Here is a 57,671-nt window from a genome sequence, read left to right on the forward strand (position 1 = left end):
GTTTACACATTTTCTTTTTGTGATTGTGTAAACTTTTTTCAGTACAAGTCATAAAAAAGTTCATTTCCACCCGTCGGGAATGGAATAATAACTTTTCAGTAATCCATTGTCTTTATTTGTGCATGAAATCAAAGGCTGAATAAAATACAAAATAGAAGTGTTTCTCTCATTGGATTCGAATTATATGTTCAATAGGATTGATAGGCTGTTTTAATATTAATAATTAAATCCGAACTGCCACAATGGGATTACATTCATGTAGCCTTGTTCTATATTGTCTTTTACTATAAAACCATTTTCTATGCCTTGCAGCTGCTTTTGTTTTTTATTCTTTCCTCCTATTTCAAAAGTGTAACTTGCTATTTGAAAGTCAGAAACAGCCGAGGTAATAACATCTTGTTCTACACGCATTTGATTCAGGAAGAATGTCTCTCTGATGTTCCCTGTTTCTGATGTTTCTTGTCCTAAACAATACATTAAGGTAGGGTTGTCTAAATAGACTTTATCCACTTTGCCAAGTCCTCTGATACCACCAGTGTCATCACGTAATTGTGAGATTAGTCCGGCTTCTTCGAGATAAAGAAAATAATCGGATAAATTGTTGCGACTTACTCCTAACATGGCTGCAATACTACTCATATTGGGTTTGAATGGTACGCTTCGGGCTATGATTGTGAGTAGTTGCTTTAATTTTCGTGCTGTAGACACGCTCATTTCTGAATATTGCGGAATATCGACTTCCAATGTTTTATTTATTATTTGTTGCAAACGTATATAGAACTGATCTTCCTGGGAGAATGGATAATAACCTTCTTCCAGATAGGATTGGAAATAGGCATAAGGACGGAATTTATCAGGAAGCTCTATGCGGTGTTGCATGATATCAACCAATGGATAGACTGGTATCTCTATATGATGAAACATATTCAGGTATTCACGAAACGAAAGTCCTTGCATGGAATAGACAATAGCCCGTCGGCTCAGGTCTGCTGAGCCCTTGTTAATGTCGAGAATGGAAGAACCTGTAAAAAATATTTTCAGATCAGCATGATAGTCATACATCAGTTTTAACTCACGGGCCCAATCTTTGTATTTATGAATCTCGTCAATAATAAGGTGAGTTCCTCCTCGCTTTACAAATTCATCTGCTAACTCTACCAAGTGGTGGGCTGAAAAATATAAGTCATCGGCATTGACGAATAATGTTGTATTCCTATTCAGCTTCTCCTTGGCATATTGCAACATCAATGTTGTTTTTCCTACGCCACGTGGCCCAACCAATCCTAACAAACGATTGTTCCAATTAATACGGTCGAACATATATCGATGGAATGTGGTAGGTATGGAACGTAACATTGCATCGAAACTCATTTGTAACTTATCCATGAATCTTTAGTTTATTTCTGCAAATATAATGAATTGCACTATGAAAAGTGCAATTGTGTGGAGAATTCGCACTTTTTGTAGTGCGAATACATTGGATTGAACGGATGTTGAGCTTTTGCAGCTCATATGCACTATAAAAAACTCTGTATATTATAATTCTTACGTCAATGTCAAAATGTCACTACCCTACCGGCTAAATAGGATTAATATACCGGGTAAATGAAAATACCCGTGCGGGTAATATTTTTTAACGTATCAGAATGGTTTTCATATAGTAACTACTCAGCGCTCCCTTTGTTGATTTTATCTTGCTGGTTTGAAATGCTTTATTAAATTATCAAGACCGTGTATGCCTTATTTTTCGTATTGACAAAATGATAATTTGTGTAAAGAAAGGATTCATCTCCAATCAAAAAGTATTTTGCGTCTACGAAATGCGTTAGAGTATTATTTCAAATGTAATATTTGTATGATAGGATTATTGTCTTTATTTTTAAATTTTTTTGATTACATGCGATAAATGCTATCAGCACTCCGCACGAAAGTAATGTCCTTTTATTCATAATCCGATAATTTTAAAAGAATTCTACAATGCAAGGATTGTCATCTATTTGACAAATAATTTCGTTACCATCTCTATCAGTATATTGTTTTTCATTCTCTAAAAGTTGATCCGGTGTTAAATAGAGGAGTAGACTGTTTTCGCTGTCTCCTACGGTGATTGTGGAAACGAATGTACCATAAGAAAATTCTGTGGAGGTTGTCTTTCCGTCTTTTTCTATTTTGGTAATATATTTTTTACCCGCATAACACGTTTGTACCCAGAGTGTTCCGTTGAGTGGTATTATGTTGTTGATATAAGAACCCTTATTTGCTTCTCTGATAAACTCCATTTCGTATGTATTATATAATTCTAGTAATTGTATATCGGAGAGATAAACTTCGTCATTTGAAAAGATACCTTTATTAAAGGTTTCTGTTTTGGAGTCGAAAGCAATATAGGTATTTGATATGCCTAATTGAAAAAGATATTCGGAACCGTATTTCACAAATTGTACGGGTCTGAACATTAAATAGGGTATTTCTTTTTCGAGGTATTTGGATAGGATGTTTCCGTTTTTATCTGTCAATGTTAAAGAATGATCGTTTTGTCCGGTTACCAATAAGATATGGGAGTTGTCTAAGCGTTTGAATTTATGTATGATGAAAGGATAACTGATTTTGTTCAAAAAAGTGCAATCATTTGCGTCATAAATTTTTAGACTCTTATTGTCTGAAATCCAGATTTCAGTTTTTCCGTTTATTTCATACACATCGAAGTCTTCAATATGAAGATATTCTTCCGGACCTTGTCCCATTTTATTCAGTGAAGTAACAAATTTACCTTTCTCATTGAAGCACAAAATAGACTTTCCCGCTGAAGAAATATAATAATGACCGTTGAACTTTTTGATTTTGTTGATTTCACCAACCAAACTTTCTGGGGTTGTTTCTAGCGGTGTAATGGTATATTTATCGGTGAATAGATCTGCCCATTCGGGATGATCCTCTTTGGGAACAGTGAACTTTCCCAGTAAGGTGACTTGATGTTTCTGTTGGTTACAGGAACTTACGGAGAATAAGCAGAGTAGGATGTAGAATAATATACTAGTGTTTTTCATATCTATTTTTTTATATCTATGGTTATTAGAATCCAGTTGTTATTATCTGTGGATAGAGACGGTAGTATTTTTCGTATAGCCGGATAGTTGCATTTTATATTTTGATAGTGTTCTACCAGATCTTTTTCCCAAACAAGTAAATATAGTTTATCTTTATAAGATCCTACGAAAGGATTGATAAACCTTGATTGGAATTGATCGAATAGCCGGTCAAAAGAATATAGTAAATGATCTTTGAGATTGATGAAACAAAAATCTTCCCGTTTACCTTTTAATTTAAAAAATAATTTACCGGATGCCTGGTAAAAACTGTAACGATTATGAATGTATGTACGTTTAGTGATAATTTCATGCATTTCATGATCTTCGAAACCTTTGTCTGATTTCAAAAAATATCCGTGAAAATCAAGTGAATAGAGTGGGTATAATTTTTTTTGTTGGAAGTTATAGGAGTAGATGGTGTCTATGCGGGGTGGAAAAATGAATATATTATTATTGGTATCTGTTGTATGTAAATTATATGGAGTATAAGGCCATTCGTTTTTCCCCTGCATTGGCATAAAAAGTTTATTGATGGATTTGAAATCAGTCAAAGCCATAAAGTGCCCTTCAATGTTACCGCGTTCGTTGCATGTTCCTCCTGAGTAAACTAAAAAATTTTGTTTGTCGGTCGGAATAATATTTGCACAGGGGAAAGGCAGGGAAACTCTTTTAATAGGAGTTCCATCCAGTTTGAACTTATTGATTATTTTGAAACGGCTAACTACCCATAATTCTTCCAATTCAGGAATAACGCACATTGAATTGACCTGAAGTGCATCAGAAAAAGTGAGTTCCTTGATAAATTCGCCTGTGTTTTTGTAGATAGTCACACTTTTTCCTGCGATGGTACTTCCCATAAAGTATAGAAAATCTTTATGTTGTATCATATCTATACACTGTTCAAATAATTTGTTTTCTAATTTGGTGCAAGAAATATTCGTTACCAGACTATCAAAACAGATTGTTTGATAATGTGACATATCAATTCGGGTAACACCATTTTTTCCATTACAAAAGAATGAACAGGCAATGAAAAGAGTTAACAATATATTTGTCTTCATATTCTATTATTACATATTGCAAATATATAAAATATTACGATATGTTCGTAATGTTGTGATTGTTTATTTATTACGATTTTGTCGTTTTTGTTGTGTGGGTGTTTATATATTCCTGTTTGAAGTTAGTTTTATCAATCATAATGGATACTTTGTGTAAATATGCCCATTTCGTCAATTATAATTGATGAATTTGGAGAGCTCAGGTAACTGGCATAGGAATTTTGACTATCCAGTAATATCATCCTGATATTAATTGTTTTGGAGTTCTATTAGTTCCATTCTTCTGAAACTTAATACATTTTCATTAAACTCCGGATTTTGGAAATTGTTGTCTGAAATATATAATCCGTCTTCAAGCACGAAGAACATGACCGGGATGTAGGTGTTTTCCGGGAATAATGTTTCTCCGATTACTTGAAAATCTTTATCCAGGATCATAATGGAGAATTTTTTTCCGGTTTTCATCAGATCTGCAATATTATCCTGTTTGTTGAGTTCGCATGCCGGTTGAAAGAAGCGGTAGTAGACTTTCCGGTATTTATCGTAAATGATGTTTCCGTATGAAGCGTTTTCTATAGATTCTTTTTGGGTGGCCTGGATATCTAACGGATAGTTGTTTTTAGGCAGACCGTTTATATATTGGCTTTTGCAAGGATATTTTTTGAATGTTTGGTTGTCGTGGGTGACATAAATGGAGTTGCTGATGAAAAAGGAATAGACGAAATTTGTCCCGTCGTAATCTCTGCTACAGGTAAAAATACCGTTTTCGTTTTCAGTTTCCCATAATCTGGGATAAGTCAAAGGTGATTTTTCCGTCTGTTTTGTCTGCATATTGACTTTTATACAAAGAGGGTATCTTTCCAGAGCATCTCCATCGTATGGTTTATCAGAATACATAAGAGCCTGGTATAGATAAATGCAGGAATCCTGCACAATCATTGGAGCATAGACCTTTGATGTTGGTGGGTGGCAAAGGGCTATTTGAGTATCAGTGATCAGGTTGTATTTATCCAGGATTTTCCCATTTCTGTTTATTCTGGATATTTTGAATTGATCGAATATCAGAATATTATCGAGATCTATTACCGTATGCCCGATGAAACGTCCGATTGCTTCAGGACCTTCCTGGGCAATTTTAATTTTATGGGATAATTTACAGGAGTCGAGCCTGTAGAAGTTCAGTTCGTTTGTTTGTTCATTTTCGTAACTTAAATAAGGGATACCTTCCGGGCTCATGTAAGAAAACATCGACATACTATAGCAATTCGTATTATCATCTATCGGGATCACGATACACTCTTTGCCTGGTTGCAGGGAGTATATCTTCTTGTCCTTACTGTTTTTACTTCCCAAACAAGAGGAAAGTAAGATGCAAATTGCATAAGAAGACAATAGATATATCCATATATTTTTCATCATATTATTCTTTTAGTTTGTATAATACTAAAATAGGATTATTAAATTCATTTATATTTTTGTAATGTTCTATATTCAATTTACTTATATATCCTGGTGATATACGGTTGAGTTCTATTTGTAGCCAGCTAGCTTCAATAGGCATAATAAGTAGGTTTTCGTAGGAGGCGTAAGCTCCCCAAAAGCGTAATTCATTTTCTTTTAGAAGAGGGTTTGCTGCACTTAGCAAATGACATTTTTGTGTTTTTTTGTTGAAAAGCACACTATAAGTCTTGTTATTATAGGCAAATGATAGATGTAACCATTTTTCTGTTTCATGAAAATTTTCACAACTGATTACATACCTGCTAAAGTCCTCATAGGTTTCATGTTTATCTTTGTGCCTTCCTACAGGTAATTGGGAGGTATATGCATTTTTGCCAAAATTGAAAAAATATCGGGATGTAATTATCCCTTTGTTGTCTATTTGATAGATGTTATATTCTTTTAAATAAGGGTCAATGATAATGGTGTCTTTGTAATTTATAAATCTATTATGGGCTGTCCCTGTTCCGTGTTCAATAGGAAAATACCCTTTAATTATATTGAATTTGTCATCAACATGATACATCATATATCTTGTCTGTGCGTTATCATAATTCTTTATACCGGATACTCCACCCCAAAAATAATAACCTCCTACTGGAGAATGATAAAAGTGTTCTGCATTACAATAGGCGGTATCATTTAGTAGATCAAAATGTTTTGTATTCAAATGTTCGCCAGTGAGAGAATAGGTCAGTATTTTTTTGAAATCCAGAAGTTCTATGTTATTCTTATCTATTATGAAATCATTTATTTCCAGGAATTCTCCAGGTCCCTTTCCTTGGTCTCCGATTTGATATTTGAATTTACCATCCATCCCAAATACTAATAATTGTTGTCTGTTATTATTTATATATATGAGTGAGTCTGCTATCTTGATCATAAAGATAGAGGAGATCAAGCATTCATCTTTGGTTTCTAAGGGAATAAATGCAATATCGGAAAAGACTGAGTCGAGGTGGGATATATGTGTGAAATCTTCCGGGACGTTAATAATGCGCACACTATTATTAGTCTGTCCGTAGTCTTTTTCCGTTTTTTTTCCACAGGAAAGGACGATACATAGAATTCCTAATAAAATGATGCTATTGAGATTTCGCTTTTTCATATAAACACCGATTTAGAAAGTTTGATGTTGTAAATATAGAGATATTTACGAATGATTCGTAGTTCGGACTCGGGATTTCTGTTTTTTTAATATAAAGAGTATTTTATGAAACTGATTATCCAGTGGTTTCTGCTCTGGTAATCCTTCCGAGTTTTTCTTTGTTTTGGAGATTACTCTGATCAGTGAATATTTCAGGCTTGAACCATCGGCAGGTGGATTTTCTATATGCTCGATTTTGACTTCAATGACATATTCATAACCTTGCTCATATTCGAAACCCTCGATTGGGTCATACATGATTTTGTTCATAATCCGGATAACGAAATGTTGCATGGGTATAAAAAGAATTTCTTCTTCTTCTTATACCCGTCAATTTGTTGCAACAGACTTTATTATTGAATGATATTCCCGTCTATCGTAACGTCTTTACATTCCCGTGTTTTTATCAGATCCTCTAAGGTTAAGGCTTTGGGAGTCAGGAAAAGATTATCTGTGATTTTCAGACCGTTGACCGATTTGGCTGAAACGGCATCCGTTCCTGTCAACTGGAACCGGTTGTTCGTAATGGCGATATTACGATGTACATATCCCTCATTACGATCGTTTTCGGGAGCGATCAGGATGACCGGACCACCGCATTCGATAAAGTTATTGTTGCGGATGGTGACGTCGCGAGCCATACCCGATTCGAACCAGCTCCGGGCATCATCAGCGATCAGGATACCGCTCATTTGCATACGAAAGAAGGTGTTGTTTTCTATCAGTACTTTACGGCGGGTTGAAACGAGGATTCCACGGGTCGGGATACGGGCAAAGTAATTACCGCGAATAAGAACTTCCGGCGTGTAAGTGACATTTTCAACAACCAGTTCTTTTATCTCCCGGATATTTTGCGGAATATTCCTGTCGAGTGTAAGGAGGATTTCTCGCTCGTTCTTCATTTCTGCCTTTTTTACTTTGGCCGGGGCAAGGCTCATTAATGAATGAGGATCGATGAATTCGATCTCATTTCCCGGTAGAAATGACTGGAAGCCGTATGTCTGGTGATGCATGTATTTTACGGCTATCTGGTTGGAAGCCGGATAACCGGTCACGGCCAAATGTGTTCCGTGTATATTGATAGGATCATCGTGTGCGCCGAGGAAACGGGAATTTTCGATAGTTATTTTTCCTTTACATCCCGACATCTGTACGAAATCGGCAAAACCGGCGCAGGTACGTCCGCTCCCGGCTTCCGGCTCGAAAGTCAGGTTACGATAGGTGATATTTTCAGCCATTTGTCCGACGATTCCGAAGTTTCCCAGGAATGCCAGATGTACACCGTCCAGTGTGATATTTTTACTGTATTGGATCAGTCCGCAAGCCTGGTCGCGGATACCGTCGCGCATTTGGAATACCGTGCCCGGCTTGGCTTGCGGAGAATTGTCATATACGAAACGGAGCAGGTTAGGCTCTAGTTCGATGGCCTTACGAAGGTCGGGTAGCGGTGACCAGCTACGCCAAGTGATGTCTTTTTCTTTGTCGTAACTTTGGGCTATACCGTCGGATAGAGTCCAATTGTCGCCGACAAAGGCAAAATGACCGTCTTTGACTGTGTAACGCGATTGCGGATGGATGCGTACTGTCATAAAGTTGCTGCCTACTTCCGTTACGGTCAGTTCCGGGACTGTCGGGTCGGAGGCTGTTACCGTGAAATTGCGGAGAGTAATATTTTCGCATTGGTCGATAACGAAACTGGTCATCTCCCCATGTGTGACAAAGCGGGCACCCTGACCGTCTATCGTGACATTTTTCAACCCTTTCAGCCATAAACCGATATGTTTGGTCTGATCGGGGTTCTCCTTTTCTGAAGCTGTGTTGGAGATATGATATACTATCTGTGAAGAACTTTCACGGTGGAGGTTGTAATCTGCATTTTGCAGCTTGATGATGACGGCTTTCCCGTTGTAGTTCCGGGTTTGTTCGATAGCGGTCTGGAGCTTTTTCGTCATGTCTCCGTTTTCCGGTGCGACCCGGATCACCTGCTGGGCATTTACCGTAATGCCGATAAGGAGGCAAAGTGTAATAAAAATAGTTTTTTTCATGGTATGATTGATGAATTAAGAATGATAAACAGGTACAAATGTAAAGCGACTGTACCGGATTACCAAATAAAAGATATTGGATGATCGATTTTATCCTTATTTGAAATAGTATTTTACCAGACAGAAATTCGCATCTTCCGGTAAATCTTTTACTTTGTTGAACTCTTCGGCCGGAAGACTGTTGTGAAACGTTCCGATCTCTTCCGGAGATACGATGCTGATCATATATTCATCAGTGAATATACTTGTTTTCTTGATCTTTGCTCCCCCCTCCAGGGTGTCGAATACAAACGATTTCCCATCTTTTTTGCGATAGAAAACATTACACCATTTATCTATATTCCAGGTATTCAGGACTGTGTAATAATAGTCTTTATTTTGAAACTGCCGGAAAAAGCTGTAGGGTATTTCATGTGATTCTGTCAGTTGTGGAAATACATTAGGATCTTCTTTTACCCTTTCCTTGAAAGGTTTAAGGTTGATATTGGCAGGGCCGAAATCCCATTTATAGGCTAATTCCACGGTATCTTTTGTGAATCGGTATACTTCGTTGGCAAATTGTGTGGAAAAGTAATTTTCATTATTGTATTTGTAGAAGACATCGATACACATATTGGTCATAAAGTTATCGTCTGTTGTTTTCCAGAAGCCGCCGGTGACTTCCTCTTTATCCATATCATAGAATGTGACCGTGTTTTCTTCCGGATTCCCCAGCAGGGTCCAATAAGCGAACAGACCTTTGTCGATTTCTATCATATCCGTCTCTCCTCCGGCTGGGAGTAAATTTCTTTTTATAAACTGTCCGTCCGTAGTATAGGTGTGTATGGCGCCCATCGGACTTAATAGATGGATGAGGTTTTCTTCCGGTTTGACGATAGCTTCATAGATCAGGTTATATTCTCCGGGACCGTTGCCTTTCTTATCTATCTTGGAGAGATATTTACCTTGTTTGTCAAAACAGAAAAGTACACCTGCATCCATGTCATCGTCAAGAATATAATATTTATCGTCAGTCTCGATAATTCGTCCGATCGCTTTGATCAGGCATCGATCGTTTGTTTCCAAAGGGATCACTTCTATCTTTTTGAACAGGGTAGAGGCTGCTAATTTTTGAGGAGAGAGTTCCACCTGTAAAATTTTTTGTTCCGTTTTGCTGTTTTGTTTGTTACAAGAGAGTAGTAACATACAGAGTAGTGATATGAAAAAGTATTTGTTCATGACAGTAATTGATTTCATTGAGTAGGCTGCAATGTAGCCAAATATTTCTATTTTTGTGTTTAAACACCGTAATAAATTATGGAACAGCAGAAAACAGGCCTTTTACAGGCGATAAAAAATAAGATCAACGCATTTCTTCACGATAAAGAGTTGAAAGAAAAGCTGTATGTTATCATTTTTGAATCGGATACACCCAAAGGAAAACTATTCGATGTCTTTCTGATCGGTTTTATCATAATGAGTGTTCTTGTCGTGATCCTGGAGAGTGTAGTGACCTTTTCCGATCATTTCAGGTTGGCGCTTCAGATCCTGGAGTATGTGTTTACCGTTTTTTTTACTTTCGAGTATCTGGTACGTATTTATTGTTCGCCAAAGCCTAAGAAGTATATTTTCAGCTTCTTCGGTATTGTCGATTTGCTGGCTACATTGCCGTTATACCTGGGGTTTCTTTTTACCGGTGCACGTTATTTACTTATTATCCGGACATTCCGTTTGATCCGTGTATTTCGTGTATTCAAATTGTTTAATTTTCTGGAAGAGGGAAATCTTTTATTGGTTTCCCTGCGGTTGAGCAGTCGTAAAATATTTGTTTTTTTCTTTTTCGTCCTGATACTGGTGACTTCGATCGGAACGATCATGTATATGGTGGAAGGGACGCAGCCGGATACCCAGTTCAGCAATATACCTAATTGTATCTATTGGGCGATCGTGACCATGACGACGGTCGGTTATGGAGATATAACTCCGGTTACGCCTGTCGGTCGTTTTATCTCTGCCTGTGTGATGCTGATCGGTTACACGATCATTGCTGTTCCTACAGGAATTGTTTCTGCCACAATGATAAAAGAACATAAAAGACGGAGTGAATTGAGATGTCCTCATTGTTTTCGTGCAGGCCATGAAGAAGATGCCGGGTACTGCAGATTTTGTGGAGGGAAGCTGGACGATACGAAGTAAAATTATCGAACCTCTCTTTATTTTAACTATAAATTTTCACGAAACTTTCTATATTTGCCTGGAGAAAAGGGGAGGTATTATGAAAATTTCTATGAAAACACTACTGATCACGGTCGTGGCGGCTTTGATCATTTCTTTTGTATTTGTTATTTGCGGGTATTATTTGTTGGGTTCAGGAAGTTATCCTGTACTCTCTGCCGTTGTTTTGGGCATAGCATGGCTTCTAGCCCTTTGGTTATTGTTTTCTACTGTGTTCAGTAAAAAAAGGAAACGCGGACTGTTCTTGTTGATTTAATCTTTTGAATTACTGTTTATGTCTTTTAATGTGTCCTTTATAACGTACCATATAACACAGATGATCATGACCAGCATTATGGCACTTCCACCTACACTGATTATTGTTTTTATGTATTGATCCATCTTTTAATTTGATTAGGGTTTGTCAATTTTGTGATCAGTTGCTAAAGATAAGAATAAGATTTTCAATAATTCGGCTTTTATCAGAAAAAAACTATTGATATTTGTCTAATAATTAAATGCTATGTCAAGGATGAGGTTCAGAACCCGAATTACAAATAACATAAAGATATGGATAAGTTAATCAGAAATCGTGGATTACTTCTGTCATTGGGAAGTATGGCTGTTTTGAGCGGTTGTGCCCAACAGCCGCAGGAACAGAAAAAGCCGAATATTGTATTCATCTTTGCGGATGATATGGGGTATGGAGATGTTTCTGCGCTGAATGAAAATTCAAAGATACAAACAACGAATATTGACCGCATAGCAAGTGAAGGGGTTACTTTCACAGATGCCCATTCCAGTTCGTCAGTCAGTACGCCCTCACGGTATAGTTTGCTGACCGGACGGTACAACTGGCGTTCAGACCTTAAATCGGGTGTTTTAATGGGATATAATAAGGCATTGATTTCCCCCGACCGCAGGACAATCGCTTCCGTATTAAGGGATCAGGGATATCAGACGGCATGTATCGGTAAATGGCATTTGGGTTGGGACTGGAATAACATCGAGGCAGGAAAGGATAGCGTGGATTTCAGTAAACCGATAACTAATGGTCCGACAACCAGAGGTTTCGATTACTTTTATGGTATCATTGCCTCTTTGGATATGGCTCCCTATGTGTACGTGGAAAATGATATGCCGACAGCTTTGCCGGACAGGGAAACTGTAAATGATGGTATGAAATATTGGCGTAAAGGTCCGACCGCGTCGGATTTCGACCATGAACAGACATTGCCTAATTTTATTAACCGGGCAGTGGATTACATTCATGACAAATCGAAAGAAGACAAACCTTTCTATCTGTATCTTCCGTTACCGGCACCTCATACACCGATCCTTCCTATTAAGGAGTATCAGGGTAAATCCGGTCTGAATCCTTATGGCGATTTTGTCCTGATGGTGGACGATATGGTTGGAAAAGTGATGAAGGCCTTAAAAGAAGCAGGTGTAGAAGAGAATACGATAATCGTTTTCAGTACCGATAACGGGTGTAGTCCGCAGGCTAAATTCGATGAACTTCAGGCCAAAGGGCACTATCCCAGTTATATTTACCGCGGGCATAAAGCGGACTTGTTTGACGGTGGTCACCGTATCCCGTGTGTGGTTCGCTGGCCGGCCCGGGTGAAACCGCATGTAGTGGACCAGACGGTGTGTCTGACTGACTTTTTCGCTACATTTGCTGCGGTTGCCGATTATCAGCTGAGAGATTCGGAAGGAGAGGACAGTTACAATATTCTTCCTTTGCTGTTGAATGAAAAAGAAGGTGAGGTAATTCGTGAAGCCACTGTCCATCATTCTATAAACGGTGATTTCACGATTCGCAAAGGTGAATGGAAACTGTTATTATCTCCAGGTTCCGGCGGTTGGAGTTTCCCGAAGCCTGGTACGGATGATGAAGTGATCAAGACGTTACCGTCGGTGCAACTTTATAATATGCAGTCCGATCCGGCAGAAAAGAACAATGTATATGCCGAACATCCTGAAGTCGTTAAAGAGTTGAAAGACCTGATGATCAAATATGTCAAAGAGGGCCGTAGTACTCCGGGCACTCCGCAGAAGAACGACGGACCGGAGGTCTGGAAGCAGTTGAGTTGGATGGAATAATTCATAAATAACCAGCGATTGGTTTATATCCCGGGTAGCATTTTTGTTACCCGGGATTTTTTGTATCCTTTTCTCCTTTCCGCAAACGTTTGCGTAGATTTTCCCTTAAATCTTTTTCTTACAACTGTTAATACTGTATTTTTGAACCATTAAACGAAATGAATAGAGAACACTTATTAATTTCAAATCAGTAATAAGCCATGAAAAAGTCTATTTTTATTTTATTGGGAGCAGCGCTCCTTTCCGTCCCGATATACGGGCAGGATAGTGGGATACCTTTCCAGAACACCATCAGGATCGAACAGGGCGACAGCCATGAAGTGATTATCGAGAAAGCAGCACATGTCGTGCCGACTCCGAACCAGTTGGATGCTTTACGGAATGAGTTCATCGCTTTTATCCATTTCGGACCGAATACGTTTACCCGGATGGAGTGGGGGAACGGAATGGAAGACCCGAAAGTGTTCGACCTGAAAGAGTTGGATACGGATCAGTGGTGCGAAGCAATGAAAGCGGCCGGGATGAAGATGGTAATCATAACCGTGAAACACCATGACGGGTTTGTCTTGTGGCAAAGCCGCTATACGAAACACGGCATTATGTCGTCCGGCTTTGAAGGCGGTAAGGGGGATATCCTGAAAGAATTGTCCGCATCCTGTCAGAAATATGGGTTGAAACTGGGTATCTATCTTTCTCCTGCCGACCTGTACCAGATCGAAAGTCCGGACGGATTATACGGCAATCTGAGTAAATATACTAAACGGACGATCCCTCGGGAAGTTCCCGGCAGACCGTTTGCCAACAAGAAAAAGTTTGAATTTGTGGTGGACGATTATAACGAGTATTTCCTGAACCAGTTGTTCGAGGTGCTGACTGAATATGGACCGATACACGAAGTTTGGTTCGACGGTGCCCATCCGAAACGGAAAGGCGGTCAGACATACAACTATCATGCCTGGAAAGAACTGATCCAGGCGCTGGCTCCGAACGCCGTCATTTTCGGCCGTGAAGGAGTGCGCTGGTGTGGAAACGAAGCCGGAGGAACGCGCCCGACGGAATGGAATGTCATTCCTTATCAGGCAAATCCGGATACGATGAGTAATTTTGCTGATATGACAGACCCTGTATTGGGGGATCGGGAGAAGTTATATCAGGGGAAATTCCTGCATTACCAACAGGCTGAAACCAATACGTCCATTCGTGAAGGCTGGTTCTACCGCGATGATACACACCAGAAAGTCAGAAGTGCCGATGACGTATTCGATATTTATGAACGGGCTGTCGGAGGAAACTCCACTTTCCTGTTGAATATTCCTCCTAACCGTGACGGTAAATTCTCTCCAGCGGATGTCAATGCTTTGGTAGAGACAGGAAAACGTATCCGGGAAACTTATGGTACCGATCTGTTCGACGGTGCACAGGGACCGAAACAGTTGCTTGATGGTAAAGAGGATACTTATCTGTTGCTGGACGGTGCCAACAAAGAATTTGTGATCACGACTCCTTCAGCTGTTACGATCAACCGCATCATGCTTCAGGAAGCAGTAGCAACTCATAGCGAACGGGTTGAGAAATTTGCGATAGATGCCTGGATCGGCGGAGCCTGGAAGGAAATTGCCGTATCTACCAATATCGGTTATAAACGTATCCTCCGTTTCCCGGAAGTGACGACCGACAAGCTTCGTTTCCGTCTGCTGGAATCACGTCTGACACCGGCTGTCAGTCATATTTCCGCCCATTACTATACATCCCGTCCTCCCCAGTTGAGTTTTAAACAGGATGTGAACGGACTGGTAACGATAGAACCTAAATTGCAGGACTTCGGTTGGAATCCTCACGGACAGAATGCGGCTGGTAACCTGAATGTCGGATATACCATTTATTATACGACGGATGGAACAGAACCGGGTGAAACTTCTGCAGAGTATAAAGAGCCGATCAAAACGGATCGCGGCGAACTGAAAGCAGTAGCTGTCCTGAAAGGAGAAAGGGGCGCAGTACACAGCGAACGCCTGGGGCTTGCCAAGAAAGACTGGAAGCTGATCGGAGCAAGCAGTGAAACCAAGCGCCGTCCGGCTACAGCGGCTTTCGATGCTAAACCGGGAACTTACTGGCAATCGGAAGAGGGAACGTTGCCTCTTTATATCGCTATCGACCTCGGTTCCGTGCAAACATTGAACGGTTTTGCCTATACTCCGCAAACCCGTAATTCCGAAGGCATGATGGCTAAAGGTGTCATCAAGGTCAGTGAGGACGGAAAAAACTGGAAAGAGGTGGAACGTTTTGAGTTCGGTAACCTGATCAACGATCCGAGCAAACGCTACCATTATTTCAAGAAGCCGATATCCACCCGTTATGTCCGCGTGGAAGCAACGGAAATAGCGGCAGGCGGTAAGGTTGTAGCCATTGCTGAATTTGACTTGCTCTGATTGAAAAAGATAAAAAAACTTTTGATGTCTCCGGAAAACAACTACTTTTGTCTTTCGGAGACATTCTTTTTTTATAATCTAATTCTAAATCCATGATTATGCGTGTATTATCTTATTTTATGTGTTTCTTTCTACTTCTTGCGTGTGCGAAAACACCGGAGGAGAAACCGTTAACTTTATGGTATGATAAACCTGCCGGAAACTGGAACGAAGCCTTGCCTATCGGTAACGGTCATGCTGGTGCGATGGTATTCGGAGGCGTCGATTCGGAACAATTGCAATTGAATGAAAATACCCTTTATAGCGGTGAACCTTCAGTGATTTTCAAAGACATAAAAGTGACTCCTGAAATGTTCGATAAAGTGGTCGGACTGATGCGGAAAGAAAAGTATAAAGAAGCAACCGATCTGGTATGCAAGAATTGGCTGGGACGTTTGCATCAATATTATCAGCCATTTGCCGATCTTCATATTCAGAATAATAAAACAGGGGAAGTCAGTGAATATAAACGTAATTTGAATATATCGGATGCCATAGCAAGTACAAAATATGTACAGAACGGTGTTCGTTATGAACGTGAGGTTTTTGCTTCGAACCCAGAAAATGTGATTGTCGTTTACCTGAAAAGTGACAGTCCGGAAGGAATCGATATTACGCTTGATTTTACATCGGAGCATCCTACTGCCATACAGAAAAGTAAAAATGACAGGCTGATTGTGCAGGGAAAAGCTCCCGGATATGTGGAACGTCGTACTTTTGAACAGATGGAAACGTGGGGCGACCAGCATAAGCATCCTGAATTGTATGATGAAAAAGGTAACCGGAAATTCGATAAACGTGTATTATATGGGGATGAGATAGATAATAAAGGAATGTTGTTTGAAGCACAACTCAAACCTGTATTACCTTCGGGAGGTACCTGCGAAATTACCGATTCGGGTATTCATATCAGTCAAACAGACGAAGTGTATTTTGTCATGAGTCTGGCTACGAGTTATAATGGATATGATAAAAGTCCCAGTCTGGAAGGTGTAGATCCGGCAGGAAAAGCAGCTACTATCCTCGATAAAGCGACCGCATATAATTATAAAGAACTAAAAAAGAGACATCTTGCTGATTATCGCAATCTGTTCGATCGTGTAAAACTTGATCTGAAATCAGATCCGGAGCAACAGGCTTTGCCTACCGATGAGCGGATTATCCGTTTTGATGAGAAAGCGGATCCGGCTTTAGCTGCCCTGTTGTTCCAGTATGGACGTTATCTGATGATCAGCGGCTCGCGTCCGGGTGGCCAGCCATTAAATTTACAGGGAATCTGGAATAAAGAGATCGTTCCACCCTGGAACTGTGGTTATACGCAGAATATCAATCTAGAGATGAACTACTGGATGGCTGAGACCGCAAACTTATCGGAATGTCAGGAACCCCTCTTTAAAATGATAAAAGAATTATCTGAAACCGGTGCTGAAACTGCGCGTAATATGTACGGTAGACGGGGCTGGGTGGCTCATCATAATACTTCTCTCTGGCGTGAATCACTACCGAACGATAATGTTCCTACCGCTTCTTTCTGGCCGATGGTACAGGGATGGCTTTGCAGTCATTTATGGGAGCATTATCTTTATTCGGGTGACAAAGAGTTTCTGAAGAATACGGCTTACCCTCTTACTAAAGGGGCTGCCGAATTTTATGCCGACTGGCTGATCGATGATGGCGAAGGACATCTGGTTACTCCTGTCGGTGTTTCTCCCGAGAATTGGTTTGTAACACCCAGCGGAGAAACAACCGCTTTGAGTATGGGACCGACAATGGATATGGCGATCATACGTGAAACATTTGAACGTACGATCAAAATGTCTGAAATGTTTGGGCTGGATCCGGAATTGCGGGCTGAGCTTGAAGGTAAATTAGCCAGATTACTTCCTTATCAGATCGGTAGCAGGGGGCAATTACAGGAATGGATGTATGATTTTAAGGAGCAAGATCCGCAACACCGCCACCTGTCTCATTTGTATGGATTCTATCCCGGCGATCAAATCACTCCCGACGGAACTCCTGATTTATTCAATGCAGTTGAGCAGACGTTGAATTTACGTGGTGATGCCGCCACTGGCTGGTCGATGGGATGGAAGATCAATTGTTGGGCTCGTTTGCTGGATGGTAATCATGCCTATAAGATCATTCAGAATCTGTTCAATCCGGTTCAGTTCGGACCGAAGAAAAGAAATGGAGGCGGTTTGTATAGCAATTTGCTCGATGCTTGCCCGCCTTTCCAGATCGACGGGAATTTCGGTTATACGGCTGGTGTTGTCGAAATGCTGCTGCAGAGTCATGCCGGGTTCGTGCAATTGTTGCCTGCTCTTCCGGACGTATGGAATGAAGGAAGCGTATCGGGCCTGAAGGCTCGTGGTAATTTTGAAGTAGCCATGAATTGGAAACAAGGTAATTTGTCGGAAGCGACGATCCTTTCCGGAAGCGGTAACGAGTGCAGGTTGAGGACATCCCTTCCTGTTACGGTTAAACAGGGTAGTAAAGAGGTGGCGACTTCTTCCCCGATCACTTCCAACGGGAAAGAATACCATGAAGTAGTCTTTGCGACTGTTGCCGGGAACAGCTACCGGGTGAATCCGGTAACTCCCTGAGGTAGTCAGTATGACCTGGAAGATAGTTCAAGTTACCTACCGATGAAATTTGTTGCCGACACTGTCGACAATATTGTTGACGCTGTCGAAAGCTTTGCCGACACTGTCGTTTATTTTGCCGACAGTGTCGGCAACAGTTTACATCAGCAGGTAATCATGGAAATATCCTATCGGATAAGAACTTACACTTAGATGATCACAAATATAAAGGACGTAATATAAATATAGAACTCTTATGAACAAAAAATTAACCTTATTAAGTACTGCCATGCTGTCGGTAACGAGTTTGCTGGCCGCAGACAAGAATCCGAACGTTATCCTGATATTGGCTGACGATATGCGTGGCTCTGCCATGAATTTCCTGGGTGTAGAAGATGTACATACCCCGAATCTGGATAAACTGGCTGCCGAAAGTACGGTCTTTTCCAATGCCCATATCATGGGGGGAACTTCCGGTGCCGTCAGTATGCCGAGCCGTGCTATGCTGATGACAGGGAAATATCTGTATACCCTGGAAAAACAGGGAGCGACTGTTCCCGACGATCATATACTGATCGGGGAAGCCCTGCAACAGGCAGGATATAATTCTTTCCATACCGGTAAATGGCATAACGGATACCAGGCTATGAACCGTTGCTTCAACGATGCAAAAGGTATCTATTTCGGAGGAATGTATGATCACTGGAATGTCCCCCTTTACGATTACAATGCAGACGGTAATTATGGCAAGAAACGTCCGGTCGTTAAAAACTGGGGAAAGAGTAACGAAGTGACGTATGAAGTCGGAGAATATATGTATTCCGGTAAACATTCCGTAGATATTTTTACGGAAGATGCCGTCGAATATATCGAAAAGCAAAAAGGAGCCGGCAAACCGTTCTTCCTTTCCGTCGCCTATATGTCTCCCCACGATCCGCGTACGATGCCGGATGAATATATGCGTCAGTACGACCGGGATAATATCCAGTTGCCGCCGAACTATATGGATAAGCACCCGTTCGACAACGGCGAACTGGTGATCCGCGATGAAGTGCTGGCCGCCATTCCCCGTGTACCGGATGAAATTAAAAAACACATTACGGAATATTATGCAATGATAACGCATGTGGACCGTCGTGTGGGCGATATCGTCAAAGCATTGAAAGAGACCGGAGAATATGAAAATACGATCATTGTCTTTGCAGGCGATAACGGATTGGCCGTCGGGCAGCATGGTCTGATGGGGAAACAGAACGTTTACGAGCATAGTGTGCGTGTCCCTCTGATGATCAAGAGCACGGGAAATAATACCCAGGGAAAGATCAGCGATAAACTTTGCTATTTGATCGATGTCTTCCCGACCGTGTGCGATATGGTCGGTGCGGATATACCTTCCTCCGTAGACGGGGTTAGCCTTGTCCCTGCTATCAAAGAAGACAAGCCGGTACGGGATTACTTGTATTACAGTTACATGGATAACCAGCGTGCCGTATCCGACGGTGAATGGAAGTTATGCGAGTATAATGTAAAAGGCGTGCGTACCACCCAGTTGTTCGATCTGAAGAACGACCCCTGGGAGATGACTAATCTGGCGGGAGAGAAGAAATACGGTAAGATCATCAAGAAGCTGCGTAAGCAAATGTCTTTGGAGCAGGTAGAAACGAAAGACAATTCGGCTTTCTGGAACGGATTTGTATTCTAAAATTACTATCTTTGCGGCTGTTTGAATAAAATAAAGAATTTAGAAATGGAAACAGTAGTAAGTGGCATCAGGCCAACAGGTAATTTGCATCTGGGGAATTACTTCGGAGCAGTAAAGAGTTTTCTGCAAATGCAGAATGAGTATAATTGCTTTTTCTTTATTGCAGACTGGCACTCCTTGACTACGCATCCGCGTCCGGCAAACATCCGCGAAAGTGCAAAGACGATCCTGGCTGAGTATCTGGCTTGCGGTATCGATCCGGAGAAGGCTACCATCTATATACAGAGTGACGTTCGCGAAGTGGCGGAACTGTATCTCTACCTCAATATGAATGCCGGTATCGGTGAATTGATGCGTACGACTTCGTTCAAGGATAAAGCGCGTCAACAACTGCATATCGACCGTGTGAATACCGAAGAAGGCGATGTCGAAAGAGAGATCTTTAACGAAGGGAACAAACATAGTGTAAATGCGGGTTTGTTGACTTATCCGACTTTGATGGCTGCCGATATCATTATCCACAAAGCCTTGAAGGTGCCGGTAGGAAAAGACCAGGAACAGAATATGGAGATGGCGCGCCGTTTCGCCCGCCGTTTTAATTCAACCTATGAAGTTGAGTTCTTCCCTGAACCTGCTTCTTTCCACCTGACAGAGAAGGCTGTGAAAGTGCCGGGTCTGGACGGTTCCGGTAAGATGGGTAAGAGCGAAGGCAATGCGATCTACCTGATCGACGACGAGAAAGCGATCAAGAAAAAGGTAATGAAAGCGGTAACCGATGCAGGTCCTACGGAACCGAACAGCGTGAAACCCGAGCCGATCGCTAATTTGTTTGCCATGATGGATATCGTATCAACAAAAGATACATACGACTTCTTCAACGAAAAGTACAATAACTGTGAAATCCGCTACGGCGATATGAAGAAACAGTTAGCCGAAGATATCAATAATTTCTGTGCCCCGATCCGTGAACGTATTCTTGACATCCGTGCCAACGAAGAGTATATGGAAAAGGTTGCCCGCATGGGAGCAGAGAAAGCGAGTGCGAGCGCCGCCAGGACATTAGCGGAAGTTCGTGAGATCATCGGTTTCCGTCCGTATTGATAATAATTGCAGAAAGATAGTAAAAGGGGTCGTTCCGGAAGGAATGACCTCTTTCTTTTTATTAAATATGTGATAAAGAAGTTGAAATTTTACCTGATTATCAGGAAAACTGTTTTACTTTGCAGGGAATAGTTACAGATAACAAACGTATGGCAGCCATTTCCAGCGGAGAGTTTGAACGATATTTCAGGGAGTTATATAAACCCCTGTGTTTGTTTGCGCTCCGTTTTACCGAACGCTTAGATGATGCGGAGGATATTGTACAGCAAGCCTTTGCCGATGTATGGGATAAGAATATCAATGATGTGTTGATTGAGAATCTTAAATCTTATATGTATCAGGCTGTGCGTAATCGTTCCCTGTCGTTGGTCACGCAGCCGGTCGATGTGCAAACCACCGATCAGTTCCCGGATATGGAAGACTCTTCCGAGGAAGAGCAGATCTACAATGCCGAACGTGATTCCCGCCTGTGGACGGCTATCGACGGTTTACCACCCGAACGCAAAAAAATCTTTTTACTTTCCAAACGCGACGGACTGAAATATCAGGAGATCGCCGAAGAGCTGAACATCTCGATAAAAACTGTTGAGAATCAGATGGGTAAAGCATTGAAATCTTTGCGGGAGACAGCTGTGCGTATCTATAACTTTCTGTTTGGTCTGGCGTGACCAAATAAAAAAATGAAACCGGAATAGGGGTTTTTTCCACTATCTCTGTCTTAGAGACAAAAGGTATTACAAATTTTGTTTCACTAAGAAAGAGAGTAATGATGATGAAGAAGATTATTTCTTGCGTGATGTTGATGATGATGTTGATGTGTGTGACAGAGGTTAGTGCACAGTGGTCTGTAACTCCTGAGGCCGGAATGAATGTGACGAAGTATAAGAATTCGCCTGCCGCGGTTGGCTTTAAAGCTGGTGCGGCTGTGAGTTATACTTTTGGTTCAGGATTGTTTTCACTTCAATCCGGCCTGTATTACGTACAGCGAGGAACAGGGAAATCGTTTTTCGGAACGGCTTATGGTAAAGGTGTCGATAAAGACGGAAAGGAGCAGGACCGCTATCTTTATTTCGCTCCGGAGTATTTGGGTTACGGAGGCTCCGGCGATTGGGGATCTTACGGAGGCTATTTCGGCTACGGCACTTATCAGAATGGTATCAGTGGATTTTTTCCGCAGGATATGCGGATAGAAGGTATCCGTTTGTCGGAAAGCAGTTGCCGTAGGGATTATCTGCAATTACCGGTTCTGGCCCGTTTTAACTGGAAGATTGGTAAGGATGTAAAGTTGCATGTGGCTGCCGGCCCTTATTTGGCGTATGGAATTTCAGGAAAGAAGAAATATACGTGGAGAGAAATCTCAGAAAAGGGATATTTATCGAATGCTGACTCTTGGAGTCCGTTTGGGAAAAACAGTAGTTATGAACGTTTCGACTGGGGCTTTATGCTTAATGCCGGTATTGAAGTAAAGCGCTTTACGCTCAACGTTTCTTATGATATGGGCTTGGGTAAAGAGTATAAATATGATGATATAGGTTTGAAATATCATACCGTAAGCTTTACAGTAGGATATAGATTTTAGATAATAAATAAATATGAACAACGAGCAGGAAAATAAATTGGAACAACGCATCCGTTTCGTAGCGAAACACTACGAGGAAGGACGTTTGGATACTGATAAGGCCTGGCAGCAGTTTGCCGCCAAGCATCAGGTACGCCGTACGGTCTCTTTCCGTCGCTACTGGATGGCAGCAGCTTCGGTATTGTTACTGCTCATTGGTTTCGGAACTTATTATATAACAGATCGTAATTCCCCCGAATGGGTAGCAATAACGACTATCCCGGGACAGATCAAGGATGTTTACCTACCAGACAGTACGCTGATATCGATGGCTGGAAGTTCTTCCATCCGATATGATGCGAAATCTTACGGAAAGGAACGGCGTGTGGTGGAGATGAAAGGAAAAGCCTTTTTCAAGGTGACGCGGAATGAAACACGCCCCTTTTCTGTTTATACTGAGCGGACGGAAGTCACCGTTCTGGGTACCAGTTTTCAGATAAACGAGCAACCGGACGGGACGGATGTGAATGTGATGACCGGTAAGGTTAGCTTCGGCACTACCGGAAATGAAACGGACAAAGTGATATTAACTGCCGGCATGTCGGCTTCATACTCTATGGAAAGTAAAGGAATCACTCTACTTGAAGAAGAAGATCTTAACACCCTGTCGTGGAAAACCCGGCAGTTACGCTTCAATGATACCCCGCTTGAAAAGGTGATCGGCGATCTGAACGAATATTATCAGGTAAAAGTAATCAATAAAGCAGAAAATCCGAATCTGAAGCTGACGGCCACTTTCAATGATCTTCCGCTGGAAGATGTTTTATTGGTTATCAATCAGACGCTCGATACCCGCCTGGCTCCTGAATCCAATAAATAAGTAACCTATGGAACGTATATGGATATTGTTGACAGGGATTCTTATGCTTTTCTCTCAGGCAAAAGCCGGGGAAAGGGCCTTTGTCGTCAATCTCCCGGTTGAACCGACACCAACGGTTACGATGGATAAGCGGCAGGTCCCTTTACTGGAGATCCTGCAGGAACTGGAAAAGCAGACAGGTATCTTTTTCTCTTATGAATCTTCGCTGTTGGATGAATTCCCCAAGATATCATTTAAGGCACAGGACGAATCTCTTTCCTATTGTCTGAAAAGGTTATTTTTCGCTTTGCCGGTAACATTCCGGCAGACAGGGCAGATCGTGATCCTGAAACGGAAGCCGCGGTTGTACACGATCAGTGGTTTTGTCCGTGATTCGGTGTCGTATGAGAGTTTGATCAATGCTACGGTCTTCGAACGTATGTCCAAAAGCGGGACAGCAACAAATAATTACGGTTTCTACAGTATCACGCTCCCTCCCGGAAAGGTAACCCTACGGGCCTCTTTTGTCGGATTCGAGGTCAAGGAGATAACATTCGAACTGACAGGTGATACGTTGATCGATATACCTTTACACTCGGCGAAGGCATTGGGCGAGGTGGTCGTGGAGGGACTGAATCCCCGATCGGAAGTATTGAGTGCGCGAACCGGGGTGGTGGATGTCCCGGCACAACGCATCAAGTCGATGCCGGCATTGCTGGGGGAGACAGATGTGGTGAAAACCCTGCAACGACTACCCGGCGTTGCAGTAGGGACTGAAGGGATGACCGGACTGTATGTCCGGGGAGGTGATGCAGACGGAAACCTTTTTTTGCTGGATGGCAATCCGGTGTACCATACGAATCACCTGCTCGGTTTCTTCTCCGCCTTCAATCCCGATGCAGTTAAAAATGCCACATTTTATAAAGGAAGCTTTCCTGCCGAATACGGGGGAAGGCTTTCGTCGGTAGTAGACGTAAGGACCAATGATGGAGACCGCTATGAATATCACGGTAATTTGTCGATCGGCCTGTTGGCCTTGCGCGGAAATCTGGAAGGCCCTATCGTAAAAGGAAAATCCTCATTCAATGTATCTGTGAGGCGTACCTGGATGGAACTGATCACATGGCCTTTATTGAAGGCAATTAATGACGGGGAGGAGAATAAGATCAAAGGCGGTTACCATTTCTTCGATATGAATGCGAAAGTGAACCATTCCTTCAGCGACCGGACGCGTGGCTATATGAGTTTTTATATGGGAAGTGACAGTTATCTGAACGGCGAGGAAAAAGATGAGGAAGAGCGTGTTGGGAAGGACTTTCAGTGGCGTTGGGGAAATCTGATCGGTTCGGTCGGTATCAACCATATATTCAGTAATAAACTGTTTGCCACGTTTACGGCGGGTTATACACGTTACCGTTCGCATATACGGCAGGATAAGGAAGGATATACTTTGTCTGCCAACAGGACAGACCGGCAGTTGTTCAATCAGGAAAGCCATTACCGGTCGGCTATGGAAGATCTTAGCCTGCGTGCGTCTTTCGATTATCGGTTACATGAGAAACATCGTCTGAAATTCGGAGGAGATTATCTTTTTCATAACTTTCGTCCTGAGCAAAATACAATGAAAAGCTGGTATAAAGACTCAGTCAAATCGCAGGAGACCAATACCGTTTATGCCAATTCGCTGATCCATGGGCATGAAGTATCTTTGTTTGCTGAAGAGGAGATGCATGTGATCGAGCGTCTGACCGCCAATGTCGGTTTGCGGGCAACTGTTTTTCATGTGCAGGGGGAAACTTATTTTTCCGTGCAACCCCGTTTGTCGGTCCGTTATCTGCTAGCCCGTCGTTTGTCTGCAAAGTTGTCTTATTCGAAAATGAACCAGTATATTCATTTGCTCTCCAATTCGTATATCAGCCAGCCGACGGATATCTGGGTTCCCGTTACCCGCAATATCAATCCGATGAATGCCCATCAATATACAGCCGGCCTCTATTATACGTTGCACAGGCAATACAATTTTTCCGTAGAAGGATATTATAAACGGATGAATAACCTGATCGATTATAAAGATCGTATTCAGGTCGGTACGGATTATTCCAATTGGGAAGAACGGGTAGGTGTCGGATATGGCCGTGCATATGGCGTGGAGTTTATGGCGCAGAAAAAGGCGGGCCGTCTTTCCGGTTGGATCGGTTATACGCTGTCGTGGTCCGACCGCCGTTTCCCGGACGAGAGTGTGAATAAGGGGCGTCGCTTCCCCTCCAAATATGACAATCGTCATAAAATCGATCTTGTGGCAACTTATAAGTTATCCCGTAAGGTAGAGTTGACAGCTGCGTGGATGTTTGCTTCCGGTAATCACATCACTATTCTGGATCAGCTTTATCATGGAGGAACCGGGCAGACGGATAATGGATATATGCAGGACGGATATCCGGTTATAGGAGATGATAACATAGGCTATGCAGCCAGTTCACGCAACAATTATCAGTTATCTCCCTATCATCGTCTTGATCTGGGGGTAAATTTCTATCGCTATAAAAAGAAAGGACGGTTGGGTGTTTGGAATTTAAGTCTTTGTAATGCTTACGGGCATCCGAATCCGTTTTCAGTCCGGACAAAATATTATACGAATTATGATACGGGGAAAAAGGAAGTCTTTTTGGAACAATCCATTCTTTTCCTATTTTTACCGTCTGTTTCCTACACGTATAAATTTTAAACGTTATGAAAAAGGAATTGTTTACCCTGTTACCGCTGTTATCGCTTCTATTCTGCATTGCCTGCACGCGTGATGTGGAACTGAAGATCGAGACGGTTTCTTCGGTATTGGTGTTGAACGCTTCCATAACACCGGACCGGGAAGTGGCAGCTTTTTTGTCGAAAAGTTGGTTTCTGATGGACAGTGTTCCGGAATATAATTTACCGGAAACGGGAGTGAAGATAGATGTGTATGTGAATGATACTTTCCGGGGAACGATGTCACGTTCGGATAATCCGGCGGATAGCAGTGAATATAAAGGGCAGTTCAAACTACCGGGGTGTTATGTACAGACTGGTGATAAGGTGCGGCTTGAAGCCGATGCTCCGGGATTCGACCCGGTAAGAGGCGAAACACTCATCCCTTCACAAACTGAAATAGCATTACTTGATACAGCCCGTATGATAACGTCGGGTTCGCTTCTTTTCCGGATCTATCTGACATTTGAGGATAAGCCTTTCGACCGGAATTATTATCGTCTGGTGGTAGAACGCCTGATTGAATACCGTAAGGGTGACCAGGTGAAATGGGTAAGCTCATTCTGCGATAGTAGGGAAGAATCACATCAACTCTCCGGTGATCAGTTTGAAGTGCCGTCTCCCTGGGGGATATTTTCATTGTCTTATGATGATCCGGTTTTCCAACCGGGGATTCCTTCTTCGGGAATTAATGACGGAACGTATTGCCGTGGTGTATTTTCTGATGATATGTTTAATGGGAAAGAATATACGGTGACGAGTTCATTTTATCCGGTAAACTCCTTGGAGACAGATTCGGTAACAGCCATCGTACATTATGATGTCCATCTGTTATCTATTTCGGAGTCTTACTACAATTATCTGAAGGTGATCCGGAATTTTTCAATATCATTAGGCGACGCCTATGTGGATGGTTTGTTAGAACCATCTGAAACCTATTCGAACGTGATTGATGGATTCGGGATTGTGACAGGATACCGTATTTCCACCCGCCGTATAACAATGCCTTTTGGCAGTTTTTCGTACGAGTGGAGTAACAGTTATTATCCATTTGAATAGATTATATTTTTGAGCTATGCAACTTTTTATAGATCTCGATACGGGCTTCTCTCTCTGCCTGTGTCAGACTGGCCGGCAATTCAATAGTTGTTCGCGGACCTACTGAAACGAGTATTACTTCGCCAACACTTTTTTTATACTCTTTCAGTGAATTCTCAATTAATTGATTGGCCTGATTCCTGTCCGACCGCATGTTGATTTCCCTTTTCATACTTTTATATATTTAATTTTAAGTGATACTGCTCTCAGATTCATTATTTTGGGGGGCGTTATTCTCGGATTCGCTTTCCAGACGGATATTTATAGCATTCATACCCTTCAGGCCACGTTCCAGGTCGAATGTTACAATATCATTTTCTTCGATCTTCGAAAGCAAATTGTTTACATGGAAAAAGTATCTTTCGCCTCTCACCTGTTCTTTAATAAAACCGAACCCTTTTGATGTGTTGAAGAAATCGACTTTGCCTTTTAATACAACCGGTTCCTCTTTTTCCTTTTTAGGTACCGAGATCAGTATTTCTTCCTGGTTAACCTCTTCTTTTTTGATATTCTCTGCCGGTGGAGTTGAAGTAATTACTCCATTCTCATCAACATAGGCGATCATATCCTCAAAACTGCTTGTCTTGCCGGATAGTTTCTTTTCTTCTTTCTTTTTTTGCTTTTCTGCTCGTTTAGCGAGTCTTTTTTTTTCATTTTCACGTTTATCAACTGTCATTGATCTTGCCATATAACTTTTGTTTTATAGGATAAATACTAAATGGAGTGAGGTGTATAATTAAAGGAGAGACCTGCTTAAAATAAATAAGAAGAACTGTGCAATAATGATTTATATCTCTAACTCTTTTACAAAGATAGGAAGAACTCGCAAAAAAACGGCAAAATTTGGATAAATAAAGTAAGTGTTTGGTATTGAGGAGAGTTAAGCCAAATTCTTCTATACCTTTCCAAATCGCTAAAATGCAGGATAATGAAAGGTTAAGAGAAAGATTTGCTACTTATCCGTTGCCTTTTTTAGCCCCGGATAATCCAGCAAAATAACGCTTGACCACCTGCGGTTTTACCGTTCACCATGCAAAGAACCCTATATTTTGCCCGTAAAGATAACCGTTTTTTTCCGTTTTTCATGGAAATACAGGTTATGTTACCGGCATCCGGGGTTTTATTCTTTGTTCCGCTATAATTTTCATAACTGTAAATAACTCTATATCAAGTAATTTTGCAACATAAAAAAAATAGAGTTATGAAACAGACGGATGTAACGGTTACGTTCTACCTCAAAAAGAGCGAAATGAATGACGAGGGACATTGCCCGGTCATGGCGAAACTTGTTGTCGGCAAATTTTCAGAAGCGGCTTTTAGTGCGAAAATGTCCGTACCCGCTGCACTGTGGGCATCCGGACGTGCCACGGGTAAAAGTAACGCCGCGCGGGAAATCAACCGGCAACTGGACGATTTGCGAGCTTCAGCCATTTCCATTTATGACGAACTGTCAGCCACCCGTGAGAATGTAACGGCTGAAGAAATAAGGAATCTGTTGTTGGGGACGGCTTTCGGGCAGGAAACCCTGTTGGGCTATTTCCGGACGTTCATCGAACATTTCGAAAAACGTGTCGGCGTGAACCGGGAAAAGGGAACAGCGCAATCTTACCGCTATGCTTGTAACTGTGTGGCTGCTTTCATCCAGGAGAAATACAAGTTGTCGGATGTTCCTTTCACGGCCCTGAACCGTTCATTCATCGACAACTATGACCTCTACCTACGCACGGAGCGCCGCTTTGCCCTGGGAACTATCGTGTTGCTTGTCACACGGTTGAACACGATTGTCGGGGAAGCCATCGCGGAAGGGATTATCACTGCCGACCCGTTCGCGGGTTATGAAGCCGAACATCCCGAGCGGGAACAGAAATACCTTACCGCAGCGGAGTTACAACGGCTGATGACCACACCCCTGCACGACCCGAAACTCTACCATATCCGCGACCTGTTCCTCTTCTCCTGCTACACGGGTATCCCTTACGGGGACATGTGCCGCCTGACGACGGAGGATCTGGAAGTGGCCGAGGACGGTGAGGTATGGATCAAGACCGCCCGCAAGAAGACGAAAATCGACTATGAAGTGCCGTTGCTCGACATACCGTTGCTCATCCTCGACAAGTACCGGGATATGGCCCCGGAAGGAAAACTGCTGCCGATGTACAGCAACAACGAACTCAACCGGACACTGAAACGTATTGCCGCCATTTGCGGAATTGAACGGAAGCTCGTCTTTCACTGCGGACGCCATACCTACGCCACCGAGATCACGCTTTCGCATGGTGTCCCGCTTGAAACCGTCAGTAAAATGCTGGGGCATAGCCGCATTTCCACGACGCAGATTTACGCCAAAGTGACCGATGACAAGATCGACATGGATACCCGGTCTTTAGAGGAAAAGATTGCCGGCCGCTTCTCCGTAGCTATTTAATCTATCATTGACAATCAAATTCACAACGATTATGGAAACGAATAATAAAGAGATAAAACGCCGCAGCACGTTCTCCCTGCTGTTCTACATCAACCGCACGAAAGTCCGCAAGGACGGAACATGTAAATTGTTATGCAAGGTAAGCATCGACGCCAAGTCGGCCCCGATCAATATCAACGCGTTTGTCGATCCATCGCTTTGGAATCCGGAAACCAAAAGGGCGAACGGACGAAGCGAGAACGCCCGAACGGTAAACCTGGCAATAGAGAAACTGACCGAAAAAATCACCGGACATTACCGTCATATTCGTAAAAGCCTCGGTTTCGTGACGGCCGAGCTGGTCAAAAACGCCGTGGAAGGAATCGGGCAGAAACCGTTCACCCTCCTTGCCTTGTTCCGCGAGCATAACGAGGAGTTCCGCAAGCGTGTCGGCGTGGATCGCAAGGAAGAAACTTATGAAAGTTACGAGAACTCCTATAATATTTTAGCCTCCTTCGTGAAAAAAAGGAAGGAAAAGGAGGATGTAGCGTTGCGGAGCCTTGACCGGGAGTTCTACGATGATTTTGAAATATTCCTGCGTACAGATCGTGAAATGAAACCCAAGACAGTACACGAGCATCTTTACCGGTTGAAAAAAATGACCAAGCGGGCTGTCAGTCAGGGTACACTCCGGCGCGACCCTTACGGGAAGCTGCACCCGGAACTGCCCCGGCGCAAGAGCCGCCATTTGAAACTCGAAGACCTCAAAAAGCTGATGGAAACTCCCGTCGATAAACCCAACCTCCAGCGGGTGCGGGACTGGTTTCTCTTCGCTACCTTCACGGGGTTGTCCTACGCCGACCTGAAACGCTTGTCCGAAAAAGACATCACGCAGTCGGACGACGGAACGTACTGGATACACATCCGGCGCCAGAAGACCGAAACGCCCTCGGCCATCCGCCTGCTGAACGTGCCGTTGCAGATCATCGAGAAATACCGCCACGAGCGTAAAAGCGACAGGATTTTCAACCTCTATTGCCGGGGGTATCTCATCAAGCTCACCAGAGAACTGGGACGGACATACGGCTTCGACATGACCTTTCACAAGGCGAGGCACAATTTCGGGACACATATCACGCTCTCGTTGGGTGTGCCTATCGAAACTGTCAGCCGCATGATGGGACACAAGAGCATTTCCACCACGCAGATTTACGCCAAAGTGACCGACCGCAAGGTGGACGAGGACATGAAACGTCTGAAAGAACAGACCAAAGGCCGGAAAATAAATCTCTACGAGGAGGACGAACCGGAAACGGCAGATATTATAACGGTAAACGGTTGAACAGTATAACAAAAATTGATAAATTTGTATGACTATGACGACAAGAGAACCTATCAGCATTGAAAACGGGCGGGTGGAAATCCACACGCCGGAGAACCGTGTATGGCTCACGCGCCACCAGATTGCCGACCTGTTCGGAGTCTTCGTTCCTGCCGTGGGGAGCAACATCCGCTCCATACTCAAAAGCGGCATACTCCGTGAGGAGCGGGTTTACCGCCGGGAGCGCAACCGTGACGGCGGTATTGTCGAGCTGTATTCGCTCGAAATGATCGCCGCGCTGGCTTTCCGCTTAAAATCCGGGAATGCCGAAGCCTTCCGACGGTGGCTTGTCCGAAGGGCCACGACGACCGCCGTCGTCTGGCAGCTCCCCGGCATGAACACGATATTGAACTGAAAAAGAAGAACGGCCGTGATGGCCGTTCTTCTTTTATACCCATTCCTGTCCCCCGATACATTTCTTCCGGGAATCTTCCAGAAATTTCTGTATCTCGGATTCCATGTATAGTACCTTGCCCTGAATCAAATAATAGGGAATGATCCGCGCCGTGCGGTATTCCTGCAATGTACGCCTGCTGATTTTCAGCAGCCGGGACAATTCCTCGTCGGTGACGAACCGCTCTCCCTTGAGTGTCCGGCCTCCGGAGGATTCCAGTTTATCCAGTGCCTTGCCGGCCTTTTCCAAACGCCGGAAGAGATCCGCCACACGCGGATCGTGCTTGTCGATGAAATAATGGCTCATAACGCGGCGGTATTAGGATAGTGCGACGATTGCAGCAGTTTCCCGACATCTTCCGGTTTGTAGAAGATTTTGTGACGGATGCGGCTGAAAGGCAGCAACCCTTTCTCCCGGTAGGTTTGCAGGGTACGTTTCGATATCCCCAGCACGTCACAGACATCCTGGTTGTCCAGCCATTTTTTCAAACTCACGTCCTCCTGCCTGCGGCATAACGCCTCGGCTTTTCTTTCAATGGCTTCCACGTGCCCTGCCAGCGCGTCGAAAGCCTTCACGTCCATACTTATTATTTCCATGTTCTGTTTCATTTTTTGTTTCCCGGATGCCCAAAAGTACACAAATGAACAGTATCTTGTTATCAGCCAGTGGTATATGGACGTATCCGTCTTAAAAGTGGCAGCGAGTGGCGCCACGTCCGGCGGAAACGATCCTCCGCCGATACGGGATCGGCACGCTCCGATACGCCAATCGCCCGTGAAAGGAAATGTTCGCGGGCGATTTATCATTCCATGCAGGGTGAGCCGTGAACCGACTTTCGCGAGCGTTCACGGCATATCGTTTTCTCCCCGTTTCTCTCCCATAACCTTTTCCTCTCTTTTTTTCATGCCGCGGAGCGCGGTATGGAAATCTGTTGTCAGTAGCAAAGGTAGTTACGGGGCTCACGCTGCTGCAAGATCGGGCCGCGGGGCGGTTTGCCGCAAAATCTTCCTCTTTCCCTGCGGGCGAGCGTATTTTCCGACAAAATCTTGCAGCAGCTATCCCCGACACCTTTTGATGCTACCGAAACAGATTCCATCCATACCGGCTCCGCTACGGCATAAAAAAAAAGTCAAAGGTTATGAGAAACGAAGAGAAAAATAAATGGAAACAGAAATCCTCCAACCTTCCACTTGGCATAAAGGCAAAGGTCGGGTTGGCGGTAAAGGTCGGGGCGGTGGCTTTGGGCTTCCACGTGTGGGGTATCGACTTTATTTGGGTCGTTTTGGGCTTCACGTTCTGTTATGACATCCTGCGGGGCATTTTCTCCTGCCTTGTTTCTCTCGTGGCTCTAACCGGCTTTTTCTATTTCCTATTCACTCACATCTTCTAAATTATTACAGGTATGACAAAGTACATTTCATTATTCGGAGCGACTACCACGGACACACGGGTGCAGGTAGTCAAGGAAAACCAGGTAATCATCGGTATCGGTGCGGGTGCGAGCAGAAAGCGTTACGTCGTTTACAAGGTGGAACACACCGCCCGTGGCTACGTGTACCACATGGTCGATACCGAAACAAAGGAAATCAGCCAAACGGACATTCTGCGACCCCTCTCGCAAACATTCGGTATCGGCAGGTACTACGACGACGTGAACCCCGAGTTCATGGACGCTTTCGAGGTGGCTTTGCTCGTGGGGCAGGCGGAAGAGCAAGCCACGGCGCAGGCCATCGCCGCCGCCAAAGAGAAAGCCGAGCATGACCGCATAGCGGAAATAGGGGCGCAGAGGTTACGCCGCATCATGCCCGAAGGGGTGCAGGGCGTAATCATCGCCGAACTCAACGAAACGGAATACACTGACCCCTCTTACGAGTGTTCGACCACCCGAAGCGTGCGTACCGTCATTCTCGGCTTTTCGGCCACCTCCCGCAACGGCTTCGGGGAGTTGAGAAAGGCGGCGGCCAATTTCCCGCAAACGGCGCACCTCTCCGAATACGACCCCAAGAACGAACACCGCTATCCCGTTTTCACGCTCGGCAAAAGTCCGAAATACGGGTGGAGTGTCTGCAAACTGACCCACTACACACGTGAAGGGTACATCGACAGGCTGGCATATATCGCAGGAAACGAGGAGAATATATGTCTGCCCGAGCCGAAAGACGAAAAACGGGCGGAACGCACTGAAACGAGCGTGCAAGGCGGGTTTATCATCGTGGACTATTCCGAGAAGGCGATAGCCGTATTCGGGGACACCAAGCCCGTCAAGGACGCCCTTCACGCACTCGGGGGACGCTTCAACGCACGGCTGACGCATGACGGGCAGAAGAGAGCGGGATGGATTTTCCAAAAGACCAAAGAGGACGAGGTGCGGCGGCTTCTCGGAAAGGACGAATAAATATTGAACACGGGGCGGCTCGCCGCCCCACAATACCAAAAAATCATGGCACAAGGAACAGATTATTTCAAACTGACGATACAGAACTATCTCGACGCACGGGCACGGGAGGACGAACTTTTCGCACCCCGATACGCCAACCCGAAAAAGAACATTGACGATTGCTGCACTTTCATCATCAACCAAGTACGGCAGAGCGGTTGCAACGGGTTTGCCGACGAGGAAATATACTCTATGGCACTCCACTATTACGACGAGGAGGACATCGACATCGGCAAACCCGTCAGTTGCAAGGTAGTGGTCAATCACACCGTTGAACTGACCGAGGAGGAAAAAGCCGAGGCACGGCGGAACGCCATACGGAAGGCCGAGAGCGAAGCCTACGCCAAGTTGGCGAAAGCCAAGTCCAAACCCAAGAAAATCGAAGATAACAAACTAATGCCCAGTCTATTTTAGTTATGAAACCGAGAACAAAATTCCAACAGAGCGTTGTGGCGGCAAGTAAACACCTGCCGCCGCTTACCCCCGCACAAATCGAATGGGGGTACAAGAACTGCATCGAGCATATCGGACGCCGCACGCCGAAAGGACTTATCACCTGCACCGAGTGCGGCCACACGTGGCAGAGCGAAAACGGAGAACTCACGGACAATCTGTTAGGGTGCGAGTGTCCGCACTGCCACACCCCGCTGAAAGTGGAAACCACCCTGCGCCGCAAGTTCAACGATTACGAGTATTTGTGCATCGTAACCCGCTGCAAGGGTTTTCAAGTCCTGCGCTTCGTCTATATCGAGTGTTGGGCGAAAGTGGGACAGACGCCCGTTTACACCCATATCGAAGCCGTACAGCGGTGGATTGCCCCCGACGGACGCTCCGCAACCTTCGCACGGCTGCGCCCGATGGGCTTCTTCGTTCACGGGTGGAGTTGGTCGAGCGCATTGGAACTGCGGGCGGAGAACGACGGGAAATACAACATCACGCCCACACGCATCTATCCCCGGCAACGGCTTATCCCCGAACTGCGCCGAAGCGGCTACGGCAAACAACTCCCCGATGTAACCCCTTTCGACCTTATCCACCTGCTGCTCTCGGAGAACAAGGCCGAAACGCTGCTTAAAGCGGGACAAACGGCACTCGTGCGATTTTTCGCCCGTTCCTCCCGCAATATCGCAGACTATTGGCCGGCCATCCGTATCGCCATCCGTAACGGGTACGCTATCGGGAAACCGACGGAATGGTGCGACTACATCGACCTGCTGCGATTTTTCGGGAAAGACCTGCATAACGCCCATTTCGTGTGTCCCGCAGACCTGCCCGCAGCGCATGACCTCTACATGGCAAAAAAACGGCGGCACATGCAAATGGAACGGCGGCAGGAGGAACGGCGCAAGGCGTTGGAACAGGAAGCCTCGTTTGTCGAAGCCAAAGGGCGGTTTTTCGGAGTGGAGTTTTCCGACGGGGAAATCTGCATCAAGGTATTGGACAGCGTTGAAGCCATACGGCAGGAGGGCGAGGCCATGCACCATTGCGTGTTTACCAACGAATACTATCTGAAAGCCGACTCGCTCATACTCTCGGCCACAATCGACGGCAAACGTATCGAAACGATAGAGGTGTCCCTAAAACGCATGGAGGTCGTGCAGAGCCGTGGCGTGTGTAACAAGAATACCCCATACCACGGGCAAATACTGAAACTGATGAAGGGGAACATGTCCCTTATACGGAAACGAATGACAGCATAAAAATCGGGGCGGCGAAAGCCCCCCGCAAAAACAAAATAGAATGAACCAAATAGCATATAAATTCGTGTCGTGGGACGTTCCCGCACTCGAAAGCCTTGCAGGCTCAAAAGCGTACATATTACGCAAACGGCTCAATGACGGGGGAACGCTCACCCGTGAGGAGAAAGACTGGATTACCCGTGAGGTAAACCATAACACCTATTTCAAGGACTCCATTCCGCTTTTAGGGTATCGTTTCAACTTTGTCGATGTACTGAAAACATTCGTGGTAAAGCAGTACGGGCATTACACGGAATACAAGGGCGTGGACAAGACGAGCATACGCTCCATGTTGTACGGCAGAGTGGAAAGGATTGTCGAATTATAAAATCGGGGCGGCGAAAGCCGCCCTACAAAAAAAAATATAACAATGAAAATCATCTATAAAAGCTACATGGCACGCCCGCTCAAACCCTTCGGGGAGTGGGATTGGGAAGTTCGGGAAGCAGTCAAGACGGCCCTTGCGCTCGTCGAGGGGAAAAACGGGTTCAAAACCCATTCCGAGATATGGCGAAGGTGCAACCTCGTCATTACCGTGGGACACAACATCTACACCACGAGTATCGAGATACGACCACCCGAGCAGGACGTGATACGCCGCAGGAGCAACTGGCATAACGGCTACGCCTACTACTGCAACGGCGTGTTCTGGGCGAACATGAGCAGGGTTAGAGTGGAACTTGTCTGATTAAAAAATTTCGGGGCGGCAAAAGCCGCCCGTAAAAAGCGAGAATATGAAAACGAATGAAGTAAACAAGGAAATCTCCTATGAAACGCTGCTCGTAACCTTCGGCGAGGGTATCGGGCGGCTCAACACCATGTTCGACGACCCGCAGGTGTGGGGCGTTGCCACGCTGAAGCAGTGGATCGACGGGTATGAAACTACGCGCTTCACCGAAATCGACGACCGAACGGCGGTTATCACATCCGAATACAACATGGACAGCGTGAAGGAATGGCTGCAAAAGAACACACCGATTATCAACCTGGAAAAACGATAAAATCATGCGCAAGTACAAATTATTCATCGGCTACCGGCTGCTGGGAGAGTTTTCCGGTATATGGGAAGCCAAAAATTTCGCCGCTGAAAGCGGCATGAGCGGAATTTTCTCGCTCGTGGGAGAAAATTACCGGGACAGTTGGTACGAACCAAAAAAACAGGACAAGAATGGAAACAAAGATTAAAGACATCACGGGAGCGGAAATAACCGTTACCGACTTAAAAGAGGCGGTACGCCAATGCCGGGAGTGCCTCGCAAGTCCCTACCTGATGCCCTCGGGGCATACCGTGGGGGAAAACCATGCCTACATGTTGCGGCAACTGCTCGCCCTGCAAAGGCGGAAACGGGAACACGGCAGGCAACGGCCGTGAAAATACGACGCGAAAAAAATCGGACGATAACTGAAGTGCACCCCAAATATTGGACGGATTAGTATTTGTTTAGATGGCATGAGTTCGGTATTGTACCGGGCTCATGTTGTTTAAGTATTTCTTTATCCGCTTGTTATTGTAGTAGTCGATATATTCTTCCAATTCTTTTCGGAAATGGTCTATGGATGAGAATTTTTGCAAATATAATAATTCGGACTTCAATAATCCAAAGAAACTTTCCATAGCAGCGTTATCCAGACAGTTACCCTTGCGCGACATGCTCTGTGTAATACCTTTCTGTCTTAAACGGAGCTGATACTGCTTCATCTGATACTGCCAGCCCTGGTCGGAATGCAAGACAATACCCGGAGAATCCGGTATTCTGGCAAACGCATCGTCCAGCATCTTCATGATCTGCATAAAGTTAGGGCGTTCAGCTATTTTATAGCTAATAATCTCCCGGTTATATAAGTCCATAATCGGCGATAGATATAACTTTACGCCGCAAACCGAAAATTCCGTAAGGTCAGTAACCCACTTCTGATTCGGTTTTTCGGCTGCAAAGTCGCGTTGCAGAAGATTGGGCGCTATCCGTCCGATCTGTCCTTTGTATGAACAGTATTTACGGAGCCTGACCTGACTTTTTATCCCGCAAATATTCATCAGCTTAAGTACGGTTTTGTGATTTATCGCATATCCGATCTTATTCATTTCAACGGTAATGCGCCGATAACCATAACGCCCCTTATGTTCGTGATATAACCTTATAATACTCTCTTTTTCGCGAGCATATTTATCGGGTTGTTTTGATTTTCTGAAGTGATAATAAAATGTGCTTCGCGCCATCCCTGCGGCTTTGAGCAATACTGAAAGCCGGCACTGCGGCCTTAGTCCTTCGATGGCTTGGGCTCTTTCCCGCTCTCGCGGACAATGCGCTCCTCGACTAAGGCCTGCAATTTTTTTAAGTAAGCATTCTCGGCACGAAGATACTCCAGTTCCTTAAGCAACTCTTCGTGCGGAGTCGTTTTGAGTTTGACTTTTTTAGTCTTCGATTTACTCATGGCCGGCCTCCTTCTTTGCGGTTTACGCCGCAGGCCTTCAGCACCTTGGTTTTGATAGAGCCGCTCCCATTGACGAATAACAAAAGGGCCCGGAATGCCGAAATGCACTGCTGTCTCCAGCAAAGATAGATGATTTTGGTGCATATGCTTCAAAACTGACAACTTAAATTCTGCACTGTAGCTACCGTGGCGCAGCTTAAGGCCGGCAAGGCCATGGCGCTCGAATAATGTTACCCACAAGTGAACTTGCGAGCGGCCACAGCCCAAGTGACATCCGGCTTCCCTAACCGAAAGTCCGCCTTCGAGTACCAGTTTTACGGCCTTTAAACGAATCTCATAATTATATTTCATAAAAAACACCCCAAAAGTGTCCAACTTTTGGGGTGCAGTACAAACAACCGTCCGATTTTTTTGTTTCCCGTCAATCGACCGCCGTATGGTCGCCCAGCTTCCCGTGCAGTTCACGCCCGATATGTCCGGCAATGCCACGGGGAGAAATTTCAGAGATTGAACCCCACCCGCCATGCGTGTATATGCACGTCTTGAGCGGTTCGGTACGGGAAAGGTAGAACAGATAGCCGTTGCGGAGCAGGATGCCCACAAACACCGAGCCGACCTCGATGTCGGCGATCTCGTCAAAACGTATCTTCCCGTCATTGTATAATACTGCCGTGCCATCCGCATCGGGAATGACGAACAGATCGTCTTCCATGACAATCCCGTGCAACTCGATTAGCGACCCCAGGCATTCACTCGCCGATACCCGGTCGTAATCACCCTTTACCTCATTTGTCGATTTCGTTTCCATATCGCTTTTCTTTAGGTTCAGACAAATACCATACGAAAAAGGCGTGAGAATACGTTAAATACCGGCATTGAGGTACAGCCAAGCACCCATCCACTCGATAGATAATTTCTCCCCACGCCGCTATCGCATACGCTTGACGCATATAGACACGACGATGAAGAAGAGAACTACCCATTATTTTGCGAGCGGATTAAAATTTGGCTGTTTTCAATGCCCCACCATAATGTGTTCCTTCCGTATGTAAATCGCCCGGCGGCACGCCGCCGGAGGATTCGATTGCAAATATAACGATTTCATCCGGGTATCGGCGACAACACGTGCGATTTTTAACAACCTTCCTGCCAAAGAACTACCCGCCGTCCTACAATTTCGGCCCCCGGGCGGGTTTGCGGGGCGCGACCTTCGGCTGCGCCTTCTTCTCCCTGGGCGGTTCGACGATCCGCAGTTTGAGTTTCTCCGTCTTACGGTCGTAACGCACCTCGCAGCAGTCAATCTCACCCGCAACCGACGTCCACACGTTGTTCACACGCACCGCGCCGCCCGAGTAGAGGGTCTTGTATTGTTCGTATTCGAGCGGCTGCCGCAATTTCGCGTCCACCTGACGGTGGAACGAGTAGATATTACGTCCCTTTGCTATTTCGTCGGGAACGTAAACCCGCAACTCGGGATGGGCGGCCTCGGCATAGAGGCACAGATCCGCCGTGCGAAGCTCCCTCGGAACCCACTGGATCATCCTCGGGTCGCCCCGCACGGCCGTATCGGCCACGAGCGGCGTGATGGCCCTCTGGGGAATGTCGTACAGCACCCCCGCATCCTTGCGAACGGCCTCCAACGCCACCTCCTCCGTTACAAGCCGGCGGTTCAGGTGCAGGACACTCATCAACCGGTGTATCTGCTGCGGGTCGTCCTGCTCGCGGAACACCTGCAAGACCAGGGCGGGGTCGCTCAACGCGCTGATAACCGAGAAATCGGTTTTGTCCTTCCCGTAGGTACGCTCGAAAGCCTCCCGGCTCATCTCCGGCGTCCGGGCTTCGCGGGGGACGCCTTTCAGGTTTTGCGGGTTCTCCCGCACCAGGCTCATGTATAGATCCGGGCTTTTCATGCTCTCGGGCAGGTGGGCGATGGCATAGGGACTGCGCCGTATGGCCTCCATGCACAACTCCGGCGTTTTCCACTTCTCGGGGACATATTGCAGGTAGCTCCCGTCGTGCCCGACGGCCCGGCGGCACATCTCCTCGTTCTTGGCGTGGTCGGGAAGGTTGTAGAACAGCTCCGGCTCCAGGGCGAAAATTTCCCGGGCCACCCTCGGCGTGACGTGTGCCGGGTTCATGTGCTGCAAAAAATCGAAGGTCTTATCGTAATTCGTGCAATAGAACCCCAACACTTTCAGGTGTATCTCCTCGAAGGGGATATAGCGGAGGACACGCAGGTCGTCGGTACGGGCCAACGCCCGGTTGCAGACCTCCGGCGTGAGCTGTTCGGGGTTGAAAAAGCGGATGGCCAGGGGATCGCGCTCCAGCGCCATCCCGCACAGACGGTCGGTTTTCAGATGTTTCGGAACGTACTCCAGTGCCAGGTAGTTCGAGGACACGGCGGCCTCGCAGACCCGTTCCGTGCGTAATTCCTCCGGCACTTCATGGAGCAGGATGCCGTCCCCGCTGACGGCACGCAGGCAGACTGCCTCCGTGCGCAGTTCCACCGGCACGAGCGAAAGGCAGGACGCGTCCATCCCCACGCCGTGAAGGGCCAGTTCCCCGGTCATGACCTCCGGGGCAATGGAGGCGAAAATCTCGAACTTGTCCACGAACGACATCCCGAATTTTTTCAGCCCTTCCAGGCATATATCGGGATACGGAATGTAAGGGAGTATCTTGTAATCGGCACTGTCCACCGCTTTCAACGCCGCACGGCATATTTGCGGCGTCCTCAATTCCCCGGGGACGGCCTCCAGCACCAGACCGTTGCGCTTCACGGCCGCCATGCACAGTTCGGGGGTCTTCAGCCCCTCCGGAACGTAATACAGCGCGTAGCTGTTGCTATCGACGGCGGCACGGCACATTTTCGGTGTCTTCAGACGGTCAGGGACGAATTTCAGTGTTTCGCCCCGGTGGCCGGCCGCGGCAAGACAAAGTTCCGGCGTTTTCATCGCTTCGGGAACGAACTCGATGTTGAAAGCCGATTTCTTGATGGCGAAACGGCAGACTTCCGCCGTTTTCCGATCCTCGGGCAGCGTCTCGAAAAGGTTCTCGCGCCACGGGTTCTCGTACACCCCCGTATCGAGATAGGCTATATCTATTCTCTCTTGCTCTGTCATGGTTTTCAGTATTTATGGAAAGCGCCCGGGTGACGGGCGCTTCTCTTGGTTAGACATATTCCGTTATCGTTCCGTTTCCTCCGTCCCGTTCTCGCTCTGGAACGTGAAGGAGGTCTTCACGACCTGACCCGTGTTGTCCTCGACATAGACGTCGATGGTCTGCTGGTCATCGCTGCGCGATGTGTAATAGAGGCGGAACACCTCACGGTCGAGCGGATAGCGGTCGTTGGGCAGGAACACCGTACCGTCGTCCATCCTCAACTCACCGCGCCCGTCGGGCTGGAAATAGCGGATCGTGTAACGCGCGCCGTCATATCTCCCCTCCCGCACGAGCGTGCAGCGGATTTCAGCGGTTTCACCAACGGAGATTCGCTTCTGAACGGGCATCGTTTCCAGAGAGAACGTGTACGCCTGCTGTATATCCAGCCCGTTGTCGCAGGATGCGCATAAAAGACCCAGGGCGGCGATCCAGACCGCCAGGGCCAATATCTTTTTCATCTTTTTCATGTCGCTTGCAAGTTTAATGGATTATGAATTTCACGCCCAGGCCGAACTGCGCGTGGAAATGTCCCGTTGTAGTGCCCCATAGGATACGCTCACGCCCCGTCAGCGAGAGGATAATCCTGTCGGTCAGGTACGCATCGACCTCCAGCGTGACGGCCCCGCCATAGAGGAAACGGTCGCGGTGGCGGAGCGTAGAGCCGTCATAGAGCCGCCTTTCGCCCCGGTTCACAATCTCGTAACCGGCCAGCGCCGAGCCGCCGAGGTAGAAGAAAAAAGTCCTGGACGGGTCGGCGAGGAACTTGTAATAGTAACCGCCCTCGGCAGTGAACTGCGCCACAGGGATACGTTCCGACTTGTAGGGGTAATAACGGTTCAGGAACTCCGCGCCGAACACCCACTTGTCGGCATTCTTCGCGTAGCGGCTCATGGCCAGCCCGAACCAGTAGCCCGTTTCGCTGCGGCTGTCCCGGGTATAGAAGCCGTCGGTCATGCCTCCCCGTATTTCCAGCCCGCGCATGGCGGGCAGGGCACGCTGGGCGTGCGCCCCGTCCGAAAGGAGGAGGCATAACCCCAGCGTGAGAATGAATATCGCCCGTTTCATATCACTTTACCTTTAACTCGTTGATAACACGTGCGCGCACCAGGTCGGCATTCTCCACCGTGAAAGTCTGGTGTCGCCCGCCCTGCTGCTCGTGCAGTTCCACGACCAGCTGCTTGTCGTCGGCCAGCGTGAACTTCGGGAGCGTGAAGACCATGCGCTCGGTACGCTTGCCGCCGATGACCTGCACGTTGTTGTACGCACGCACGGGCCATACGACCTGCTCCTGGATGGCCGTGCGTTTGGCCACCTTCTTGTCCGTAATCTTGAACGTCAGGTAGTCCACGTTGAAAGGCACGTTGGAGGAGTTTTTCAGTTGGAGGTGGAAATAAAGCAGGTCGTTATGCACGTAGATACCTTTGAGGAGGTATTGTACCCCGAAACGCTTGCAACCGATATGCTTGATCTCGCGGCGGTCATTCTTGTAAATGGACTGCATGATCAGTTTGACCAGCAGCGGAGATTCGCATCCCAACTCCTGCAAATAGATGTCCAGCGCGTTATTGGGGCGGTTTACCGCCTCCCCGTCATGCAGGAAGTCCGCCATCTCGACCGACAGTTTCACCGGCTCGTCGGCATACTTGACATTGAAGCTGTAATAGGCCCCGTCCTCGGTAATGACCGAAAGGTTGCTCTCGCGCGAGAAATCACGCAGGGCCGCCTTTACACGCAGCACGTTTTCCGTGCCGTCGGCTTTCGCCGCCAGAAGATCCGAAGACCCCAGATCGACGTAACGGATGGCCGAGGGGAAAATCACATGCACGGTCTTGCTGAACGTCACCTCCAGCGCGTAGGGCGGGATAACCCGGTTGAAAGTCAGCGGACGGGTAAGACCGTCGTACAAATCGCCCGTGGAGGGCTTTTCCTGCGCGTGGGCAGCGAACATGCACCCGATAAAAGCGAGTGCCAGAAGAATCTTTTTCATACTCGATAAATTTTTGATTGTTGATAAAAATGGATTTTTTCAGTGGTGTACGGAAGTACGTCGTTTGTACCCTTATTGAAGGGGCGGGAGCAGCAGGACGCTGTAACCGGCCTTGAGCGTGACCTTGACCGAGCGCATCTTCTTGCTCACGTATTGCGACACGCCCTGGATGGCGCTGCGCCCCAGGTCGGAGAGCAGTTGCGAACCGGCATCGTCCGTGATCGTGATACTGCTGCCCATGCCCGCACCCATATTGGCGGCGATCTCCTTCACGGCATTGAGTTCTTCCGACCCCGGCACGGGAATACCCTCGTTGCCGTTCGTGTCATAGACCGACAGATCGACCGGAACGACCGCCCCGCCGTGCTGGACAGCGCTGACCTTGACCGTCAGCCGTTCGCCGTTGATCCTCGCCGCCCCCGTTACGGGCGTACCCGAGGGGATGAGCAGATCTCCCGCCATCATCGGTTCCAACAGACGGAAAGTAACCTCCCCGCCATCGGTGAGCGTCACGGTTTGCTGCACGGCGGCACGGATACTGTTGCGCTCGGGCTCGCGAAGGTCGCTCCCCACCGTGTTGAAACCCCAGTTCCGGGGCTTGACGAACTCACGGGCGAAGACCGAATCGGGCAGCGGGGCGGCGAGCAGCGACACGATGTTACGGCGCACCTGGCGCACGGGCTGCACGGAAGCCTTGCCGGAAACGGAGGTCTTCTGACGCGGGGCTTCAGGGGCCTGACCGCCATTCATATAGCGGGCGGCGATCTCGTAGGACTTCTCCAGCAGCGCCACCTGCTCCTCCTGGGCCGTTTTCTGCGCCTGCTGTTCTTCCAGGCGGCGTTCCAGTTCCTCGATGCGGGCCTGCATCTCGCGCTCTTCCCCCGTTTCACCGGCGGTCTCCTCGTAGAAACTGCCTAACTGGCGGTTGATGTCGGCATAGGCGGCACGGGAAGTCCGGAAAGCTCCCGACGAACCGCCGGCAGAGCCGGAAGACTTATCCGGCACGGCAGCGGGCATGACGGGCTCTTCCTCCTCGTTCTCCATCCCGAACGCGAAATCCTGCAAGGAGCGCATCTTTTCCCGCTCCCTGCGCCGCATCTCCTCCTGCACGTAGGCATCACGCTTGTCCGAGAGGATACCCTCCGATTCCGGGGTCGGCAGCTCCGTGTTGAAACCCGCCGAAGGCTCCTCCCGTTCTTTTTCGCCGGGGGAGAAGATCAGCCACATGCACCCGGCAAAGGCCAGGAAAAAGAGCGGGAAGACCACCAGCTTCTTCCGCATCTGTATCTGCCGGGGCGTGAGTTCCTTTTTCCCCGCCTCCGGCTGTTTATTCTGTTTTTCGTTCGTCGTCATAATTGAAATCTTTTAGATGTTTTACACTGTCGGCCTCCTGCCGTTGTCTTAATTCCAGTTCCAGCCGCTCGATATGCCGTATCTGCATCCGTTCCCCGGCTCCCTTGCCGAAGCGGTAGATGGAAGACACGGTAAAGTAGAGCGACAAGACGGAAAAGAACAAGAGCAGCGTGAGGATCACGATAATCCGCTTATCGGGCGAGAGCGCCCCGCAAGCGCGGCGCAGGTGGTCTTCGACCCACTCCCCGAAAGCCTTTATTCTCTTCTTTGCCATAGCCTTATCTTTTTAATGTACGTAAATCGCGGTTCTCCAGAATCTCGAATTTCTCCATGATGAAACCCTGCGGGTTATTGTCCGAACGCCCCGAGTTGATCAGCTCGCAGCGCGTGACCAGCGAACGCTCGGTGATGTTGCTCTCGCGGACAATCATTTGCCGGGCATAGGTCATGGCCCGGTAGGGATAGGCGTTGAAGTCGCACACCACGGAGTCCACCTCGATACGCTGGCTGATGTTCCCCGACACCACACGGTTGTAGTAACCTTTCTCCTGCATGTCCTGGTAATAGGCGAAGGCGCTCTTATCGACCAGGAACAGCGCGCGGTTGATGTTGCTCTCGATGGCCGCACGGTCGGGCGAGAGGGTAAAGAACAACTCGTGAAAACGCCGGATATGTTCGCGCGCCTCCACGGGGCGGTTCTGGCTCAAATCCTGCGAGAGCGCCAGCATCAGCGACTTGCCCCCGTCCAGGACATAGATCTTCTCGCGCTGCTTTTCGGCGAAACGGAAGCTCGCGACCACGCTGAACACGGATACCAGCGCGCACAGGCAGAGGAACACGATACCGAAAAGCCGAATCTGCCTGAAACTTGTTTCGATGTTTTTTAATGACTTGAATTCCATTGTCCAAATTGTTATGAATGATTATTGTTACCTTGTGTTGCCAGGTTGCGCCCGTTAGGGGCACTGCCCGAAGCCGGGCCACCGCCGCCGTTACCGGAGGAGGAACCGCCACCGCCGCGACGCCCGAACGTGCGGCCGATCATGTTGCCGGCGATACCGCCCGCGACACCCGTGGCGAATGCCCCGGCCTTGTTGATACCGCCCATAGCCCCGCCGGCTCCGCCCGACTGGATCACCCACTCGGCAACGGTGGGGATCGTGAAATAGCCTATGATACCTATAATCAAAAAGATAATATAGACACCGCTGCCGCTGTCGGGAATGTAGTTGGGGTCTTGCAGGGCCAGGACGTCCGCCTGGAGCATCAACGTCTGGATCTTGGCCAGCACCGCAGAGAACAGGTCGGCGATGGGAAGCCAAAGGTACACGCTGATATAGCGGGAAATCCAGCTCGCGAGCGTCGAGTGGAAGCCGTCGTAAATGGAGAGGGCGAACGACAAGGGCCCCAGAATCGACAGCACGACTAAAAAGAATGTCCGCAGCGTGTCGATGGTAAGCCCCGCGGCGTTGAACAACAACTCGAAAAAGTCCCGGACAAGCTGCCGGAAACCGGCCTTGATGTCGTACCACGTGCGTTCGGCCCACATGCTGATAATCTCGCCCAAGTCCGTGATACCCATATCCGCAAGCCGCTGTTCATACACCTCGTCGTCCACTAACCAAGCCTTGCCCTCGCGCCTGCGGGCCTCGGCTTCCAAATCGTCCTTCTGTTGCTGGTATGCCTGCAAATCCAACGTCTGCCCCTCCAGTATGGCGTGCGTGCCCTGCACCACGGGCGACATCACGGCGTTGATCGTCCCCAGAACCACGGTGGGAAAGAACATCACGCACAAGCCGATGGCGAAAGGCCGCAGGAGCGGGAACACGTCGATAGGCTCCGCATTGGCCAGTGCCTTCCATACCCGGTAAGCCACGTAAAAGAGCGCACCCAGGCCGGCGATACCTTTCGCCACCCCGATCATGTCGCCGCATAGCGGCATCATCTCCTGATACAGGTTCCGGAGAACCTGGTGTAAATTGTCGAAATCCATGACTGCCTCCGTTTTCAGGTTACCAATATCTGTCGTTCGGGTTCCCGTAAAGTGCCAGCACCCGGTGCGCGTCGCCCTTTTCGCGGCTGCGGATGAAGGACACAGAGATGGTCTTGCGCGTGTAATAGCGCGTGAGGTTGCGGTACTCCAGCATCTTCGTGTAAACCTGATCCACCACGTCCATCCGCTCCTTGTCCGAGAGCGAGAGGCCGTTGCCGCCGGTTATGACCGTCTTGAGTTCCGCCACCAGCGCACCGCCCTCCTCCAGCAGCCGGGCGTAACCCGCCGAGATCGCCGCCAGCTCGTCCACCGTGAAGTTCGGGTCTGAAACCATACGGTTGAATCCCGAGGTGTAGATTTCCGTGATCTCGCTGACCATTTCGAGCGTCAGCTTCACCTTCCGGGCATCCTTGATGATGTTATGCACCGATTTGAGGGCGTCGTAGTAAGCCTTGCTCTGGTTATAAATCTTGATACTCTCTTGCAGCGACTTGACCATGTTGGTCGCCGTGGTCGAGCTTTGAACCGCGCTCTTGATGTTCTGAACGAGGTTCGACGGGTCGATGACCGTCCACTGCGCTTTTGCCTGGTACGTGAAGCAAAGAAGCCCCACGAACAGCGTTAAAATCAATCGTTTCATCCTTTTCATTATTTAATTCGTGAATACTTGGGCGGTCATTCCGACGCCCGGTAATAATCCCCGTAGGCGGAGAGCTGGAGCACCTCGCGCCCCGCATCGTAGGCCAGGGCGACATACCCGTAGAGGTCGAAGTAACGGATGCCTCTCCAATACTTCCTCACGGGACGGGAGAAGCGTGTCCCGTCCTTGTAGGACACCTCCACGTAAAAACCGCCGCCCCGGCGTCCCGGGTTGCGGTAGATGCGAACCCGGGGAGAACCCGAGCGGCTTTCCCACTCGCCCGCCACCTCGTACAGCGCGAAGTCCAAACGCGCCGCCGTGGGGTCTGATCCGATACACTTGCGATACATGGCCTGCCCTCCCTTTAACGTTTGCCCTCGGCGAGCTGCCTGATCGCCAGTTCCATATCACCGCCCAGCTCCCCGGCAAGCCGCTGTACCTCCACTTTCTCCGTTTCCTCGGTCGTGTAGGCCAGGTACTCCGGAACGCTGACCTCCGTGGCATAGACCGCCGACTGAACGCCGCCCAGACCGATCCAGACCTCCTTGTATTTACGGGAAGGGTCGTTGGACTGGTTGATCGAGAGAATCTGCGCCTTCTCCTTGTCGGTCAGCCCCAACAAGGACTGAATCGCGTCGAAACGGTTCATGAATTTGCGCTGGTCGAGCAGGATCTTGCAGTCCGAGTTGTTGATGATCGCCTCCTTGACCACCGGGCTGGAAATGATGTCCTCGACCTCCTGCGTCACAACGATGGCCTCACCGTAGTATTTGCGGACGGTTTTATACATATAACGCAGATATTCAGCCATATTGGCCGTAGAGAGCGCCTTCCAGGCCTCCTCGACGATGAGCTGTTTGCGTACCCCCTTGAGCCGTCTCATCTTGTTTATGAAAGCCTCCATGATGATAATGGTGACCACGGGAAAAAGCTCCTTGTTTTCCTTGATGGAATCCACCTCGAAGACCACGAAGCGCTTCGAGAGCAGGTCGATGTTGGCCCGGGAGTTCAGAAGGAAGTCGTAGCGTCCGCCCTTATAATACTGCCGCAGGGTGATGAGCATGTTGTCGATGTTGAAATCCTCGCGGCTGACCCGGATCTCCCGCTCCTCCAGCTCACGGCGGTAGTCGTCTCGCAGGTACTCGTAGAAACTGTCAAAACACGGCACGATATTCCGGTCGGCGCGGATACGCTCGATATAGGCGTTCACGGCACTGCCCAGCTCGCCGCTCTCGGTCTTCGTGATCTTGTCGTCCTCGGTTTTCCAGAGTGTCAGCAGCAGCGTCTTGATGCTGTCCTTCTTCTCCACGTCGAAATAGTAGTCGTCGGTGTAGAACGGGTTGAAACTGATGGGATGTTCCTCGGTATAGGTAAAATACACGCCGTCCTCACCTTTGGTCTTACGCCGGATCAGCTCGCAAAGACCCTGGTAGCTGTTACCGGTATCCACCAGCACGACATGCGTGCCCTGCTCCCAGTATTGGCGGACTAAATGATTCATAAAGAATGACTTGCCTGACCCAGAGCCGCCTAACACGAATTTATTCCTATTCGTAATGATCCCTTTTTTCATCGGTTCGTCCGAGATGTCCAGGTGCAGGGGCCTGCCGCTTACGCGGTCGCACAGCTTGATGCCGAAAGGGCTGGACGAGGATTTATAGTTGGTTTCCTCCGTGAAGAAACAGACTGCGGGCTCGATGAACGTGTAGAACGATTCCTCGGCGGGGAAATCCCCCGCGTTGCCCGGCATACCCGCCCAGTAGAGCGTGGCGGCGTCCACGGTGTTGTGGCGCGGGCGGCACTCCATCAGAGCGAGCTGGCTGCCCACATCATTGCGGATATGCCGGAGCTCCTGCACGTCGTCCGACCAGGCCAGCACGTTGAAATGGGCCCGGACGGATTGAAGACCGAACGAGTGCGCCTCGTTGAGATACTGGTCGATGTCGAGTAGGTCAGCCCCCTTACGGGAGCTTTCCCCTCTAAGAACCGTACGTGAGAGTTTCCCCTCATACGGCTCAAGCAATTCAAAACTTTTATTTGTAACTAAAAGCCGGCTCATAGTAACTTCCATTTATTTCTGTTAGTAATTCGGCTGCAATGATCATGTATTAGGACTTTCGCCTTTCTACTGCTCCCTGTCATTTCAGTAATTTTCCAGGGAGTTTCCCGTGTGATGTGCTTGCCACACACAGGGCAACATTGCATTTGCTGATTCCACAGGCGATAGATATATTGCTTGCCGTCTAAGTGTGCAAGCATTCTTCGGGTCTTGTATTGATCGAAGAAATCTTTCCAATCGGCATCATATGGGTTGGCCTCACTGCGGATTTTGATATGTCGCTTTATTTTCGTATCCGACAATCTCACAAGAGTGTGGTATTTATCCACTTTCCTGTTTTCAAGCGGTACGGCAAAAGTCCAGCTTCTACCTCTTACAGTGTGATAATACTTGTTGGCAATCCATCGTTTACCTTTTTTGGGATGTCTTCTGCGAGACCATCGCCATAGTTTGTTGAAAATTTGTGCATCTGTTTTACGGAAAGTTTCCGATGCAGAACACCCCTTGTAGTAGTTCGCCCATCCTCTAATGACTGGGTTTAGCAATCGTATCAAAGATTGTTGCTTAGAAGACTTGTTCTTGTCCACTATTTCACGAACCTTATCTAAAAATCTCTTTCGACTCTTCTTGGATGGTTTTGTGATAAACTTGCCTTTATATTTTCTGATATTGAACCCAAGAAAATCAAACCCTTCTTCTATATGAGTTATCTTAGTCTTTTCTTCTGATAAGGTAAGCCCTCTTGCTTGAAGAAACTCAATGACTAATGGTTTAACATGGTTCTCCAACAACTCCTTACTCTCTCCTGTGATAATAAAATCATCCGCGTAGCGAACAAGATTTATCATAGGAGTATAGTAATTTTTCTTCGAGCGGTTTATCGGAAAGCTATCGGCAAGCAGTTTTTCCAGTCCGTCCAAAGTCATATTTGCAAGAGTTGGGGAGATGATGCCGCCTTGAGGAGTTCCCTCCTCTGTCGGAAAAAGTTGCTTGTTGAAAATAAATCCACTTTTCAACCATTTACGGAGCAAAACTTTATCCATAGGGATATTGTCAAGCAACCATTCATGACTGATATGGTCGAAACAACCTTTGATATCACCTTCTAAGATCCATTGTGGGGATGTCGTCCTTGCCAGGTCATTGAAGCATTGTTGAACGGCATCTGCCGTGCTCCTTTCTTTTCTGAAACCATAAGAATTGGCATCAGCCGTTGTTTCAGCTACGGGAGCCAGTGCCATCAGATACAATGCCTGCATAGCCCGGTCTTTCATAGTTGGTATACCCAATGGTCTTAATTTCCCGTTACTCTTTCTGATATGTACTCGTCTCAGAGGTTGGGGTGTATAACCTCTCCTTTTCAGTTCGGTTATTGCACACACTTTAGCATCTGGCGTTTTCCATGTTACCATATCGACGCCAGCCGTTTTACTCCCATTATTGGAAGTTACACGTCTTACCGCTAATGCTTTAGCGTAAAACGAGTGGGTCAGTGTCCACTGCAAGGCTTTGACCTTGTTGTGGCGACCCTCTTTTTGAGCCTTTACAATACGCGCTTGTAGCTTTTGAACCGCAGCTTCGCATTTGAGCCAATTTATACTGTCCCATTTGCTCTGCGTTTGGTCAGTCGATGCACACGATTTTTTAATTTCGTTCATTTGCTTTTCTCCTTTTAAAAGTTCTAAAAGTTTCTTGTAAAGAATCACCTACCGCAGAAGTCAGCCTGCTTTCGCAGCGGGATGATGTTTCAATCCCTATTCACCCCATTACAGGGTGGCATTCGCTTTTTCTGCAATCCTATACCCGCACTCCATTCGGCATTCCTTACGGTCTGCTTACCTGTCATTGGCAGGAGAAATACGGGCTTACTACGTTCCGTGCAAGTAACTTATAAGTGGGTTAGGTTCTGTCTATTACACCGGCAGTACTCTGTTCGTGTATTCCCAGAATGGAGAGGAATAACCGACTGCTTCCCTTTTGGGCTGAAGCCTATCAGTATCTTTGGCTTCTTCAACCTTACGACGTTTAGACGACAGTTCGCTTACGCTAACCATACCACCCAAGCCAAGCTCCCTGACTGTATGATACTAACAGCCATTGTCTTTCCCTCACGGTTCTGACTGCTCCTTTCGGAAGGGCTACCTTGTCTGGACAGCTTTGATACAGTATATTACTATTGGTGCATCTGTCCATAGGCTACCGTTGACGAAACAACGGGTTAAATCTAAGTTTAACAATTACTTACACAGCGACGTATCGCACCCACTCCTTGTTTATCTGGTTCCCGCGGGAGTAGCGGGAAAGGGACTGCATGTTACGCGCACGTTTCTCGAACATACGCAGGTTTTCGTCGCTGTCTTCCAGGAACACGTACTGGTTGTAAAGGTGGTCGCAGGAAAGCAGAAGCCCCACGGGGGCCGCGAACGAGAGCAGGCAGTCCGAACGGTCGGTGGAAAGACGCTCGTAACGGGTGTCCGTACCCACGCGCCCCGGCAGGTCTTCCGTGTCCGAGAGCGTGTGCAGGCACACCCGTTTGTTACCCACGCGCAGAACCTCGGCCCCCAGCTCGATGTCCTGAAGAGAAGTCGTATCCGAGAGCGAGAGGGAAAAGTACCGTTCCAGCAGGCCCGGACAATCCGCCGTACCCGTGATCTCGTCCCCCGTGAGGCGGACAAGGGTCAGGAAACCCGAATCGTTCAGAATACGCTCGAACTGTTCCGCCGCCTCCAGGAATTTTGTCGCCGATTCCCGGTTTACCTCTTTGGGAATGATGTTGCCCCGGCAGAGGGTCGAGAAGTCTGAACGCATGTGCATACGCTCCCTCGTCGTTTTCGTCAGGTAGAGGAAGCAGGCGTGGGTCAGGAACGGACGCTCGTTGAAATGCCGCTCGTAACTGCGGGAGAGGAAACTCATGTCCCCCTCGCCCGTGGCCGGGCGGTAACGCTCGCGGATGAACCAGTCCTGCTTGTGTACCACGCTGTATTCGGGCAAGACCTTCAGGGCCTTGCACCAGGCGGCGTGGATCGCCTCGTACTCGGCGGACGTGACGGTGAACAGCTCCGGGAGTTCGACCCGATAGACGACCGTTATGTCCGCGTCCTTGCTGATGATACAACCGCCTTCCACGGCCAGGAGCGGGAACTTGCTTTCCAGCGTGGTGGCTTTCAAGAGGTTTCTCATACGCGGCCCCCCTTTCTTTTCAGCAACCGGCGCAGGGACTTGCGGTTGAGCAGGTAGCGGGGATGCCGGCGCGCGGCGAGCAGCTTCATCAGCCCGTGTTCCCCGTAACGGGTGTTCAGGCGGAAGGTAAGCCAGACCAGCACCGAAGCCGCCGCAACGCCGAAAGCGATACATACCCACTGATCGACCCCTGCCATGTAGAGGATGACGAACACCACGAAGACGGCCAGCAGGCCGCCCGCGAAGATGAAGAGGTACTGCGCCTTCAGGCGTAGGCTAAGAACCCGGTGCCTTGCCGTATTTCTACGGTAGGTTTCCAAGAACTCGCCTCCGAACCGTGCTTGCACCTCTCGGCGCACACGGCTCTCCACTAACATATTCAGTCTATTATCCCGTGATGTATCTTGTTGTGACAGGGAATACATACAGCTAACGTCTTTCTCTGACGTCCAATCATTTGTATTTTCCATGGCTCTTTGCCTTTTAAGTCTTTGAGTCTTTTGACGTGGTGTATTTCAATGTTTTCCGTTGCGCCACACAATTCACACTTACCCGCTTTTAACCTTTGTATAAGGCTTGATACAGTGCTATTGAAAATCGTGTTGGCTACATAATCACAACTCGCGTCCATCGCGGTTGTTTTACGCTTAAAGCTCCCGTTGAAGAATACCCGCATCTTCTTTCCTCCTTTCTTGTCCTCATAGAAAACCGCAAAATCTTTGTGATGTCGATACTTTGCGATAATCTTTCGGGCTGTCGTACTGTACTTTCGTGCAAAAGTCTTATACAGACTGTATTGCATGATGTACTTGAAAGAATTCAGGTGTGAACTGTTATTTGCGATAGAAAAATAGTTTGCAAAACCTCGGATTTCTCTGTTATAGGCATCCAGTATTTCGAGGTCGTCCAGATGTAGCAACTTTGTCCGGCTTGTGGGTTTCCATTTCGCTTTACCCTCGAATTGATGAATTTCCATCGCCTCGTAGTAGAGAAGTTTATCCCGCATTGTGGACATTGGCACTTCCAACACTACCTTTTTGCCGTAAGCCTTAATAAGTACTCCCGATTTCTCGCCTCTTAACGTCTTATCCGTGAATGGTCGGACATAGATTTCATAGCCGAGGAATTTTGCCTTTCTATTGCCGTGCGTGATTAAGGTCTTTTCTTCGGAGAGCGTCAATTTCAGTTTCTCGCCGAGGAAATTCTTAATATCCTCTTTGATGGCCTCACAGTCCGATTTACTGCCAATCACTCCGATAATAAAATCATCGGCATACCTCACATACTTAATCCGTCTATATCCCTCGTCCATTTCATCGACAGAGGGTAAGTGCATCCTGTTTTTCTGATGTTGCTTAATCGCGTCAATCAGTTCCTTCCGAGTATCTTTATCCTCGGTTTGCTTCAGTTTTGTGCCGAGCCACCAAATTTTCCTGGAATACCGTTTGTACTCAAGGTTCATTGCCCGTCTGTCGCCTCTATCGAATTGACAGGCATACTCTTTCATGTACTTATCCAGCTTGTCGAGATAGATATTAGCCAGTATCGGGCTAATGATGCCACCTTGCGGTGTTCCGCTGTATGTTCTATGAAATGTCCAATCTTCGATGTAGCCAGCTTTCAAAAATTTCCACATTAGCCGGATAAAGCGGTCGTCTGCGATACGTTCTTTCAAGATTCCGATAAGTACATCATGGTTGATGTTATCGAAGAATCCTTCAATGTCGCCCTCGATAAACCACTTGGCCGCAGTAAAATTCTTCTGCACCTGTATCAGTGCGGTGTGGCAGCTGCGTTTGGGTCGGAAGCCGTGCGAGGTGTTCTCAAAACTACCTTCATAAATTGCTTCCAACAGCATTCGCAATACCTCCTGCACTAATTTGTCGTCGATAGACGGTATGCCGAGAGGTCGCATGTTCCCGTTTTTCTTCGGGATGTACGTCCTTCTTGCCGGTTTTGGTTGGTACGACTCATCTTTGAGCGCATCAATCAAATTTTCAATCCGTTTCAGGCTCATTCCGTCGATAGTTTTACCGTCGGAACCTTCCGTCATATTTCCCTGCCTACCTTGTATATTATGGTAGGCGAGGAGAAACATCTCCGAATTGAATAGAACCCTGTAGAGCCGTTCAAACTTGTAGCTCGAAACTTTGCTGTGCTCTGACAGACTGTTTAATACTCTCTCTGGATTTCTCATAATGTCTCACACATTATCCGTTAATTTGTATTAAAAATGTTAGCTGCCACCCTTCGCCATGTACGAGGCTTTCCCTCGCTCGGACTACTACGGTGGCTCCGTTGCCATACCGGATTTTCATAGGTCTGAAACCTAATAGCCTTTCGGCATTCCGGGTTAGGCAATCCACGTTTAATTCTTCGGCAACATAGCTTTGATAGATTGTCGGATACGACTTTCGCCCGTTTCTGCTTATCGCAGTTGTGCTGTAACCTGTTCTGCACCCAACCCTCCAAGGTCGAATCGAGTGTGTTACAGTATGGCGTCTGTAGTTACCTTCCGCCACAGTTTCGAGTTGTGCCACTTGGACTATCGTTCAATCAATCCAGACTTTATCCTCGTATCTATCTTTCATCTCCTGATTCAGTCGCATACTTGGTAACTGTATGACTTATCAGTTTATCGGCAGGCTATACTCCCCGTCCGGTTTCCCTTTCGGATAAGCCGATCGATGATAGGCTATCGAACACTTGCCTAACGTCTTGCTATCGACGCATTTGCCAAAGAACCATTACGTGCGCGCCCCGGAACTCCACGCTCTTGCCGATTCCCTTGTTGATTCCATATTCCATAATTATTTGCATGACAGGTTGGACTACAAGAAGAAAGAGCGTAGGATCGTCGCGGCGACAATCAGGAAAATACACGCGCCGAACCAGCTCGCGGCGGTCTTCGACGTGTCGGGGTCGCCGCTCGAAAACTTGTTATAGACCTTGATGCCCCCGATAAGGCCGACCACAGCCCCCACAGCGTACACGAGTTTCGTGCCGGGGTCGAAGTAACTGGTTACCATGTTGGTAGCCTCCGTAATGCCGGCGATGCCGTTGCCCTGCGCGAAAGCGGAGGAGATGGCGGCAAAGAGAAATGCCGCCGGAAGAAGAATCTTGTTCTTTCTCATAACTCGATAATGTTTGAATTGTGGCGCGGGGATGGATAGGCCCCGCACCGGGTTAAACTTCTTGATTCGTTTTTTTTCAGTGGTTCGAGGATAGCCTCACGCGCTACCCGTAGTCTTTTTCTTTCATCGTGATGTCATTATGGGGTTAAACAAACTCACGGACGTCGAAACCCGTGGGAACCGAACCCTGCGGAGATGGGCTTTCCGCAGACCTCTCGGACATACGCCGGTGAAAAGCCGAGAGGTAGGTGTCGATCAGGGATTTTACCCTGTCATTCCCGTCGGGGCGGCCCGAAACGATGACCTCGAACATGTCGGTCTGTTTCAGGCCCAGGAGGACACGTCCCGTTTCCTCCCTTTGCTCGTCTGTTGAAGGTGGATCGTGTACCACGTGGCGGTAGGCTTCGCCCATCTGTTCAAAACTAACCCCCTGGGCAAGCGAGCGGCCCAAAAGGGGCAGCTCTTCGGTGTCGTCTTCATCCTCGTCATAATCCGGCTCCTCCGCGTCCGCATCCGGGAAAGATTCATCGTACAGCGGAAAGTCGATTTCCAGAGGTTCGTTAGGCTCCCCCTCGGGAGCGACACCGAACACTTCATCCAGGTCTTCCGGCGGAATCTGCCGGGGGTGTTCGGGTACATTCGTGGGCACAAATATATCGGCTTTTTCCGTAACTTTTTCAGTTTCAGATTCTACGGCAGCTTGTGGCCGGGAGTGGCGCAAGTCGAGGACAAAGCGGCTCCTGCCGATGATCTCCTGCCGGCAGGGCGTGTCTTCGGAAACGATCCCGTCTGCCGGTTCGTTACGTTCCATCCGCCGCAGGCGGAAAAACGCCCACAAGGCATACCCCACGGCAAAGAGGGGCAGCAGCCACAACGCCCCGTTCATCGCTCCTCCGCTTTGGGTTGCCGGGAGGCCACGGCCTCACGCTCCTCGAAAAGCCGCTCGATGGTTTCCCGGTTATCGTCCAGGTGCGCCTTGAGAACCTTGTCCACGTAGGCCGTGATCGTCACGTCGCCACGACCGATGACACGGGTGATCTCGCGGATACGCTCGTGATACGACGGACGTATCTTCACGTGCTTGTTACCGGCGAAAGGCAGCCGCAGCAGGCAGATGTAACGGGCCAGGTACTCGGCCTCGGGGGTGGGGACAGTCCCCACGGCGACCTCCCCCGAAGGGCCGTCGGGGACGATAAGGGTTTTCATCCTGCGCCGGTAGCGGCACACGCGGAAGATGAAGGGCACAGCGACGCAAAGGACGGCCGCCAGGATAACAGATAAAATAATTGCTTTGTCTGACATGATGGATTGTTTTTAATAGGTTGTAAATATTGGGTTCATAACTAAAAAATATCGGAGTTCCGTTTCTTGTAGAGTTCCGAAATTTCCTCCTGATAGGTAGCGAAATGCTGCTCCAGCACATTGTCCAGGTAGCTATACAGCGAGAGTTCGTTCTTACCGATAACCTGCACTATCCGGGTTATACGCTCGTGAAACTCCTTGCGGATATACACCGTTTTGCCGCTTCGGGTATTGGAGGGGGCGTTCCGGATAAAAAGACGCTCGTAATCCTGGCCTTTCCCTCTTCGGCGGCGTCCCTCCTCTTTCGTAGCCGGCGAGGAGGCGGCCTCGCCGGACGGTTCCGATAGAGCCGATGCCTCCTCCTCTTTTTCCGGCGTGTAAGGATGCAATGGCCGGTTTCGGCTTTTGGCCTGGCTGATGATGAAGGAAGCGTCCAAACCGTCGTCATGTTCTTTTCCGCTCATAAGATCCTACTTTAACAGTTCGATCAATTCATCCACGAGTTTATCCAGGTTGCTGCCCCGGATCAAAGAACGGTCTGCCGGGAAGAGCGTGGAGCGGAAGACAGAGCGACGGCTGGCGTTCTGCTCACGACGAAAACGCTTGGTGTCAGGCAAGAAGGTCTTCAGGACAGGAAGAGCCAACTCTTTCATTACCGCCTCGTAAACCTGATATAACTCTGTCTTTTCACGTCCGTCCACCATGTTCCATAGCATATACAGCCCTTTCATCCGGGACTTCTCGCGGCCCATGATATGCTCCTTTACCACAACCGCGTAATTCAGGGTGCTTTCCATGACAACCCGGTCGGCACTGATCGGG

Annotated in this window: 58 protein-coding genes and 2 pseudogenes (1 of these 60 running past the window's edge); 25 read left to right on the plus strand and 35 right to left on the minus strand. The window is 47.5% G+C overall.

Annotated elements, in window-relative coordinates; genetic code table 11:
- Nucleotides 1-216 precede the first annotated feature (216 nt).
- The 8 genes from DWW23_RS23830 to DWW23_RS23865 all read right to left on the minus strand — a co-directional run bounded on the left by DWW23_RS23830 (nt 217) and on the right by DWW23_RS23865 (nt 10,060).
- Nucleotides 217-1,386, minus strand: a complete 1,170-nt coding sequence (locus DWW23_RS23830) for an ATP-binding protein (protein WP_122356923.1) — start codon at nt 1,384-1,386, stop codon at nt 217-219.
- Nucleotides 1,387-1,961: 575 nt separating this feature from the next.
- Nucleotides 1,962-3,047 carry a 6-bladed beta-propeller gene (locus DWW23_RS23835; RefSeq protein ID WP_122356925.1) on the minus strand — a complete coding sequence of 362 codons (1,086 nt, stop codon included), beginning with the start codon at nt 3,045-3,047 and terminating at the stop codon, nt 1,962-1,964.
- A gap of 2 nt (nt 3,048-3,049) precedes the next feature.
- A complete protein-coding gene (locus DWW23_RS23840; RefSeq protein WP_233564438.1) occupies nt 3,050-4,150 on the minus strand; it encodes a 6-bladed beta-propeller in 1,101 nt (366 codons plus the stop codon).
- Between the two features lie 249 nt (nt 4,151-4,399).
- A complete protein-coding gene (locus DWW23_RS23845) occupies nt 4,400-5,569 on the minus strand; it encodes a DUF4221 family protein (RefSeq protein WP_122356926.1) in 1,170 nt (389 codons plus the stop codon).
- 1 nt (nt 5,570) lies between these two features.
- Entirely contained in the window at nt 5,571-6,758 is a 1,188-nt protein-coding gene (locus tag DWW23_RS23850) for a 6-bladed beta-propeller (protein WP_122356927.1), read from the minus strand.
- Between the two features lie 45 nt (nt 6,759-6,803).
- Nucleotides 6,804-7,091, minus strand: a complete 288-nt coding sequence (locus tag DWW23_RS23855) for a DUF4377 domain-containing protein (RefSeq protein ID WP_122356928.1) — start codon at nt 7,089-7,091, stop codon at nt 6,804-6,806.
- Between the two features lie 59 nt (nt 7,092-7,150).
- A complete protein-coding gene (locus tag DWW23_RS23860) occupies nt 7,151-8,842 on the minus strand; it encodes a right-handed parallel beta-helix repeat-containing protein (protein WP_122356929.1) in 1,692 nt (563 codons plus the stop codon).
- Nucleotides 8,843-8,938: 96 nt separating this feature from the next.
- Complete coding sequence (locus DWW23_RS23865) at nt 8,939-10,060, minus strand: 6-bladed beta-propeller (protein WP_122356930.1); 1,122 nt, start codon at nt 10,058-10,060, stop codon at nt 8,939-8,941.
- A gap of 78 nt (nt 10,061-10,138) precedes the next feature.
- Here DWW23_RS23865 and DWW23_RS23870 point away from each other — a divergent pair, with 78 nt between their 5' ends.
- The 13 genes from DWW23_RS23870 to DWW23_RS23925 all read left to right on the plus strand — a co-directional run bounded on the left by DWW23_RS23870 (nt 10,139) and on the right by DWW23_RS23925 (nt 27,212).
- Complete coding sequence (locus DWW23_RS23870; RefSeq protein ID WP_122356932.1) at nt 10,139-11,017, plus strand: ion transporter; 879 nt, start codon at nt 10,139-10,141, stop codon at nt 11,015-11,017.
- Between the two features lie 91 nt (nt 11,018-11,108).
- Complete coding sequence (locus DWW23_RS23875; RefSeq protein ID WP_122356958.1) at nt 11,109-11,312, plus strand: hypothetical protein; 204 nt, start codon at nt 11,109-11,111, stop codon at nt 11,310-11,312.
- Between the two features lie 293 nt (nt 11,313-11,605).
- Nucleotides 11,606-13,141 carry a sulfatase-like hydrolase/transferase gene (locus DWW23_RS23880; protein WP_122356934.1) on the plus strand — a complete coding sequence of 512 codons (1,536 nt, stop codon included), beginning with the start codon at nt 11,606-11,608 and terminating at the stop codon, nt 13,139-13,141.
- A 200-nt stretch (nt 13,142-13,341) separates the two neighbouring features.
- A complete protein-coding gene (locus DWW23_RS23885) occupies nt 13,342-15,570 on the plus strand; it encodes an alpha-L-fucosidase (protein ID WP_122356936.1) in 2,229 nt (742 codons plus the stop codon).
- Between the two features lie 92 nt (nt 15,571-15,662).
- Nucleotides 15,663-18,212 carry a glycoside hydrolase N-terminal domain-containing protein gene (locus DWW23_RS23890; RefSeq protein ID WP_370449329.1) on the plus strand — a complete coding sequence of 850 codons (2,550 nt, stop codon included), beginning with the start codon at nt 15,663-15,665 and terminating at the stop codon, nt 18,210-18,212.
- Nucleotides 18,213-18,254: 42 nt separating this feature from the next.
- The gene (locus tag DWW23_RS26480; protein ID WP_158583241.1) at nt 18,255-18,404 is read left to right on the plus strand and encodes a hypothetical protein; all 150 of its coding nucleotides are present in this window, start codon (nt 18,255-18,257) and stop codon (nt 18,402-18,404) included.
- Between the two features lie 43 nt (nt 18,405-18,447).
- Nucleotides 18,448-19,893, plus strand: coding sequence for a sulfatase-like hydrolase/transferase (locus tag DWW23_RS23895; protein WP_122356938.1), 1,446 nt, complete (start codon nt 18,448-18,450; stop codon nt 19,891-19,893).
- 45 nt (nt 19,894-19,938) lie between these two features.
- Complete coding sequence (trpS, locus tag DWW23_RS23900; protein WP_122356940.1) at nt 19,939-20,994, plus strand: tryptophan--tRNA ligase; 1,056 nt, start codon at nt 19,939-19,941, stop codon at nt 20,992-20,994.
- Nucleotides 20,995-21,143: 149 nt separating this feature from the next.
- Nucleotides 21,144-21,662 (plus strand): RNA polymerase sigma-70 factor, encoded by a 519-nt coding sequence (locus DWW23_RS23905; protein WP_122356942.1) that lies wholly within the window; start codon nt 21,144-21,146, stop codon nt 21,660-21,662.
- A 104-nt stretch (nt 21,663-21,766) separates the two neighbouring features.
- A complete protein-coding gene (locus DWW23_RS23910) occupies nt 21,767-22,573 on the plus strand; it encodes a porin family protein (RefSeq protein ID WP_233564439.1) in 807 nt (268 codons plus the stop codon).
- Between the two features lie 13 nt (nt 22,574-22,586).
- The gene (locus tag DWW23_RS23915; RefSeq protein ID WP_122356946.1) at nt 22,587-23,432 is read left to right on the plus strand and encodes a FecR family protein; all 846 of its coding nucleotides are present in this window, start codon (nt 22,587-22,589) and stop codon (nt 23,430-23,432) included.
- Between the two features lie 7 nt (nt 23,433-23,439).
- Complete coding sequence (locus DWW23_RS23920) at nt 23,440-26,136, plus strand: TonB-dependent receptor (protein WP_122356948.1); 2,697 nt, start codon at nt 23,440-23,442, stop codon at nt 26,134-26,136.
- Nucleotides 26,137-26,141: 5 nt separating this feature from the next.
- Nucleotides 26,142-27,212, plus strand: coding sequence for a DUF4249 domain-containing protein (locus DWW23_RS23925; protein ID WP_122356950.1), 1,071 nt, complete (start codon nt 26,142-26,144; stop codon nt 27,210-27,212).
- A gap of 1 nt (nt 27,213) precedes the next feature.
- Here DWW23_RS23925 and DWW23_RS23930 read toward each other — a convergent pair whose 3' ends face one another.
- Entirely contained in the window at nt 27,214-27,423 is a 210-nt protein-coding gene (locus DWW23_RS23930) for a hypothetical protein (RefSeq protein ID WP_122356952.1), read from the minus strand.
- Between the two features lie 18 nt (nt 27,424-27,441).
- Nucleotides 27,442-27,939, minus strand: coding sequence for a cold-shock protein (locus tag DWW23_RS23935; protein WP_122356954.1), 498 nt, complete (start codon nt 27,937-27,939; stop codon nt 27,442-27,444).
- 513 nt (nt 27,940-28,452) lie between these two features.
- Here DWW23_RS23935 and DWW23_RS23940 point away from each other — a divergent pair.
- The 3 genes from DWW23_RS23940 to DWW23_RS23950 are packed head-to-tail and all read left to right on the plus strand — an operon-like array spanning nt 28,453 to nt 31,391.
- Nucleotides 28,453-29,676 (plus strand): site-specific integrase, encoded by a 1,224-nt coding sequence (locus tag DWW23_RS23940; protein ID WP_004303751.1) that lies wholly within the window; start codon nt 28,453-28,455, stop codon nt 29,674-29,676.
- Nucleotides 29,677-29,707: 31 nt separating this feature from the next.
- The gene (locus DWW23_RS23945) at nt 29,708-30,997 is read left to right on the plus strand and encodes a site-specific integrase (protein WP_004295428.1); all 1,290 of its coding nucleotides are present in this window, start codon (nt 29,708-29,710) and stop codon (nt 30,995-30,997) included.
- Between the two features lie 28 nt (nt 30,998-31,025).
- On the plus strand, nt 31,026-31,391 hold the full coding sequence (locus DWW23_RS23950; protein WP_007559043.1) for a hypothetical protein: 366 nt from the start codon (nt 31,026-31,028) through the stop codon (nt 31,389-31,391).
- A 33-nt stretch (nt 31,392-31,424) separates the two neighbouring features.
- On the opposite strand, the gene DWW23_RS23955 is transcribed toward DWW23_RS23950, so the two are convergent.
- Nucleotides 31,425-31,736 carry a helix-turn-helix domain-containing protein gene (locus DWW23_RS23955; RefSeq protein ID WP_004295430.1) on the minus strand — a complete coding sequence of 104 codons (312 nt, stop codon included), beginning with the start codon at nt 31,734-31,736 and terminating at the stop codon, nt 31,425-31,427.
- Entirely contained in the window at nt 31,733-32,026 is a 294-nt protein-coding gene (locus tag DWW23_RS23960) for a helix-turn-helix domain-containing protein (RefSeq protein ID WP_004319131.1), read from the minus strand. The genes DWW23_RS23955 and DWW23_RS23960 overlap by 4 nt, the downstream gene beginning before the upstream one ends.
- Nucleotides 32,027-32,568: 542 nt before the next feature.
- Here DWW23_RS23960 and DWW23_RS23970 point away from each other — a divergent pair.
- The 9 genes from DWW23_RS23970 to DWW23_RS24010 are packed head-to-tail and all read left to right on the plus strand — an operon-like array spanning nt 32,569 to nt 36,978.
- Nucleotides 32,569-32,820, plus strand: a complete 252-nt coding sequence (locus tag DWW23_RS23970; RefSeq protein WP_004303766.1) for a hypothetical protein — start codon at nt 32,569-32,571, stop codon at nt 32,818-32,820.
- A 12-nt stretch (nt 32,821-32,832) separates the two neighbouring features.
- On the plus strand, nt 32,833-33,825 hold the full coding sequence (locus DWW23_RS23975) for a hypothetical protein (protein WP_007559037.1): 993 nt from the start codon (nt 32,833-32,835) through the stop codon (nt 33,823-33,825).
- Nucleotides 33,826-33,870: 45 nt separating this feature from the next.
- Nucleotides 33,871-34,281, plus strand: a complete 411-nt coding sequence (locus DWW23_RS23980; RefSeq protein WP_009132163.1) for a PcfK-like family protein — start codon at nt 33,871-33,873, stop codon at nt 34,279-34,281.
- Nucleotides 34,282-34,283: 2 nt separating this feature from the next.
- Nucleotides 34,284-35,567 carry a PcfJ domain-containing protein gene (locus tag DWW23_RS23985; RefSeq protein ID WP_017141505.1) on the plus strand — a complete coding sequence of 428 codons (1,284 nt, stop codon included), beginning with the start codon at nt 34,284-34,286 and terminating at the stop codon, nt 35,565-35,567.
- 40 nt (nt 35,568-35,607) lie between these two features.
- Nucleotides 35,608-35,934 carry a hypothetical protein gene (locus DWW23_RS23990; protein ID WP_004295437.1) on the plus strand — a complete coding sequence of 109 codons (327 nt, stop codon included), beginning with the start codon at nt 35,608-35,610 and terminating at the stop codon, nt 35,932-35,934.
- A gap of 42 nt (nt 35,935-35,976) precedes the next feature.
- The gene (locus tag DWW23_RS23995) at nt 35,977-36,294 is read left to right on the plus strand and encodes a hypothetical protein (RefSeq protein ID WP_004295436.1); all 318 of its coding nucleotides are present in this window, start codon (nt 35,977-35,979) and stop codon (nt 36,292-36,294) included.
- A gap of 46 nt (nt 36,295-36,340) precedes the next feature.
- Nucleotides 36,341-36,607, plus strand: coding sequence for a hypothetical protein (locus DWW23_RS24000; protein ID WP_004295438.1), 267 nt, complete (start codon nt 36,341-36,343; stop codon nt 36,605-36,607).
- 4 nt (nt 36,608-36,611) lie between these two features.
- A complete protein-coding gene (locus DWW23_RS24005) occupies nt 36,612-36,791 on the plus strand; it encodes a hypothetical protein (protein WP_004295439.1) in 180 nt (59 codons plus the stop codon).
- A complete protein-coding gene (locus DWW23_RS24010; protein ID WP_004295440.1) occupies nt 36,775-36,978 on the plus strand; it encodes a hypothetical protein in 204 nt (67 codons plus the stop codon). The genes DWW23_RS24005 and DWW23_RS24010 overlap by 17 nt, the downstream gene beginning before the upstream one ends.
- A gap of 69 nt (nt 36,979-37,047) precedes the next feature.
- On the opposite strand, the gene DWW23_RS24015 is transcribed toward DWW23_RS24010, so the two are convergent.
- The 23 genes and pseudogenes from DWW23_RS24015 to DWW23_RS24135 all read right to left on the minus strand — a co-directional run.
- The gene (locus tag DWW23_RS24015) at nt 37,048-37,935 is read right to left on the minus strand and encodes an IS3 family transposase (protein ID WP_117615371.1); all 888 of its coding nucleotides are present in this window, start codon (nt 37,933-37,935) and stop codon (nt 37,048-37,050) included.
- Nucleotides 37,866-38,390 carry a helix-turn-helix domain-containing protein gene (locus tag DWW23_RS24020; RefSeq protein ID WP_032558195.1) on the minus strand — a complete coding sequence of 175 codons (525 nt, stop codon included), beginning with the start codon at nt 38,388-38,390 and terminating at the stop codon, nt 37,866-37,868. Before DWW23_RS24020 ends, DWW23_RS24015 begins: the two co-directional genes overlap by 70 nt.
- Nucleotides 38,391-38,460: 70 nt before the next feature.
- Nucleotides 38,461-38,847, minus strand: a complete 387-nt coding sequence (locus tag DWW23_RS24025) for a hypothetical protein (protein ID WP_004295441.1) — start codon at nt 38,845-38,847, stop codon at nt 38,461-38,463.
- 361 nt (nt 38,848-39,208) lie between these two features.
- Nucleotides 39,209-41,161 (minus strand): DUF4116 domain-containing protein, encoded by a 1,953-nt coding sequence (locus DWW23_RS24035; RefSeq protein WP_117929068.1) that lies wholly within the window; start codon nt 41,159-41,161, stop codon nt 39,209-39,211.
- 63 nt (nt 41,162-41,224) lie between these two features.
- The gene (locus DWW23_RS24040; protein ID WP_004295445.1) at nt 41,225-41,668 is read right to left on the minus strand and encodes a DUF3872 domain-containing protein; all 444 of its coding nucleotides are present in this window, start codon (nt 41,666-41,668) and stop codon (nt 41,225-41,227) included.
- 13 nt (nt 41,669-41,681) lie between these two features.
- On the minus strand, nt 41,682-42,266 hold the full coding sequence (locus DWW23_RS24045) for a conjugal transfer protein TraO (RefSeq protein ID WP_117929070.1): 585 nt from the start codon (nt 42,264-42,266) through the stop codon (nt 41,682-41,684).
- A gap of 1 nt (nt 42,267) precedes the next feature.
- Nucleotides 42,268-43,188 carry a conjugative transposon protein TraN gene (gene traN, locus DWW23_RS24050; protein ID WP_004303795.1) on the minus strand — a complete coding sequence of 307 codons (921 nt, stop codon included), beginning with the start codon at nt 43,186-43,188 and terminating at the stop codon, nt 42,268-42,270.
- Nucleotides 43,189-43,260: 72 nt separating this feature from the next.
- Nucleotides 43,261-44,541, minus strand: a complete 1,281-nt coding sequence (gene traM / locus DWW23_RS24055; protein WP_117929072.1) for a conjugative transposon protein TraM — start codon at nt 44,539-44,541, stop codon at nt 43,261-43,263.
- Nucleotides 44,516-44,815 (minus strand): TraL conjugative transposon family protein, encoded by a 300-nt coding sequence (locus DWW23_RS24060; protein ID WP_004295449.1) that lies wholly within the window; start codon nt 44,813-44,815, stop codon nt 44,516-44,518. The genes traM and DWW23_RS24060 overlap by 26 nt, the downstream gene beginning before the upstream one ends.
- A gap of 4 nt (nt 44,816-44,819) precedes the next feature.
- A complete protein-coding gene (traK, locus tag DWW23_RS24065) occupies nt 44,820-45,443 on the minus strand; it encodes a conjugative transposon protein TraK (protein WP_004295450.1) in 624 nt (207 codons plus the stop codon).
- A gap of 11 nt (nt 45,444-45,454) precedes the next feature.
- Nucleotides 45,455-46,534: a conjugative transposon protein TraJ gene (gene traJ / locus DWW23_RS24070; protein WP_007662673.1), complete on the minus strand. Its 1,080-nt coding sequence runs from the start codon at nt 46,532-46,534 to the stop codon at nt 45,455-45,457.
- Nucleotides 46,535-46,553: 19 nt separating this feature from the next.
- Nucleotides 46,554-47,174: a DUF4141 domain-containing protein gene (locus DWW23_RS24075; protein WP_004295452.1), complete on the minus strand. Its 621-nt coding sequence runs from the start codon at nt 47,172-47,174 to the stop codon at nt 46,554-46,556.
- Between the two features lie 35 nt (nt 47,175-47,209).
- On the minus strand, nt 47,210-47,524 hold the full coding sequence (locus DWW23_RS24080; RefSeq protein ID WP_117929074.1) for a DUF3876 domain-containing protein: 315 nt from the start codon (nt 47,522-47,524) through the stop codon (nt 47,210-47,212).
- A 14-nt stretch (nt 47,525-47,538) separates the two neighbouring features.
- Nucleotides 47,539-49,116 (minus strand): annotated as a pseudogene (locus tag DWW23_RS24085) (TraG family conjugative transposon ATPase); the annotation flags it as partial.
- Nucleotides 49,117-49,229: 113 nt separating this feature from the next.
- Entirely contained in the window at nt 49,230-50,891 is a 1,662-nt protein-coding gene (gene ltrA / locus DWW23_RS24090; protein WP_004319152.1) for a group II intron reverse transcriptase/maturase, read from the minus strand.
- A 601-nt stretch (nt 50,892-51,492) separates the two neighbouring features.
- Nucleotides 51,493-52,413: pseudogene (locus DWW23_RS24095) on the minus strand (TraG family conjugative transposon ATPase); the annotation flags it as partial.
- Nucleotides 52,410-52,790, minus strand: coding sequence for a DUF4133 domain-containing protein (locus DWW23_RS24100; protein WP_233564440.1), 381 nt, complete (start codon nt 52,788-52,790; stop codon nt 52,410-52,412). The pseudogene DWW23_RS24095 and the gene DWW23_RS24100, both read right to left, overlap by 4 nt.
- 2 nt (nt 52,791-52,792) lie before the next feature.
- Nucleotides 52,793-54,610: a group II intron reverse transcriptase/maturase gene (gene ltrA / locus DWW23_RS24105; RefSeq protein ID WP_117929076.1), complete on the minus strand. Its 1,818-nt coding sequence runs from the start codon at nt 54,608-54,610 to the stop codon at nt 52,793-52,795.
- Nucleotides 54,611-55,244: 634 nt separating this feature from the next.
- Complete coding sequence (locus DWW23_RS24115; RefSeq protein WP_004319158.1) at nt 55,245-55,547, minus strand: DUF4134 domain-containing protein; 303 nt, start codon at nt 55,545-55,547, stop codon at nt 55,245-55,247.
- Between the two features lie 145 nt (nt 55,548-55,692).
- Entirely contained in the window at nt 55,693-56,433 is a 741-nt protein-coding gene (locus DWW23_RS24120) for a hypothetical protein (protein WP_070782548.1), read from the minus strand.
- Nucleotides 56,430-56,849 carry a DUF3408 domain-containing protein gene (locus DWW23_RS24125; protein ID WP_004295458.1) on the minus strand — a complete coding sequence of 140 codons (420 nt, stop codon included), beginning with the start codon at nt 56,847-56,849 and terminating at the stop codon, nt 56,430-56,432. Before DWW23_RS24125 ends, DWW23_RS24120 begins: the two co-directional genes overlap by 4 nt.
- Nucleotides 56,850-56,890: 41 nt before the next feature.
- On the minus strand, nt 56,891-57,313 hold the full coding sequence (locus tag DWW23_RS24130) for a DUF3408 domain-containing protein (protein WP_117929078.1): 423 nt from the start codon (nt 57,311-57,313) through the stop codon (nt 56,891-56,893).
- A gap of 6 nt (nt 57,314-57,319) precedes the next feature.
- On the minus strand, nt 57,320-57,671 hold the final stretch of the coding sequence (locus tag DWW23_RS24135) for a ParA family protein (protein ID WP_009123640.1). 401 nt of this gene lie beyond the right edge of the window; the window shows 352 of its 753 coding nt (coding positions 402-753); the start codon falls outside the window, past its right edge; its stop codon occupies nt 57,320-57,322.

This window comes from Parabacteroides sp. AF14-59, assembly GCF_003479515.1.
GTDB lineage: Bacteria > Bacteroidota > Bacteroidia > Bacteroidales > Tannerellaceae > Parabacteroides > Parabacteroides faecis.

Bases quoted from the DNA above. Each gene is read 5' to 3' on its own strand.
- DWW23_RS23830 (WP_122356923.1), bottom strand. From the start codon at position 1,386: ATGGATAAGTTACAAATGAGTTTCGATGCAATGTTACGTTCCATACCT.
- DWW23_RS23835 (WP_122356925.1), bottom strand. From the start codon at position 3,047: ATGAAAAACACTAGTATATTATTCTACATCCTACTCTGCTTATTCTCC.
- DWW23_RS23840 (WP_233564438.1), bottom strand. From the start codon at position 4,150: ATGAAGACAAATATATTGTTAACTCTTTTCATTGCCTGTTCATTCTTT.
- DWW23_RS23845 (WP_122356926.1), bottom strand. From the start codon at position 5,569: ATGATGAAAAATATATGGATATATCTATTGTCTTCTTATGCAATTTGC.
- DWW23_RS23850 (WP_122356927.1), bottom strand. From the start codon at position 6,758: ATGAAAAAGCGAAATCTCAATAGCATCATTTTATTAGGAATTCTATGT.
- DWW23_RS23855 (WP_122356928.1), bottom strand. From the start codon at position 7,091: ATGCAACATTTCGTTATCCGGATTATGAACAAAATCATGTATGACCCA.
- DWW23_RS23860 (WP_122356929.1), bottom strand. From the start codon at position 8,842: ATGAAAAAAACTATTTTTATTACACTTTGCCTCCTTATCGGCATTACG.
- DWW23_RS23865 (WP_122356930.1), bottom strand. From the start codon at position 10,060: ATGAACAAATACTTTTTCATATCACTACTCTGTATGTTACTACTCTCT.
- DWW23_RS23870 (WP_122356932.1), top strand. From the start codon at position 10,139: ATGGAACAGCAGAAAACAGGCCTTTTACAGGCGATAAAAAATAAGATC.
- DWW23_RS23875 (WP_122356958.1), top strand. From the start codon at position 11,109: ATGAAAACACTACTGATCACGGTCGTGGCGGCTTTGATCATTTCTTTT.
- DWW23_RS23880 (WP_122356934.1), top strand. From the start codon at position 11,606: ATGGATAAGTTAATCAGAAATCGTGGATTACTTCTGTCATTGGGAAGT.
- DWW23_RS23885 (WP_122356936.1), top strand. From the start codon at position 13,342: ATGAAAAAGTCTATTTTTATTTTATTGGGAGCAGCGCTCCTTTCCGTC.
- DWW23_RS23890 (WP_370449329.1), top strand. From the start codon at position 15,663: ATGATTATGCGTGTATTATCTTATTTTATGTGTTTCTTTCTACTTCTT.
- DWW23_RS26480 (WP_158583241.1), top strand. From the start codon at position 18,255: ATGAAATTTGTTGCCGACACTGTCGACAATATTGTTGACGCTGTCGAA.
- DWW23_RS23895 (WP_122356938.1), top strand. From the start codon at position 18,448: ATGAACAAAAAATTAACCTTATTAAGTACTGCCATGCTGTCGGTAACG.
- trpS (WP_122356940.1), top strand. From the start codon at position 19,939: ATGGAAACAGTAGTAAGTGGCATCAGGCCAACAGGTAATTTGCATCTG.
- DWW23_RS23905 (WP_122356942.1), top strand. From the start codon at position 21,144: ATGGCAGCCATTTCCAGCGGAGAGTTTGAACGATATTTCAGGGAGTTA.
- DWW23_RS23910 (WP_233564439.1), top strand. From the start codon at position 21,767: ATGAAGAAGATTATTTCTTGCGTGATGTTGATGATGATGTTGATGTGT.
- DWW23_RS23915 (WP_122356946.1), top strand. From the start codon at position 22,587: ATGAACAACGAGCAGGAAAATAAATTGGAACAACGCATCCGTTTCGTA.
- DWW23_RS23920 (WP_122356948.1), top strand. From the start codon at position 23,440: ATGGAACGTATATGGATATTGTTGACAGGGATTCTTATGCTTTTCTCT.
- DWW23_RS23925 (WP_122356950.1), top strand. From the start codon at position 26,142: ATGAAAAAGGAATTGTTTACCCTGTTACCGCTGTTATCGCTTCTATTC.
- DWW23_RS23930 (WP_122356952.1), bottom strand. From the start codon at position 27,423: ATGAAAAGGGAAATCAACATGCGGTCGGACAGGAATCAGGCCAATCAA.
- DWW23_RS23935 (WP_122356954.1), bottom strand. From the start codon at position 27,939: ATGGCAAGATCAATGACAGTTGATAAACGTGAAAATGAAAAAAAAAGA.
- DWW23_RS23940 (WP_004303751.1), top strand. From the start codon at position 28,453: ATGAAACAGACGGATGTAACGGTTACGTTCTACCTCAAAAAGAGCGAA.
- DWW23_RS23945 (WP_004295428.1), top strand. From the start codon at position 29,708: ATGGAAACGAATAATAAAGAGATAAAACGCCGCAGCACGTTCTCCCTG.
- DWW23_RS23950 (WP_007559043.1), top strand. From the start codon at position 31,026: ATGACTATGACGACAAGAGAACCTATCAGCATTGAAAACGGGCGGGTG.
- DWW23_RS23955 (WP_004295430.1), bottom strand. From the start codon at position 31,736: ATGAGCCATTATTTCATCGACAAGCACGATCCGCGTGTGGCGGATCTC.
- DWW23_RS23960 (WP_004319131.1), bottom strand. From the start codon at position 32,026: ATGGAAATAATAAGTATGGACGTGAAGGCTTTCGACGCGCTGGCAGGG.
- DWW23_RS23970 (WP_004303766.1), top strand. From the start codon at position 32,569: ATGAGAAACGAAGAGAAAAATAAATGGAAACAGAAATCCTCCAACCTT.
- DWW23_RS23975 (WP_007559037.1), top strand. From the start codon at position 32,833: ATGACAAAGTACATTTCATTATTCGGAGCGACTACCACGGACACACGG.
- DWW23_RS23980 (WP_009132163.1), top strand. From the start codon at position 33,871: ATGGCACAAGGAACAGATTATTTCAAACTGACGATACAGAACTATCTC.
- DWW23_RS23985 (WP_017141505.1), top strand. From the start codon at position 34,284: ATGAAACCGAGAACAAAATTCCAACAGAGCGTTGTGGCGGCAAGTAAA.
- DWW23_RS23990 (WP_004295437.1), top strand. From the start codon at position 35,608: ATGAACCAAATAGCATATAAATTCGTGTCGTGGGACGTTCCCGCACTC.
- DWW23_RS23995 (WP_004295436.1), top strand. From the start codon at position 35,977: ATGAAAATCATCTATAAAAGCTACATGGCACGCCCGCTCAAACCCTTC.
- DWW23_RS24000 (WP_004295438.1), top strand. From the start codon at position 36,341: ATGAAAACGAATGAAGTAAACAAGGAAATCTCCTATGAAACGCTGCTC.
- DWW23_RS24005 (WP_004295439.1), top strand. From the start codon at position 36,612: ATGCGCAAGTACAAATTATTCATCGGCTACCGGCTGCTGGGAGAGTTT.
- DWW23_RS24010 (WP_004295440.1), top strand. From the start codon at position 36,775: ATGGAAACAAAGATTAAAGACATCACGGGAGCGGAAATAACCGTTACC.
- DWW23_RS24020 (WP_032558195.1), bottom strand. From the start codon at position 38,390: ATGAAATATAATTATGAGATTCGTTTAAAGGCCGTAAAACTGGTACTC.
- DWW23_RS24025 (WP_004295441.1), bottom strand. From the start codon at position 38,847: ATGGAAACGAAATCGACAAATGAGGTAAAGGGTGATTACGACCGGGTA.
- DWW23_RS24035 (WP_117929068.1), bottom strand. From the start codon at position 41,161: ATGACAGAGCAAGAGAGAATAGATATAGCCTATCTCGATACGGGGGTG.
- DWW23_RS24040 (WP_004295445.1), bottom strand. From the start codon at position 41,668: ATGAAAAAGATGAAAAAGATATTGGCCCTGGCGGTCTGGATCGCCGCC.
- DWW23_RS24045 (WP_117929070.1), bottom strand. From the start codon at position 42,266: ATGAAACGGGCGATATTCATTCTCACGCTGGGGTTATGCCTCCTCCTT.
- traN (WP_004303795.1), bottom strand. From the start codon at position 43,188: ATGAAAAAGATTCTTCTGGCACTCGCTTTTATCGGGTGCATGTTCGCT.
- traM (WP_117929072.1), bottom strand. From the start codon at position 44,541: ATGACGACGAACGAAAAACAGAATAAACAGCCGGAGGCGGGGAAAAAG.
- DWW23_RS24060 (WP_004295449.1), bottom strand. From the start codon at position 44,815: ATGGCAAAGAAGAGAATAAAGGCTTTCGGGGAGTGGGTCGAAGACCAC.
- traK (WP_004295450.1), bottom strand. From the start codon at position 45,443: ATGGAATTCAAGTCATTAAAAAACATCGAAACAAGTTTCAGGCAGATT.
- traJ (WP_007662673.1), bottom strand. From the start codon at position 46,534: ATGGATTTCGACAATTTACACCAGGTTCTCCGGAACCTGTATCAGGAG.
- DWW23_RS24075 (WP_004295452.1), bottom strand. From the start codon at position 47,174: ATGAAACGATTGATTTTAACGCTGTTCGTGGGGCTTCTTTGCTTCACG.
- DWW23_RS24080 (WP_117929074.1), bottom strand. From the start codon at position 47,524: ATGTATCGCAAGTGTATCGGATCAGACCCCACGGCGGCGCGTTTGGAC.
- ltrA (WP_004319152.1), bottom strand. From the start codon at position 50,891: ATGAACGAAATTAAAAAATCGTGTGCATCGACTGACCAAACGCAGAGC.
- DWW23_RS24100 (WP_233564440.1), bottom strand. From the start codon at position 52,790: ATGTTAGTGGAGAGCCGTGTGCGCCGAGAGGTGCAAGCACGGTTCGGA.
- ltrA (WP_117929076.1), bottom strand. From the start codon at position 54,610: ATGAGAAATCCAGAGAGAGTATTAAACAGTCTGTCAGAGCACAGCAAA.
- DWW23_RS24115 (WP_004319158.1), bottom strand. From the start codon at position 55,547: ATGAGAAAGAACAAGATTCTTCTTCCGGCGGCATTTCTCTTTGCCGCC.
- DWW23_RS24120 (WP_070782548.1), bottom strand. From the start codon at position 56,433: ATGAACGGGGCGTTGTGGCTGCTGCCCCTCTTTGCCGTGGGGTATGCC.
- DWW23_RS24125 (WP_004295458.1), bottom strand. From the start codon at position 56,849: ATGTCAGACAAAGCAATTATTTTATCTGTTATCCTGGCGGCCGTCCTT.
- DWW23_RS24130 (WP_117929078.1), bottom strand. From the start codon at position 57,313: ATGAGCGGAAAAGAACATGACGACGGTTTGGACGCTTCCTTCATCATC.